The 56,295-nt window shown below is 71.7% G+C and carries 50 protein-coding genes and 1 tRNA gene (1 of these 51 only partly in view); 26 read left to right on the top strand and 25 right to left on the bottom strand.

What is annotated here, in order from left to right; genetic code table 11:
* Positions 1–190 precede the first annotated feature (190 nt).
* Positions 191–1,228, bottom strand: coding sequence for a DUF1176 domain-containing protein (locus N1F89_RS07005; protein ID WP_290082836.1), 1,038 nt, complete (start codon positions 1,226–1,228; stop codon positions 191–193).
* 193 nt (positions 1,229–1,421) lie between these two features.
* On the opposite strand from N1F89_RS07005, the gene N1F89_RS07010 reads away from it, so the two are divergent.
* Positions 1,422–1,877, top strand: coding sequence for a hypothetical protein (locus tag N1F89_RS07010; protein WP_290082838.1), 456 nt, complete (start codon positions 1,422–1,424; stop codon positions 1,875–1,877).
* A gap of 402 nt (positions 1,878–2,279) precedes the next feature.
* On the opposite strand, the gene N1F89_RS07015 is transcribed toward N1F89_RS07010, so the two are convergent.
* The 3 genes from N1F89_RS07015 to N1F89_RS07025 all read right to left on the bottom strand — a co-directional run bounded on the left by N1F89_RS07015 (position 2,280) and on the right by N1F89_RS07025 (position 7,842).
* Positions 2,280–2,741: a DUF411 domain-containing protein gene (locus N1F89_RS07015; protein WP_290082839.1), complete on the bottom strand. Its 462-nt coding sequence runs from the start codon at positions 2,739–2,741 to the stop codon at positions 2,280–2,282.
* Positions 2,742–3,036: 295 nt separating this feature from the next.
* Positions 3,037–6,837 (bottom strand): vitamin B12-dependent ribonucleotide reductase, encoded by a 3,801-nt coding sequence (locus N1F89_RS07020; protein WP_290082841.1) that lies wholly within the window; start codon positions 6,835–6,837, stop codon positions 3,037–3,039.
* A 591-nt stretch (positions 6,838–7,428) separates the two neighbouring features.
* Complete coding sequence (locus N1F89_RS07025) at positions 7,429–7,842, bottom strand: helix-turn-helix domain-containing protein (protein ID WP_290082843.1); 414 nt, start codon at positions 7,840–7,842, stop codon at positions 7,429–7,431.
* 81 nt (positions 7,843–7,923) lie between these two features.
* Here N1F89_RS07025 and N1F89_RS07030 point away from each other — a divergent pair, with 81 nt between their 5' ends.
* Entirely contained in the window at positions 7,924–8,547 is a 624-nt protein-coding gene (locus tag N1F89_RS07030) for a cation transporter (protein WP_290082844.1), read from the top strand.
* A gap of 21 nt (positions 8,548–8,568) precedes the next feature.
* Here the strand turns inward: N1F89_RS07030 and N1F89_RS07035 are convergent, their stop codons facing one another.
* The 6 genes from N1F89_RS07035 to N1F89_RS07060 form a co-directional block, all read right to left on the bottom strand.
* Positions 8,569–9,099, bottom strand: a complete 531-nt coding sequence (locus N1F89_RS07035) for a cytochrome b/b6 domain-containing protein (protein ID WP_290082846.1) — start codon at positions 9,097–9,099, stop codon at positions 8,569–8,571.
* 280 nt (positions 9,100–9,379) lie between these two features.
* Entirely contained in the window at positions 9,380–10,942 is a 1,563-nt protein-coding gene (locus N1F89_RS07040; RefSeq protein ID WP_290082847.1) for an inorganic phosphate transporter, read from the bottom strand.
* Positions 10,943–11,148: 206 nt separating this feature from the next.
* Positions 11,149–11,640 (bottom strand): NUDIX hydrolase, encoded by a 492-nt coding sequence (locus N1F89_RS07045; RefSeq protein WP_290082849.1) that lies wholly within the window; start codon positions 11,638–11,640, stop codon positions 11,149–11,151.
* 161 nt (positions 11,641–11,801) lie between these two features.
* Entirely contained in the window at positions 11,802–12,299 is a 498-nt protein-coding gene (gpt, locus tag N1F89_RS07050) for a xanthine phosphoribosyltransferase (RefSeq protein ID WP_290082851.1), read from the bottom strand.
* 104 nt (positions 12,300–12,403) lie between these two features.
* Positions 12,404–13,246, bottom strand: a complete 843-nt coding sequence (locus N1F89_RS07055; protein ID WP_290082852.1) for a universal stress protein — start codon at positions 13,244–13,246, stop codon at positions 12,404–12,406.
* Between the two features lie 193 nt (positions 13,247–13,439).
* Positions 13,440–14,180 (bottom strand): molybdopterin-binding protein, encoded by a 741-nt coding sequence (locus N1F89_RS07060; protein ID WP_290082854.1) that lies wholly within the window; start codon positions 14,178–14,180, stop codon positions 13,440–13,442.
* Between the two features lie 194 nt (positions 14,181–14,374).
* On the opposite strand from N1F89_RS07060, the gene wrbA reads away from it, so the two are divergent.
* From wrbA to ade, 4 genes are all read left to right on the top strand, one after another.
* Positions 14,375–14,974 carry an NAD(P)H:quinone oxidoreductase gene (gene wrbA / locus N1F89_RS07065; RefSeq protein WP_290082856.1) on the top strand — a complete coding sequence of 200 codons (600 nt, stop codon included), beginning with the start codon at positions 14,375–14,377 and terminating at the stop codon, positions 14,972–14,974.
* 140 nt (positions 14,975–15,114) lie between these two features.
* Positions 15,115–16,086 (top strand): alpha/beta fold hydrolase, encoded by a 972-nt coding sequence (locus N1F89_RS07070; protein ID WP_290082857.1) that lies wholly within the window; start codon positions 15,115–15,117, stop codon positions 16,084–16,086.
* 46 nt (positions 16,087–16,132) lie between these two features.
* Positions 16,133–16,218: transfer RNA gene (locus N1F89_RS07075), tRNA-Leu, on the top strand.
* A gap of 142 nt (positions 16,219–16,360) precedes the next feature.
* Positions 16,361–18,175, top strand: a complete 1,815-nt coding sequence (gene ade, locus N1F89_RS07080; protein WP_290082859.1) for an adenine deaminase — start codon at positions 16,361–16,363, stop codon at positions 18,173–18,175.
* Positions 18,176–18,263: 88 nt separating this feature from the next.
* Here the strand turns inward: ade and N1F89_RS07085 are convergent, their stop codons facing one another.
* Complete coding sequence (locus tag N1F89_RS07085; protein WP_290082860.1) at positions 18,264–19,430, bottom strand: alpha/beta hydrolase; 1,167 nt, start codon at positions 19,428–19,430, stop codon at positions 18,264–18,266.
* A gap of 100 nt (positions 19,431–19,530) precedes the next feature.
* The gene (locus tag N1F89_RS07090) at positions 19,531–20,991 is read right to left on the bottom strand and encodes a TrkH family potassium uptake protein (protein ID WP_290082862.1); all 1,461 of its coding nucleotides are present in this window, start codon (positions 20,989–20,991) and stop codon (positions 19,531–19,533) included.
* A gap of 142 nt (positions 20,992–21,133) precedes the next feature.
* Here N1F89_RS07090 and ilvA point away from each other — a divergent pair, with 142 nt between their 5' ends.
* Both ilvA and N1F89_RS07100 read left to right on the top strand, forming a co-directional pair.
* Entirely contained in the window at positions 21,134–22,390 is a 1,257-nt protein-coding gene (gene ilvA, locus N1F89_RS07095; protein ID WP_290082864.1) for a threonine ammonia-lyase IlvA, read from the top strand.
* Positions 22,391–22,475: 85 nt separating this feature from the next.
* Complete coding sequence (locus N1F89_RS07100; protein WP_290082866.1) at positions 22,476–23,714, top strand: MFS transporter; 1,239 nt, start codon at positions 22,476–22,478, stop codon at positions 23,712–23,714.
* Here the strand turns inward: N1F89_RS07100 and N1F89_RS07105 are convergent.
* Entirely contained in the window at positions 23,683–24,660 is a 978-nt protein-coding gene (locus tag N1F89_RS07105; RefSeq protein WP_290082868.1) for an alpha/beta hydrolase, read from the bottom strand. The two genes, N1F89_RS07100 and N1F89_RS07105, sit on opposite strands and share 32 nt — an antisense overlap.
* Positions 24,661–24,869: 209 nt before the next feature.
* On the opposite strand from N1F89_RS07105, the gene N1F89_RS07110 reads away from it, so the two are divergent.
* A complete protein-coding gene (locus tag N1F89_RS07110) occupies positions 24,870–26,195 on the top strand; it encodes an MFS transporter (protein ID WP_290082870.1) in 1,326 nt (441 codons plus the stop codon).
* Between the two features lie 108 nt (positions 26,196–26,303).
* Here N1F89_RS07110 and N1F89_RS07115 read toward each other — a convergent pair whose 3' ends face one another.
* Positions 26,304–27,110, bottom strand: coding sequence for an SDR family NAD(P)-dependent oxidoreductase (locus tag N1F89_RS07115; protein WP_290082871.1), 807 nt, complete (start codon positions 27,108–27,110; stop codon positions 26,304–26,306).
* 212 nt (positions 27,111–27,322) lie between these two features.
* Between N1F89_RS07115 and N1F89_RS07120 the strand changes: the two genes are divergently transcribed.
* The 4 genes from N1F89_RS07120 to N1F89_RS07135 are packed head-to-tail and all read left to right on the top strand — an operon-like array spanning position 27,323 to position 30,543.
* Entirely contained in the window at positions 27,323–28,357 is a 1,035-nt protein-coding gene (locus N1F89_RS07120) for a cysteine synthase A (RefSeq protein ID WP_290082873.1), read from the top strand.
* On the top strand, positions 28,357–29,100 hold the full coding sequence (locus N1F89_RS07125) for an alanyl-tRNA editing protein (protein ID WP_290082875.1): 744 nt from the start codon (positions 28,357–28,359) through the stop codon (positions 29,098–29,100). The genes N1F89_RS07120 and N1F89_RS07125 overlap by 1 nt, the downstream gene beginning before the upstream one ends.
* Positions 29,101–29,156: 56 nt before the next feature.
* Positions 29,157–30,008, top strand: a complete 852-nt coding sequence (gene sseA, locus N1F89_RS07130; protein WP_290082877.1) for a 3-mercaptopyruvate sulfurtransferase — start codon at positions 29,157–29,159, stop codon at positions 30,006–30,008.
* Between the two features lies 1 nt (position 30,009).
* Positions 30,010–30,543: a GNAT family N-acetyltransferase gene (locus tag N1F89_RS07135; RefSeq protein ID WP_290082879.1), complete on the top strand. Its 534-nt coding sequence runs from the start codon at positions 30,010–30,012 to the stop codon at positions 30,541–30,543.
* Positions 30,544–30,628: 85 nt separating this feature from the next.
* On the opposite strand, the gene ald is transcribed toward N1F89_RS07135, so the two are convergent.
* A complete protein-coding gene (ald, locus tag N1F89_RS07140; protein WP_290082881.1) occupies positions 30,629–31,744 on the bottom strand; it encodes an alanine dehydrogenase in 1,116 nt (371 codons plus the stop codon).
* 130 nt (positions 31,745–31,874) lie between these two features.
* Between ald and N1F89_RS07145 the strand changes: the two genes are divergently transcribed.
* The gene (locus N1F89_RS07145) at positions 31,875–32,369 is read left to right on the top strand and encodes an Lrp/AsnC family transcriptional regulator (RefSeq protein WP_290082882.1); all 495 of its coding nucleotides are present in this window, start codon (positions 31,875–31,877) and stop codon (positions 32,367–32,369) included.
* A 9-nt stretch (positions 32,370–32,378) separates the two neighbouring features.
* Here the strand turns inward: N1F89_RS07145 and N1F89_RS07150 are convergent, their stop codons facing one another.
* Genes N1F89_RS07150 through N1F89_RS07165 form a run of 4 tightly spaced genes read right to left on the bottom strand, consistent with a single transcriptional unit; the run spans position 32,379 to position 37,317 of the window.
* The gene (locus N1F89_RS07150; RefSeq protein ID WP_290082946.1) at positions 32,379–33,629 is read right to left on the bottom strand and encodes a cyclopropane-fatty-acyl-phospholipid synthase family protein; all 1,251 of its coding nucleotides are present in this window, start codon (positions 33,627–33,629) and stop codon (positions 32,379–32,381) included.
* Positions 33,630–33,664: 35 nt separating this feature from the next.
* On the bottom strand, positions 33,665–34,510 hold the full coding sequence (locus tag N1F89_RS07155) for a DUF1365 domain-containing protein (RefSeq protein WP_290082883.1): 846 nt from the start codon (positions 34,508–34,510) through the stop codon (positions 33,665–33,667).
* 15 nt (positions 34,511–34,525) lie between these two features.
* Positions 34,526–35,872, bottom strand: a complete 1,347-nt coding sequence (locus N1F89_RS07160) for an FAD-dependent oxidoreductase (RefSeq protein ID WP_290082884.1) — start codon at positions 35,870–35,872, stop codon at positions 34,526–34,528.
* Entirely contained in the window at positions 35,869–37,317 is a 1,449-nt protein-coding gene (locus tag N1F89_RS07165; protein WP_290082885.1) for a deoxyribodipyrimidine photo-lyase, read from the bottom strand. The genes N1F89_RS07160 and N1F89_RS07165 overlap by 4 nt, the downstream gene beginning before the upstream one ends.
* Before the next feature lie 430 nt (positions 37,318–37,747).
* Here N1F89_RS07165 and N1F89_RS07170 point away from each other — a divergent pair, with 430 nt between their 5' ends.
* From N1F89_RS07170 to N1F89_RS07225, 12 genes are all read left to right on the top strand, one after another.
* Positions 37,748–38,011, top strand: coding sequence for a hypothetical protein (locus tag N1F89_RS07170; RefSeq protein WP_290082886.1), 264 nt, complete (start codon positions 37,748–37,750; stop codon positions 38,009–38,011).
* 303 nt (positions 38,012–38,314) lie between these two features.
* Positions 38,315–42,115 (top strand): glycosyltransferase, encoded by a 3,801-nt coding sequence (locus tag N1F89_RS07175; RefSeq protein WP_290082888.1) that lies wholly within the window; start codon positions 38,315–38,317, stop codon positions 42,113–42,115.
* Positions 42,116–42,286: 171 nt separating this feature from the next.
* Complete coding sequence (gene rfbA, locus N1F89_RS07180) at positions 42,287–43,168, top strand: glucose-1-phosphate thymidylyltransferase RfbA (protein ID WP_290082889.1); 882 nt, start codon at positions 42,287–42,289, stop codon at positions 43,166–43,168.
* On the top strand, positions 43,161–43,721 hold the full coding sequence (gene rfbC / locus N1F89_RS07185; RefSeq protein WP_290082891.1) for a dTDP-4-dehydrorhamnose 3,5-epimerase: 561 nt from the start codon (positions 43,161–43,163) through the stop codon (positions 43,719–43,721). Before rfbA ends, rfbC begins: the two co-directional genes overlap by 8 nt.
* Positions 43,722–43,736: 15 nt before the next feature.
* Positions 43,737–44,807 (top strand): dTDP-glucose 4,6-dehydratase, encoded by a 1,071-nt coding sequence (rfbB, locus tag N1F89_RS07190; RefSeq protein ID WP_290082893.1) that lies wholly within the window; start codon positions 43,737–43,739, stop codon positions 44,805–44,807.
* Entirely contained in the window at positions 44,804–45,712 is a 909-nt protein-coding gene (gene rfbD / locus N1F89_RS07195; protein WP_290082895.1) for a dTDP-4-dehydrorhamnose reductase, read from the top strand. The genes rfbB and rfbD overlap by 4 nt, the downstream gene beginning before the upstream one ends.
* Positions 45,709–46,707 carry a glycosyltransferase family 2 protein gene (locus N1F89_RS07200; protein WP_290082896.1) on the top strand — a complete coding sequence of 333 codons (999 nt, stop codon included), beginning with the start codon at positions 45,709–45,711 and terminating at the stop codon, positions 46,705–46,707. The genes rfbD and N1F89_RS07200 overlap by 4 nt, the downstream gene beginning before the upstream one ends.
* Before the next feature lie 28 nt (positions 46,708–46,735).
* On the top strand, positions 46,736–47,986 hold the full coding sequence (locus N1F89_RS07205) for a glycosyltransferase family 4 protein (protein WP_290082897.1): 1,251 nt from the start codon (positions 46,736–46,738) through the stop codon (positions 47,984–47,986).
* A complete protein-coding gene (locus tag N1F89_RS07210; protein WP_290082899.1) occupies positions 47,983–48,714 on the top strand; it encodes a sulfotransferase family protein in 732 nt (243 codons plus the stop codon). The genes N1F89_RS07205 and N1F89_RS07210 overlap by 4 nt, the downstream gene beginning before the upstream one ends.
* A gap of 157 nt (positions 48,715–48,871) precedes the next feature.
* Positions 48,872–50,125, top strand: coding sequence for a hypothetical protein (locus N1F89_RS07215; RefSeq protein WP_290082902.1), 1,254 nt, complete (start codon positions 48,872–48,874; stop codon positions 50,123–50,125).
* Between the two features lie 193 nt (positions 50,126–50,318).
* Positions 50,319–51,284, top strand: coding sequence for a class I SAM-dependent methyltransferase (locus N1F89_RS07220; RefSeq protein WP_290082904.1), 966 nt, complete (start codon positions 50,319–50,321; stop codon positions 51,282–51,284).
* Positions 51,281–52,180 carry a methyltransferase domain-containing protein gene (locus tag N1F89_RS07225; protein ID WP_290082906.1) on the top strand — a complete coding sequence of 300 codons (900 nt, stop codon included), beginning with the start codon at positions 51,281–51,283 and terminating at the stop codon, positions 52,178–52,180. Before N1F89_RS07220 ends, N1F89_RS07225 begins: the two co-directional genes overlap by 4 nt.
* Before the next feature lie 105 nt (positions 52,181–52,285).
* On the opposite strand, the gene N1F89_RS07230 is transcribed toward N1F89_RS07225, so the two are convergent.
* From N1F89_RS07230 to gspD, 6 genes are all read right to left on the bottom strand, one after another.
* A complete protein-coding gene (locus tag N1F89_RS07230; RefSeq protein ID WP_290082908.1) occupies positions 52,286–53,218 on the bottom strand; it encodes an NAD-dependent epimerase/dehydratase family protein in 933 nt (310 codons plus the stop codon).
* A 186-nt stretch (positions 53,219–53,404) separates the two neighbouring features.
* Entirely contained in the window at positions 53,405–53,800 is a 396-nt protein-coding gene (locus tag N1F89_RS07235; RefSeq protein ID WP_290082910.1) for an META domain-containing protein, read from the bottom strand.
* Between the two features lie 229 nt (positions 53,801–54,029).
* The gene (locus tag N1F89_RS07240) at positions 54,030–54,521 is read right to left on the bottom strand and encodes a hypothetical protein (RefSeq protein ID WP_290082912.1); all 492 of its coding nucleotides are present in this window, start codon (positions 54,519–54,521) and stop codon (positions 54,030–54,032) included.
* A 125-nt stretch (positions 54,522–54,646) separates the two neighbouring features.
* Positions 54,647–55,111: a type II secretion system major pseudopilin GspG gene (gene gspG, locus N1F89_RS07245; RefSeq protein ID WP_290082915.1), complete on the bottom strand. Its 465-nt coding sequence runs from the start codon at positions 55,109–55,111 to the stop codon at positions 54,647–54,649.
* The gene (locus N1F89_RS07250) at positions 55,111–55,605 is read right to left on the bottom strand and encodes an A24 family peptidase (protein ID WP_290082917.1); all 495 of its coding nucleotides are present in this window, start codon (positions 55,603–55,605) and stop codon (positions 55,111–55,113) included. The genes gspG and N1F89_RS07250 overlap by 1 nt, the downstream gene beginning before the upstream one ends.
* Before the next feature lie 19 nt (positions 55,606–55,624).
* Positions 55,625–56,295: the end of a type II secretion system secretin GspD gene (gspD, locus tag N1F89_RS07255; protein ID WP_290082918.1), read on the bottom strand. Its footprint extends 1,366 nt past the window's final position; only the last 671 of its 2,037 coding nucleotides appear in the window; its start codon lies beyond the right edge, outside the window; its stop codon occupies positions 55,625–55,627.

Here is a 56,295-nt window from a genome sequence, read left to right on the forward strand (position 1 = left end):
GCGGCCAACCCCGCGCCGCCCCTCATCCGCCCCTTCGGGGCCCCTTCTCCCCGCAGGCGGGGAGAAGGGGCGGCTGGCGTGTCGCCTTCATGCCGGCCGGCAACGGCGCGTCGGCGAAGACGCGCGCCACCTCACCCTCTCCCCGCTTGCGGGGAGAGGGCAGGGTGAGGGGCGGCGCCGCGGGGGCCGGTCACGGGCCGGTGTGGTGGTCGAGCACGGTGACCGGGTTGATCTCGCCGTCATAGCTCGCATCGACGTCGTAGCGCACCAGCGTGAAGCGGCCGTCGCGGAAGATCCACAGCCCGTCGGAGGCGGCGTCGCCGAGCCCGCGCCATTTGGCGTGGGCCGAGATCGACAGCGTCTGCGGGTCGTAGCCGGAGTTCACCAGCCGGTCCTGCGCGGTGTAGCCGATGATGCGCAGATCCTCGACCGTCTCGCTGGCGTCGTCGCGGTAGCGGATGTCGAGCTCCGGCGTGGCGAAGGACAGCGGCAGCACCTCGCCGGCGTCGTTGGCCAGCACGTAGACATGGATCTCGTTGTAGGCGCCGTTGAAGCACCAGAAGCGGAACAGCCGCGCCTCGCGCTGCGGCTGGTCGGGATCGTCATAGGCGTAGTTGAAGCGGATGGTGTGCGCTTCCGGTTCGGCCGCGTCGGGCGCGGCGTCGGGTGCCAGCGACTGGCAGATGCCGTCATAGTGTGCCGCGAACGCCGCCCGCGCGCGCTGCAGAAGCGCGTCGCCGGCCGGCACCGCGCGGTCGCCGCAGCGCGTCGGCAGCGCCGCGTCGAGCGGCTCGGTGGCGATCGCCAGACGCGCGCCGGTGATGTGCAGCGGCCTGAACGGCGTGCCCTGGATCTGCGGGTTGGCGAGCCGCAGCGTGTAGCAGCCGGCGAAGCGGCGCTCCGAGCCGTCCGCCGCCGTCGCGGCGAGCGCCACGGGCACCTGGTAGACGACGCTGCCGGCCGCTCCCTCCTCGAGCGCCGGGCCGACGCGCAGCGCCACACGCTCGGTGTCGGCGTAGCCCTGCGCATAGGCCTCCAGGCTGTCGGCCGGCGGGGTGTCGAAATAGCCGTAGGCGCGGGCGTATTCCTTGCGGTTGATGGCGTTGTAGAGCGAGCGCACCAGGCTCTCGGCGCTCGAGCGGTCGTCGAGATAGGGCTCGGCCGCCGCCGCGGGTGCCGCGCCGGCGATCAGCATCGCACCGGCGATCGCGCTGAGCAGTCGTCGCATGTCGGGCCTCCAGGCTTGCGAGGCGGCGATGATAGCACCGAAAGGCCGGGCGAAGGAGGCCGCGGTGGCGCGGCGGCTGGCCGCGCGGCACGCCGATCGCTAAATTGCCATGGGCCGGATCAGACCTTTCTTAACGCCGGCGCTCTAGCCTCCGTCGACGGAGAGGCCGGACGATGAGCCGAGGGAGACGATGATGGCGGGCGCCGCCGGCCGCGACTTCGCGGCGATGCTCGACGATCTTCTGGAGGATGCCGAGGTGCCGGAGGACGGCGCCCGGCTCACCGTCTCGCTCGACTATCTCGCCGTCGTGGAGGAGCTGCATTCGGGCCGCATCAGCATCGGCGACGAGGCCGCGGCCTATGCCGAGGCCGGCGCCGGCGAGGCGCCGCGCGCGACAGAGCCGGCCGGCGCGGATGCTTCGCCGCCGCCGCCGCTGCCGCCGATCGAGCCGGAGGCGGTCGCCGCCGAGCTCGGGCTTTCCGGCCGCAAGGTTCCGGCCGATCTCGACCGGCTGCGCCGCGACTTCGCCTTCGCCAACCATCCCGACCGCGTGCCCGAGGCGCTGCGCGCGCGCGCCATGATCCGCATGCAGATCGCCAACATGCTGATCGACGAGGCTCGCCGCGGCCGGCCGCGGCGGCGCGGCTGACGGGCCGGCGGGCCCGGCACGCGTCGGGCTCCCGCCTCCGGCAGACGGCGCGCCCGGCAAGCCGGCGGGGCCATGTCGCGCGGGTCGGCGGCTTTTGCGAGGCGTTTGTCGGCGATGACGGAGGGAGCGGACGGCGACGTTGCGCTTGCCGCGCCGGGGGCAGCGCGGCAAGCGCTGGGGCCGGTCGTTGGGGCAAAGGTTCCGGCCCCGCCGCGCCAAGTCGTCCGGCGCGGAAACCGCTGAAGGATCAGCGGTCTGACGGCGCGTGCTGACTCGCGCCGTCAAGCAGGTGTCGTGCTCCCGGAGCCGTTCTGCCTGTCAGGGAATCGCAGGTCGGCTCCAGCCTGTTGTCGCGACGCGTCTCCGGACGGCGAGCCGGTTTCCACGTCGCCCGGCAACGCGCTAGTTCGCCCCCGCGCGATAGAAGACGCTCGGCGCCTCGCCGGCCGTGCGCGACACGGCGTAGACGTCGTAGCGCGCGGCCGGGTCGTAGCCCATGCCGAGCGAGCCCTGCGGCATGCCCGGCACGGCGATGCCGGCGATCTCCGGCCGCTTCTCGAGCAGCGTCTCGACCGCCTCGAGCGGCACGTGCCCCTCGACGAAATAGCCGCCGATGCCGGCGGTGTGGCAGGCGGCCATGTCGTCGGGCACGCCGGCCTGCGCCTTGACCGGCGCGAGATCCTCCAGATCGCGCGAGACCACGGTGAAGCCGGCCTTCTCCATCGCCTCGGCCCAGGCGTGGCAGCAGCCGCACCAGGGCGTCTTGAAGACGGTGAGGGTTTCGGTCTCGGCGGCCGCCAGCGCGGCGGGGGCGAGGCCGGCCGCGGCGAAGGCGGCGGCGGCGAGGGCGGATTTCAGGCGCATCGGCATCTCCGGAGCAAGCGGGAGGGCCGGGCGGCCTGCACCGCTCGGCCCAGTTTGTCGCAAGCTAAGGGTTCCCGCGACGGAAAGGTCAAGGGGCACATCCGCTTTCATGCGACAAAACGAGGGCGAGGCCGGGCGCGCGAGGGCGGAGGCCGCACGAAAAAGCCGACCACGGTCGCGCGGCCGGCTTTTTCGTCGTTTCCGGTGCCGGCCGCGGCCGGCCCGGTTCGCATCGCGCCGCCGGCTTCGGCAGGCCGAAGGCGGCGCGAATGGCCGCCTCGCACCCTGTGCCCGGCTAGCTGCAGCCGCTGGTCGAGCCGCAGGTGTCGCACTTCTCGCAGGTGCCGTTGCGCACCATGGTGAAGTTCTGGCACTCCGAGCACATGTTGCCGGTGTAGCCCTGCATGATCGCCTTCTGGCGCCGCTCGGCCGCGACCGCCTTGGCCTCGGCCGCCTCGCGCGCCGCCTCGTCGGTGAACGGCCCGGCCTCGGGCGCCTCCTGCGCCACCTCCTCGGCAAGCTCTCGGGCGCGCTCCTCGTAGTCGCGCTTGAAGGCGGTCGCCGTCTCCTCGCGCTCGGCGACGGCCGGCTTGAGCGCCGTCACGCTGGCGCCCGCGGCGACCGCGCGCACCGCCCCGGAGCGGCCGCCGCCGGCGGGCGCCGGCCTGCCGGCCGCGCCGTCGCCGGCCTGGCCCTTCGGGTCGCCCGCCTGGCCGCTCACCACCTTGAGCGGCGCACCGCGCGTCAGCCCCTTGGAGAAGGGCAGCGACTTGCCTTCCGAGATGCCCTTGCCGAGCGCGGTGTTGGTGAAGTCCGAGGTGTCGACATGGGCGAGGTCGTGGCGGCCGAGATAGGAGACCGCCAGCTCGCGGAACACGTAGTCGAGGATCGACGTGGCGTTCTTGATGGCGTCGTTGCCGACGACCATGCCGGCCGGCTCGAACTTGGTGAAGGTGAAGGCCTCGACATACTCCTCGAGCGGCACGCCGTACTGCAGGCCGAGCGAGATGGCGATGGCGAAGTTGTTCATCATCGCCCGGAAGGCCGCGCCCTCCTTGTGCATGTCGATGAAGATCTCGCCGAGCCGGCCGTCGTCGAACTCGCCGGTGCGCAGATAGACCTTGTGGCCGCCGATCACCGCCTTCTGGGTGTAGCCCTTGCGCCGGTTGGGCAGCTTCTCGCGCTCGCGCACCACCTTCTCGACGATGCGCTCGACGATCTTCTCCGTCACCTGCGCGGCGCGCGCCGCCGTCGGCGCGGCGACCAGCTCCTCGACCAGGTCGTCGGTCTCCTCGTCGTCGTCCGACAGCAGCGAGGCGTTGAGCGGCTGCGACAGCTTGGAGCCGTCGCGGTAGAGCGCGTTGGCCTTCAGCCCGAGCTTCCACGACAGCATGTAGGCCGACTTGCAGTCCTCGACCGTCGCCTCGTTGGGCATGTTGATGGTCTTGGAGATGGCGCCCGAGATGAAGGGCTGCGCGGCGGCCATCATGCGGATGTGGCTGTCGACCGACAGGTAGCGCCTGCCGACCTTGCCGCACGGGTTGGCGCAGTCGAACACCGGCAGGTGCTCGTCCTTCAGGTGCGGCGCGCCCTCCAGCGTCATGGCGCCGCAGATGTGGATGTTGGCCGCCTCGATCTCCTTGCGGGTGAAGCCGAGATGCAGCAGCAGGTCGAAGGCCGGGTCGGACAGCTTCTCCTCCGGCACCATCAGCGCCGACATCTGCTCGTCGCCGATCGTCCAGCGGTTGAAGACGAACTTGATGTCGAAGGCCGACTTCAGCGCCGCGTTGATCGCCGCGATCGTCTCGTCCTTGAAGCCCTTGGCGCACAGCGTCGTCGGGTTGATGCCCGGCGCCTGGTCGAGATTGCCGTGGCCGACGGCATAGGCCTCGATCTCGGCGATCTCGGCTTCCGAGTAGCCGAGCGTGCGCAGCGCCTCCGGCACCGCCCGGTTGATGATCTTGAAGTAGCCGCCGCCGGCCAGCTTCTTGAACTTGACCAGCGCGAAGTCGGGCTCGATGCCGGTGGTGTCGCAGTCCATCACCAGGCCGATCGTGCCGGTCGGCGCGATCACCGTCGCCTGGGCGTTGCGGTAGCCGTGCTTCTCGCCGAGCGCCAGCGCCCGGTCCCAGGCGCTGCGGGCGTGCTCGACCAGCGCCGGGTCGGGGCAGTCCTCGGCCCGGAGCGGCACCGGGTTGACCGACAGCGCCTCATAGCCGCCCGCCTCGCCATGCGCGGCGCGCCGGTGGTTGCGGATCACCCGCAGCATGCTGTCGGCGTTGCGCTCGTATTCGGGGAAGGGGCCGAGCTCGCCGGCCATCTCCGCCGAGGTGGCGTAGGCGACGCCGGTCATGATCGCCGTCAGCGTGCCGCAGATGGCGCGCCCCTCCGCCGAATCGTAGGGGATGCCGCTGGTCATCAGCAGCCCGCCGATGTTGGCGTAGCCGAGGCCGAGCGTGCGGTAGGCGTAGGACAGCCGGGCGATCTCCCGCGACGGGAACTGCGCCATCATCACCGAGATCTCGAGCACCATGGTCCACAGCCGCACCGTGTGCTCGTAGGCGGCGACGTCGATCCGCCCGTCCTTGCCGCGATAGGTCAGCAGGTTGATCGAGGCCAGGTTGCAGGCGGTGTCGTCGAGGAACATGTACTCCGAGCACGGATTGGAGGCGCGGATGCGCCCGCCGGCCGGCGAGGTGTGCCAGTCGTTCATCGTCGTGTTGAAGTGCAGGCCCGGGTCGGCCGAGGCCCAGGCGGCGTGGCCGATCTTCTCCCACAGGTCGCGCGCCTTGACGGTGCGCGCCAGCTTGCCGTCGGTGCGCCGCATCAGGTTCCAGTCGCCGTCGGCCTCGACGGCGCGCAGGAAGTCGTCGGTCAGCGACACCGAGTTGTTCGAGTTCTGGCCGGAGACCGTCAGATAGGCTTCCGAATCCCAGTCGGTGTCGTAGGTCGGGAAGCTGATCGCGGTGTAGCCCTGGCGCGCGAACTGGATGACGCGCTTGATGTAGTTCTCCGGCACGGCGTTCTTCTTGGCCGCGCGCACCTCGCGCTTGAGCGCCGGGTTCTTGGCCGGGTCGAAGCAGTCGTCGCGCGTCTCCTCCGAGCCCGCCTCGCAGTTGACGCAGGCGCGCATGATCGCCTCGAGGTGCTTGCGCACGATCTTCGAGCCGGTGACCAGCGCGGCGACCTTCTGCTCCTCGGTCACCTTCCAGTCGATATAGGCCTCGATGTCGGGATGGTCGGCGTCGACCACCACCATCTTGGCCGCGCGCCGCGTCGTGCCGCCCGACTTGATGGCGCCGGCGGCGCGGTCGCCGATCTTGAGGAACGACATCAGGCCGGACGACTTGCCGCCGCCCGACAGCCGCTCGCCCTCGCCGCGCAGGCGCGAGAAGTTGGAGCCGGTGCCCGAGCCGTACTTGAACAGCCGCGCCTCGCGCACCCACAGGTCCATGATGCCGCTCTCGTTCACCAGGTCGTCCTCGACCGATTGGATGAAGCAGGCGTGCGGCTGCGGGTGCTCGTAGGCCGACTTGGAGCGGGTCAGCTTGCCGGTGAAGGGGTCGACGTAGAAATGGCCCTGGCCGGGGCCGTCGATGCCGTAGGCCCAGTAAAGGCCGGTGTTGAACCATTGCGGGCTGTTCGGCGCCACGCGCTGGGTGGCGAGCATGTAGCACAGCTCGTCCATGAAGGCGCGCGCGTCGCCCTCCGAATCGAAGTAGCCGCCCTTCCAGCCCCAGTAGGTCCAGGTGCCGGCGAGCCGGTCGAAGACCTGGCGCGCGTCGCTCTCCGAGCCGCTGCGCGCCTCCTCCGGCAGCGCGGCGAGCGCCGCCTCGTCGGCCACCGAGCGCCACAGGAAGGAGGGCACGTCGTTCTCCTCGACGCGCTTCAGGCGCGCCGGCACGCCGGCCTTGCGGAAATACTTCTGCGCCAGGATGTCGGCGGCGACCTGGCTGAACTGCGCCGGCACGTCGATGTCGGCCAGCCGGAAGACGACCGAGCCGTCCGGATTCCTGATTTCGCTCGTCGCCTTGCGGAAGGCGATCTCGGCATAGGGCGATTGCCCTTCCTTGGTGAACCGGCGTTCGATCCGCATCGTCGTCCCTCTTCAGTCCTATATGTAGCGCCCGGCCGAGCGGATTTCCCCATCCGTCCCGCGGCCGGCGGCGCTGGTCCGCCGCTGTTGCGTCCGCAGCCCTGCGGACGGCTCTCCTGGCGCCGCGGCCCGGCATGCGCGACGCGTCCCGCCCGTGTGGCGGCACCGTCGACGCTGCGCGAGCCCCGGCGGGTCTCGTCTGACGCCTGATTGGCAAGCCCCTCTGAGAAGGGCTCACAGTATCTAGTGCCGAGGCTGCCCGTAAACACCTAAATATAGTATTAACAGGTGATTTACGCCAGTCCCCGCGCCACGCGCCAAACCCCTCCGTCGACGGCGAAACCGCCTCCGGCCACCCGCGCGAAAGCGCGGGCGGAAGCCCCTTTCAGGTACGCATAAAATGGAAAAAAGACCGGCCTCGAAACTTTCCGGCCGCGCCTCAACCCGAAGCGCATGGCCCATACAAAGCGACTCGCCGGGGGGCGTCAAGGACTCGTTTGTTGGAAGTTTTGTGACCCCAATATCTTGTGTGTCACGAATGTGGATAGCGGGGACCGCCGCGCCCGCGCGCGGCGTGCCGTGCGCGGCCTTTCAGTGCGCGCCGGTGCAGTGGGAGTGGTCGGCGAGCGCCTCCAGGACCCGGCATTCCGCGACGCTGCCGGCGCTGCAGGCCGCGGCGATGCGGGCGAGCTCGCGCTCGAGCCGCTCCAGCCGGGCGATGCGCGCGCGCACGGCGCGCAGATGGTCGGCGGCGATTCGGTCGGCCGCCGCGCACGGCCGCGCCGGGTGGCCGGCGAGCGCGATCAGGTCGCGAATCGCCTCGAGCGGGAAGCCGAGCTCGCGGGCGTGGCGGATGAAGACGAGGCGCTCCAGCGCCGCCGCGTCGTAGCGGCGCTGGTTGCCGGCGGTGCGTTCGGCCGCTTCCATCAGCCCGCACTGCTCGTAATAGCGGATGGTCGGGACCTTGACGCCCGTGCGTCGCGCCAGCGTGCCGATCGAGTACATCGCGAATCCCTCTTGAAGCTCTAGCCGCTAGAGACATTATGTCGGGTCCGGACGGTTTCAAGACGCGATCCGGAGGATGCGATGAGTGCGTCGTGCTGCGGCGGCAATGTGCGGTTCGAGGGCCTTTCGGCCGACTACAAGCGGCGGCTGTGGGCGGTGATCGCCATCAATGCCGGCATGTTCGGCGTCGAGATGGCGGCCGGCCACATGGCCGGCTCGCAGGCGCTCAAGGCCGACGCGCTCGACTTCTTCGGCGACGCGGTGACCTACGGCCTGTCGCTGGCGGTGATCGGCGCCTCGCTCGGCGTGCGCAGCGCCGCGGCGCTGGCCAAGGGGCTGAGCCTGCTTGCCATGGGCCTGTGGGTGCTCGGCTCGACCGTCTACCACGTCTTCGTCGTCGGCGTGCCGCAGGCCGAGATCATGGGGGCGGTCGGCGTCCTGGCGCTGGCGGCCAATCTTGCGAGCGTGCTGCTTCTGGTGCGCTACAAGGACGGCGACGCCAATGTGCGCTCGGTCTGGCTGTGCTCGCGCAACGACGCGATCGGCAACGTGGCGGTGATGGCGGCCGCGCTCGGCGTGTGGGGCACGGCGAGCGGCTGGCCCGATCTCGTCGTCGCCGGCATCATGGCCTCGCTGTTCCTGTCGTCGGCCTTCCAGATCATCGTGCAGGCGCGGCGCGAGCGGCTGGCCGGCGCCGCCGCCTGAGGCGGCCACGCCGGCCGTGGCTCAGGCGCGGCGGCCGAAGCCCATGCGGGCGAGCAGCCGGTCGCGCAGCACGAGCTGGTGGTAGAGGGCCGCCGCCACGTGCAGCGCCAGCAGGCCGAGCAGCACGATCGCGCCGAGGCCGTGCGCGGCGCGCGGCTGCAGCGCGTCGAAGTCGGGCAGGGGCCCCGCCGCGCCGAGGAAGAGCTGCGCGCCCGCGCCCGACAGGAGCATCAGGCCGACGCCGCTCGCCGCCATGCCGAGCGGCACCACGATCAGCAGCGCGTGCGCGACGCGCGCCATGCGCGCGGTCGAGCCGGTGCCGGCCGCGGCGGGCCGGGTGTCGGCCGCCCACCACCACACGACGCGCAGCAGGGTGAGCAGCCCGGCCATGCCGCCGGCAGCGACATGGGCGCGCAGGGCCGGCGCGGCGTCGGCCGCCAGGCTGTCGGCGGCGAAACCGGAGCCGAGCGCCACCAGCACGAGCAGCGCGGTCGACCAGTGCAGCGCGACCGCGACGCGGCCGTAGGCGGTGGGAGACGAGCGCAGGGTCATGAAAGCCTCCATCGGTGGGGCGGCGCCGGCCGGGATCGTCCGGGCCGGTTTCGCCGATTAAGATAGCTTGCTATATAACATTGCATAGCACGCTATGCAAGTGCCGGCGCAGCCGGTCGCAGCCGCGGTGCGGGCGGGGACGCAACGCCCGCCCGGCGGTGTGGCGGCCGGGCGACGCCGCCCGGAATGCGCAGGCGGTGCCGAACGGCACCGGCCGGTGCGCGGCGGGTTCGGGCGGAGCGAGCCTTGCGGGGGATGCGGCGGCGGGTGCCGCCGGCGGTCAGCCGACCAGGCCGAAGACGGCGAAGGCGAGGGCGGCGATGATGGCGGCCGCCGGCACGGTGATCACCCAGGCCGCGACGATCGTCGTCACGTGGGCGCGTCGCACCAGCTTGCGCCGTGCCGCCTCCTGGCTGGGGCTGGCGCGCGCGCGAGCCGGCGCGCCGGCGGCCTCGTCGTCCTCCTCGTCGTCGGCGGCGCTGCCGTTGTTGTTGTTATTGATGTTGAGCGCGCCGCGCCGGGCGAGATAGTCGCGCCGGCGCTGCGAGCGCGCCGTGTACCACTCGCGGAAGAAGCCGACGCCGAACACCGCGCCGACCGTGATGTGGGTGGAGGACACCGGCAGGCCGAGCGCGGAGGCGATGATCACGGTGATCGCCGCCGACAGCGCCACGCAGAAGGCGCGCATCGGATTGAGCCGGGTGATCTGGCTGCCGACCATGCGGATCAGCCGCGGGCCGAACAGCATCAGCCCGAGCGAGATGCCGAAGGCGCCGATCAGCATCACCCAGAGCGGGATCGTCACCTCGCTGCCCACCACGTTGGTCTGTGCCGCGAAGACGATCGCCGCCAGCGGGCCGATGGCGTTGGCCACGTCGTTGGCGCCGTGCGCGAAGGACAGGAGCGCGGCCGAGAAGGCGAGCGGCAGGTGGAACAGCCGCCTGAGCGACTGGTTGCGGTTCTCCATCCCCTCCGACTGGTGGCGGATCGCCGGGCTCGAGATCAGCCAGGCGAGCACGAAGGCGGCCACCGCGATGCCCAGCACGCTGCCGGGCCCCAGGTCGGTCACCTTGCCGAGCCCCTTGATGGCGAGATAGCCGGCGAAGGCGCCGGCCATGATGGCGATCAGCAGCGGAATCCAGCGCCGTGCGGCGGCGATCTTGTCGTCCTGGTAGATCATCGTCGTCTTGACGAAGGCCAGGAAGCCGGCCGCCACCACGCCGCCGAGCACCGGCGAGATCACCCAGCTCGCCGCGATCGCCGCCATCGTCGGCCAGGTGACGGCGCCGAAGCCCGCCGCTGCGATGCCCGCGCCCATCACGCCGCCGACGATGGCGTGCGTGGTCGAGACCGGCGCGCCGATCCAGGTCGCCAGGTTGATCCACAGCGCCGCCGAGATCAGCGCCGCCATCATGGCGCGCACGAAGACCGACACCTCGCCCACCGCCTCGGGCGCGATGATGCCCTTGGCGATCGTGTTGACCACCTCGCCGCCGGCCAGCAGCGCGCCGGCGCTTTCGAAGACGGCGGCGATGACCAGCGCGCCGCCGAGCGACAGCGCCCGCGCGCCGACGGCCGGGCCGACATTGTTGGCGACGTCGTTGGCGCCGATGTTGAGGGCCATGTAGGCGCCGATCGCGGCCGCCGCGACGATCAGCAGCGCGCCCGGCTCGCCGACGACGACCAGCGAGGCGAGCACGGCGGCGAGCGCCAGGAACAGCAGCCCCAGGCCGGGCGCCACCAGCGTGCGCGACAGCGTGCTGGTCGCCTCCTCGACGGAGACCAGCTTGTCGAGATCCTTGTCGAGCGTTTCCTTGCGCGCCCGCAGCTCGCTGTCAGCCATGCTCTTCGATTCTGTCTGTGGCCGACCGCCGCGGCGAAACCCGCGGGACGGCGCTGCTGCCGCGCCGGCCGGACATCCCGGCGGCGCGCTCCTGGCGGGCACAATAGGTCATACGCGCCGCGAGGCGACCGTCGAAGGGAATTTTTCCACGACCTTTGCCGGCTGGCGCACCGGCTTGCGCGCGGCCGCCGCCTGTCGGCCGGCGCTCACGCGGCCGAGCGGTGCGGCTCGGGCGAGAAGCCGGCGATCAGCTCGCCGAGATCCGGCTCGGCGACGCGGCGCGCGGCCTCCGCCGGTGCGAGCCAGACGCGCTCGCGCACCGCCTTTTCCGGCCAGCTGTCGGCCTCGTGCGCGACGGCCAGCGGAAACACCGCGACCTCGCAGCGCCGCGTCAGGCCCGACGCCGCGGTCTTGCCGTAGAAGTAGCTGCCGCAGGGGTCGCGGCTGATGCGGCCGTCGACGCCGGCCTCCTCGGCCGCCTCGCGCAGCGCGGCGGCATGCAGCGCCTCGTCGCCTTCCGGCCAGCCTTTGGGCAGCACCCAGCGCCCGGTGCCGCGGCTGGTCACCAGGAGAACCTCGACGCCGCCGCCGGCCGGCCGCCAGGGCAGGGCGGCCACCTGGATGCGCGCCGGGTTCGCGCCGAACAGGCGGCGCACCCTTTCGGCGAGCTGCTTGCGCATGCCGTGGCTGATGAGCATCGTCGAGACCCTCCGCAACGGGGGCGAATCGCTTCGCCGGCTCACCTTTCGAGATAGGTCCGCGCGGGTCCGAAAGCAAATCGGGCGCCGGCCGGCCACGCCGCGGCGCAGCCTGGAGCGGCTTCGTGACGGCCGTGCGACGGCGCGGCCCGATGCGGCCGTCAGCCGCGATGGCCCTCGGCGATCGGCTGCTGGTAGGAAAAGCCGAGGTCCCAGGGGAAGTAGATCCAGGTGTCCTGCGAGACCTCGGTGATGAAGGTGTCGACCAGCGGCCGGCCCTTCGGCTTGGCGTAGACGGTGGCGAAATGCGCCTTGGGCACCATCGCCCGCACGATCGCCGCGGTCTTGCCGGTGTCGGTCAGGTCGTCGACGATCAGCACGCCTTCGCCCTCGTCCTCGAGCAGGCTCGGCGCCACCTCCTTGAGGATCTTCAGCTCGCCCTGCTCGGTGTAGTCGTGATAGGAGGCCACGCACACCGTCTCGATGAGCCGCACGCCGAGCTCGCGCGCGATGATCGCCGCCGGCACCAGCCCGCCGCGCGTGATGCACACGATCGCCTTCCACTGGCCGTTGATGCCGGCCAGCCGCCAGGCGAGCGCGCGCGCGTCGCGGTGGAACTGGTCCCAGGAGACCGGAAACGTCTTGTCGGGATGCTGCATCGCGCTCGGCGCTCCCTCCGCGCAGGCCCGTGCGCGCGGGCCGGAAAGGCGCGCCGATTAGCCGAAAGCGGGCGGCAACGCAAGAGCGGCGCGCCGCATCCCCCTCAGCGCGCCATCAGCGTCGGCACCGGCATCGAGCCCAGGACGGTGCGCGTCACGCCGCCGAAGACGAACTGGCGCAGCCGCGAATGTCCGTAGGCGCCCATCACCAGAAGCTCGGCGCCGAAGTCCGACACCCGGTTCTCGATCACCTCGCCGGCCGGCAGCTCGCCCGAAGTCTCCGACTTGAGCGTCACCTGCACGTCGTGCCGCGCCAGCGCCGCGCAGATCTCCGCGCCGGCCACCGGGGCGTCCTGCTTGTAGCTGTCGGCGGCGTCGACGGTCAGCACCTCGACCGCCTCGGCCTGCTTGAGGAAGGGCAGCGCGTCGAAGGTGGCGCGCGCCGATTCGCGCGTGCCGTTCCAGGCCACCAGGATGCGCTTGAAGACGGGGCCGTTGGTCCGCCCGGCATAGGGCACGAACAGCACCGGCCGGCCGGTCTCGAAGATCAGCGCCTCGACATTGGCGATCTGGTCGGAGGAGGCGTCCGGGTCGATCTGCTGCACGATCACCAGATCGGCGCAGTGGGCGCTCTCCAGGCCCGACAGCGCGGCGTCGCCCGACACGTTCTCCATGCCGCGCCACTCAGCCGACACGCCCTCGGCGCGCGTGCGCTCGTCGAACAGCTTGCGCAGCGCCGCCACCCGCTCCTCGCTGAAGGCGCGGCTCGCCTCGTTGAGGCCGGCCATCGGCGCCCCCATCGGCGCGGCATAGACCATCGGCAGGGCCGTGGCGTGCAGGCCGATCAGATGGCTCCGGCCGTGCGCGGCGAGCGGCACGGCGAGCCCGAGCACGCGTTTGGCGTCGTCCTCGCCCTGCAGGATGGCAAGCAGCGTCTTGTAGCCCATGGATCGTCTCCGTTTCCTCGCCCGAATGCAGCAGCCGCAGCGTCGGACCGGGTTGCCGACACGCGCACCGGCTTGAAGCCGGTGGCGTGGTCTCTTCAACCGATCTTGCCGCAGGCACGGCCGCGACGCCAAGCGATTCCGCCCGGCTGCGACACGGTCTAGACGGCCGGCCGGCGCGCGGCCTTGATCCTGGTCAATCGGTCTGGCTCAGCCCGGCGACCATCGCCTCGACCGCCGCGCGCGCGGTCGCCAGCGCCGCGCCGTCGCGCGAGCGCACGACGATCTCGGTCCAGAACCGGCCGTCGTCGTACTTCGGATAGGAGCCGATGATCGTGTCGGGATGCGCCGTCTGGATGGCGGCGAGCGGTGCGCCGATCGTGCCTTCGGGGAACGGGCAGGGCACCGTCTCCGACAGGAGCCGCGCGCCGGTGCGCAGCGTCGGCAGCACCGCGTCGAGCATCGCCTGGAAGATCGCCGGCACCCCGGCCATCACGTGCACGTTGGCGATGCGGAAGCCCGGCGCCGCCGACACCGGATTGGCGATGTGCGTGGCGCCGCGCGGCATGCGCGCCATGCGCCGGCGCGCCTCGGTGTAGTCGATGCCGCGCCGGGCGTAGTGCTCGGCAAGCAGCGCGTCGGCCGCCGCGTCGACCGCGCAGGGCAGGCCGAGCGCGGCGGCCACCGCCTCGGCGGTGATGTCGTCATGCGTCGGGCCGATGCCGCCGGAGGTGAACACGTAGGTGTTGCGCGCGCGCAGCGCGTTGACCGCCTCGCCGATCGCCGCGGCGTCGTCGGCGACGATGCGCACCTCCGTCAGGTCGATGCCGACGGCCGTGAGGATTTCCGCCAGATGGCCGACATTGCGGTCCTTGGTGCGCCCCGAGAGGATCTCGTCGCCGATGACGATCATGGCTGCGGTCACCGTCTGGCTCATGCGCGCGCTCCGGAGCGGAAGGGAAGCATCGCTCGTGCAATAGACCGCGCCCGCCGCGCCGGCAATGGCGCGCCGGCGGTGAACGGTCTGTCGGCGGCAGCGTGTCTTTCGTCTCTCGCACCGACGCCTAGATCAGGCGGACCGGGCGGCCGCCGCGAGGGCGTGCCGCCCGATCGCATCACAAGGAGAGATCGATGACCAAGATACTGGTTCTCTACTATTCGAGCTGGGGGCACATGGAGGCGATGGCGCAGGCCGCGGCCGAGGGCGCGCGCGAGGCCGGCGCCGACGTCACCGTCAAGCGCGTGCCGGAGCTGGTGCCCGAGGACGTCGCCAGGGCGGCCCACTACAAGCTCGACCAGGAGGCGCCGGTGGCCGCGCCGCTCGAACTGGCCGACTATGACGGCATCATCTTCGGCGTCTCGACGCGCTACGGCATGATGGCCGCGCAGCTCAAGAACTTCCTCGACCAGACGGGGCCGCTGTGGGCCGAGGGCAAGCTGATCGACAAGGTGGCCAGCGTCATGTCGTCGACCGCCACCCAGCATGGCGGCGCCGAGCTGGCCATCGCCTCGACGCAGATGGCGCTGCAGCACCACGGCATGCTGATCGTGCCGCTGTCCTACGCCTATCAGGGCCAGACCGGCAACGACACGGTGCGCGGCGGCTCGCCCTACGGCATGACGACGACGGCCAACTCCGATGGCTCGCGCATGCCCTCCGAACAGGAGCTCGAGGGCGCCCGGTTCCAGGGCCGGCGCGTCGCCGAGGTGACCCGCCGGCTGCACGGCTGAGCGGCCGCACGGCGGCACGACACTCCGGGGAGGGCGGCCGCCGCGGCCGCCTTCCTTTTTCGCCCCGCGCCCCGCGGCCGGCGGGTTGCCTCGCGCCGCCCGGCGGATAGAGTGGCGCGCGGTCTCACCGGGGAGCGTTCATGTCGGCACTGGGAATCGCGGTCATCGTCGTGGCTGTCGTCGTCGCCGCGGCGGCCGGCTATCTCGCCTATCAGGCGCGCCGCACGCGGCGCATCGCGCGCGAGGCCGAGACGCTGGTGCCGCCGCCCGGCCGCTTCGTCGAGATCGACGGCAACCGCATCCACTATGTCGAGGCCGGCGACGGGCCGCCGATCCTGTTCGTTCACGGGCTCGGCGCCTCGCAGTTCCACTTCTCGGTGCCGCTGTTCGATCGGCTGAAGGGCGATTTCCGGCTGATCGCGCTCGACCGGCCGGGCTCGGGCTATTCGACGCGGCCCGGCGACGGGCCGGCGACGCCGTGCGAGCAGGCCGCCTTCATCGTCCGCTTCCTCGACGCGCTCGGCATCGACCGGCCGCTGGTCGTCGGCCATTCGCTCGGCGGCGCCATCGCGCTGGCGCTGGCGCTCGACCACCCGGCGCGCGTCGCCGGGCTGGTGCTGTTGTCGCCGCTCACCCGGCGCAACACCGCGCTGCCGCCGGAGTTCGCGCCGCTCGCCATTCCCTCGCCGACGCTGCGCCGCATCGTGGCGAACACGGTGGCGGTGCCCAATGCCGTGCGCTTCGGCGAGCGCACGCTGGCCTTCATCTTCGGGCCGCAGGAGCCGCCGCCGGACTACGCCATCGCCGGCGGCGCCATCACGGCGCTGCGCCCGAGCCACATCTACGCCACGTCGACCGACCTGATGGCGATCGACGGCGACATGCGGCATCTGCCCGAGCGCTACGGCGCGCTCGACCTGCCGGTGGCGCTGCTGTTCGGCGACGCCGACCGGGTGCTCGACGTCGCGCGCCACGGCCGCGGCATGGAAGGCGCGGTCGCCGGCATCGACCTGGAGATCGTCGCGGGCGTCGGTCACATGCCGCAATTCGCCGTGCCCGAGCGCGTCGCGGCGATGATCCGGCGCACCGCCGCGCGCGCCTTCGCCGCTTGATCGCCGCGCCGCGGCCTGTATGGATGGCCGCGTGGCCCGCCGGCCAGCGGACGTGGCGGAACTGGTAGACGCAAGGGACTTAAAATCCCTCGGGCCTTGCCCGTACGGGTTCGATCCCCGTCGTCCGCACCAGCGGGCCGCCGGCGCGGCGCTTGCCGCCGATCGGGCGAAGCAGTTTCGTCCCCGGCATGCGTGATCGCGGCGGTGCCGCCGGCTGGATAATGCGCGGCAAGCTTGGCACAGTGCGGCAACATCCAGGAGGAGACCGCCCGCCATGCCCGCATCCCGCAAGACGTCCGCCCGACCCGCCCCGTGGCACGCGGTGGCGCAGCAGCTCGTCGACGTGGCCACCGGGCGGCGGCCGGCCGACCTGGTGGTGCGCAACGGGCGCTGGGTGAACGTGCATTCCGGCGAGGTGATCGCCGGCACCGACGTCGCCGTCGCCGCCGGCCGCTTCGCCTATTGCGGCCCCGACGCCGGCCACGCGATCGGCAAGGGCACGCGCGTCGTCGACGCCGCCGGCCGCTATCTGGTGCCCGGCCTGTGCGACGCGCACATGCACGTCGAAAGCGGCATGGTGACGGTGACCGAGTTCTGCCGCGCCGTCATCCCGCACGGCACCACCGCGATGTTCGTCGACCCGCACGAGATCGCCAACGTGCTCGGCCTCGACGGCGTGCGGCTGATGCACGACGAGGCGCTCGCCATGCCGGTCAACGTGTTCGTGCAGATGCCGAGCTGCGTGCCATCGGCGCCGGGGCTGGAGAATGCCGGCGCCAGCCTCGGCGCGGCCGAGGTCGCCGAGGCGATGACCTGGGACAACATCATCGGCCTCGGCGAGGTGATGAACTTCCCCGGCGTGGCGGCCAACGATCCCGTCATGGCCGGCGAGATCGCCGCCACGGTGAAGGCCGGCCGCACCGTCGGCGGCCACTACGCCTCGCCCGATCTCGGCCTCGCCTTCCACGGCTATGTGGCCGGCGGGCCGCAGGACGACCACGAGGGCACCCGCGTGGAGGATGCGGTGGCGCGCGTGCGCCAGGGCATGCGCGCCATGCTGCGGCTCGGCTCGGCCTGGTACGACGTGGCGAGCCAGATCAAGGCGGTGACCGAGCAGCGCCTCGACCCGCGCGGCTTCATCCTGTGCACCGACGACAGCCATTCCGGCACGCTGGTCGCCGAGGGCCACATGGACCGCGTGGTGCGCCACGCCATCGCCCAGGGCCTGAACCCGGTGACCGCGATCCAGATGGCGACGCTCAACACCGCGCAGCATTTCGGCCTGGAGCGCGAGCTCGGCTCCATAACGCCGGGCCGGCTGGCCGACTTCCTGGTCGTGTCGGACCTGCCCGGCCTGGTCATCGACGAGGTCTATGGCCGCGGCGTCCGGCTGGCGCGCGGCGGCCGGCTGGAGGCCGACATTCCCGCCTACGACTATCCGGCGAGCGCCAAGCGCACGGTGCGGCTCGGCCGCCGGCTCGCCGCCGCCGACTTCGACATTCCCGCGCCGCCGGGGGCGGCCGAGGTGACGGCGCGGGTGATCGGCGTCATCGAGAACCAGGCGCCGACGCGCGCCCTGCAGGCCGAGCTCGCCGTCGAGGACGGCGTGGTGCGGATGGACCGGCGCAACGACGTGTGCCAGATCGCGCTGGTCGAGCGGCACCGCGGCACCGGCACGGTGACCAACGGCTTCGTCTCGGGCTTCGGCTACACGCAGGACTGCGCCATGGCCTCGACGGTGGCGCACGATTCGCACCACATGATCGTCGTCGGCACCGACAAGGCCGACATGGCGCAGGCCGCCAACCGGCTGGGCGAGATCGGCGGCGGCGTGGTGATGGTCTCGCGGGGGCGCGAGCTGGCGCTCGTCGAGCTGCCGATCGCCGGGCTGATGTCGGACGCGCGCGCCGAGGTCGTCGCCGACAAGGCGGCGAAGCTGTCGGCGGCGATGCGCGACATGGGCTGCAGCCTCAACAACGCCTACATGCAGCACTCGCTGCTGGCGCTTGTGGTGATCCCCGAGCTGCGCATTTCCGACGTCGGTCTCGTCGACGTCACCCGGTTCGAGACCGTCGACCTGTTCGTGTGAGGCCGGACGGGGGCGCCCGGCGTCGGTCCTGCCCGCCGGCCGGCCGCCGGTGCGCCAGGCCGGGCGGCACCGCCCGCGCCGCCCTTCTCTACTGCTGGGTGACCACCGACAGCACCTCGGCCGGCGTGGTGATGATGATCTCGGCCGCCGAGCCGACCGTCTGGCCGAGCCCGCCGGCCAGCCGCGTGATGCGGTCGGCGACGTCGCGCTCGTTGTTGCCGAGCGCGTCGTCTTCCCTCAGCCGCTCGCCGAGCAGCCGTACCAGCAGCGGGTTGTCGGCGAACTTGGTGTGGTTGAGGCCGTCGCCGGCGGCCAGGTTGGTGACGTCGACGACGATGACGCCGAGCGCGGCCAGCCGGTCGACGTCGCGGCCGTAGCCGACGCGCGGCCGGTTGCCGGCGATCAGCGAGGAGACCTGCAGCGCCCGGTCGTCACCCGAATGCAGCACGAAGAAGGCGCGGTCCGGCCGGCCGATGCGCTGAAGCTGGCTGGCGAACACGTCGATGTCGATGTCGGGCGAGGCGAGCACCACGTCGCCGAGCCGGCCGCCGATGTCGCGGTCGCCGGTGATGGCGAGCTGGCGCAGCGCCTCCATCGCCACCCAGTTGCCCATCGAGTGGGCGACGATGTCGATGCGCGTGGCGCCGCTCGACGCCAGGAGCCGCAGCGTGCGCTCCAGCCCGTCGCGGCCGATCGTGGCGGAGTTGCTGTCGTAGATGTAGTCGACGACGCGGCCCGCCGAGGCCCAGGAAAACAGCACCGGCACGCCCTTGTAGCTGGCGTCGTGCACGATCTGCGTGGCGCGGTAGACCGCCTCGTCGAACAACGTGTTGTAGCCGTGCACGAACACCATCGCCCGGCCGTCGGCCGCCGCCAGGGCCTGCGACAGGCCGGAGGAGAAGCTGCCGGTGTCGGGATAGACGCCGATCTCGCGCGCGGCGAAGTGCTTGGCCGGGTCGCGCGGCGCGCGGCCGGGCGGGCTCTCGATCTTGCCGGTCTCGTGCACCGGCGGCACGCTGACGTCGACGCGCGCGAAGGTTACCGTCTCGGCCCGGTCGCGGCCGAACACCTCGCCCGGGTCGTCGGCCGGTTCGCGCGTGGTGGCCACGAAGATGCGATGCTCGGCCGCCACCTGAGCCTCGGCGGCGAAGGCCACGTTGGTCAGCTCGTGCGACTGCCGCCCGGCGCAACCGCCGGCCGACACCGCGAGCGCAACGATCGCGCACACGCGCAGGAACACGGGAACTGAAGACATCGGCGGCCGCATCTCCTCCGGTCGGCGGTATCCGACGACTTAGCGCCCGCGGTGCCGGCGGTCCAGTCACGCCTTGTTCAGCGCCCGCCGGGCCGCGGCTCTAGCGGCTCCAGAACACCGGCGTGAAGATCACGAGCACGGCGAGCAGCTCGAGCCGGCCCATCAGCATGGCGACCGACAGGATCCACTTGGCCGTCTCGGGCAGCGGCGCGAAGCTGCCGGCCGGCCCGATCACCGGGCCGAGGCCGGGGCCGACATTGGTCAGCGCCGACAGCGCGCCGGAGACCGCGGTGACGAGGTCGAGCCCTGTCGCCGCCAGCATCAGGATGAGCAGCGCCCAGATGACCAGAAAGGCCGACATGAACAGCACCACCGCGCGCTGCAGGTCGTCGTCGACCGGCCGGTCGCCGTAGCGCACCGTCTGCACGGTGCTCGGAAACACGAAGCGCCGCAGGCCGTTGGCCAGGAGCTCGAACAGGATGAGGAAGCGGTAGGCCTTGATGCCGCCGGTCGTCGAGCCGGAGCAGCCGCCGAGGAACATCGCGACGAAGGCGGCCGCCACGGCGAACGGGCCCCAGGCCGAGTAGTCGTCGCTGGCATAGCCGGTCGTCGTGATGATCGACACGAAGTTGAAGGCCGAGTGGGTCAGCGTCTCGGCGAAGGGCAGCCCCGTATGGAGGTGCATGTAGACCGCCACCGCCAGCACGAAGACGACGACATAGCCGGCGAAGACGCGGATCTGCGGATCGCGCAGCGCGTCGAAGCGGCCGCGCACGGCGAACAGCACCAGGATGGAGAAGGGCAGGGCGCCGGCGAACATGAAGACCGTGCCCACCCAGAGCACGGCCCAGTTGTCGGCGTAGTAGCCGAGCGAGGCGTCGTGCGTGGAAAAGCCGGCCGTGGCGATGGTCGTCAGCGCGTGATTGAGCGCGTCGAACGGCGTCATGCCGGCGGCCGCGTAGGAAATGGCGCAGGCCAGCGTCAGCGCCGCGTAGATGCTGACCAGCGACATGGCGAAGGTCGAGAAGCGCTCGAACGGGCGGTCCTCGATGTCGGAGGATTCGATCTTGAAGTAGGACACGCCGCCGACGTTGAGGAACGGCAGCACGAACAGGCCGAGCGCGATGACGCCGAGCCCGCCGATCCACTGCAGGATCGAGCGCCACAGCAGCAGGCCGGGCGGCAGGCCGTCGAGGCCGGTGACGACGGTGGCGCCGGTCGCCGTCACGCCCGACACCGCCTCGAACACCGCATCGGCCAGGCTGAGCTCGAGCGACGAGGCGATCAGCGGCACCGCGCCGGCGATGCAGGTGGTCAGCCACAGCAGGTTGACCACCAGGAAGCCGAAGCGCGAGGAGATGTCGGCCGGCTGGTTGCCGCGCGTGGCCAGCGTCACGGCGAGCGCGAAGCCGCCGGTGAAGAAGGCGGAGAAGGCGAAGACCTTCCAGTCGTCGTTGCCGTAGTAGAGATCGACCGCCGCCGGAATCAGCATGCCGATGGCCAGGTAGATCGCGCACACCGCGGCAATGTGGATCGCTGCGCGAACGGCGGAATACTGCACGGACGGGTCTCGGACTGGTTGCTCGGGGCGGCCTGCGCACCGGCGATTCCGCCGCGCCGCGGGCCGACAGTGGCGTCACGCGTCCATTTATGCAATAGCCGCCGGCGACGAGGCGCGGGCCGCAAGGCCCGGGGAGACAGCCATGACGGCATTCGCCGAGGCGGTGCGCGAGGCCGCCGGCGCCATGCGCGCCGTGTTCGCCGAGACGCCGCTGCAGGAAAACGACTACCTGTCGAAGAAGACCGGCGCGCGCGTGCTGCTCAAGCGCGAGGACCTATCGCCGGTGCGCTCCTACAAGATCCGCGGCGCGCTCAACTTCATCCGCAAGCGGCTGGCGCGCGCCGACGCGCCGGCGCGTTTCGTGTGCGCCTCTGCCGGCAACCATGCCCAGGGCTTCGCCTTCGTGTGCCGCCATGTCGGCCGGCCGGGCGTCGTCTTCATGCCGGTCACCACGCCGCAGCAGAAGATCGACAAGACCCGGCTGTTCGGCGGCGCGTTCGTCGAGATCCGCCTGGTCGGAGACTATTTCGACGCCACCAACCGCGCCGCGCTGGCCTTTGCCGCGGAGACCGGCGCCGAGATGGTGCCGCCCTTCGACCATCGCGACATCGTCGAGGGCCAGGCGACGGTGGCCGAGGAGATCATGCGCCAGGCGGCCGGCGGCCGCGCGCCCGACATCGTCATCCTGCCGGTCGGCGGCGGCGGCCTGGCGGCCGGCGTGACGCGCTATCTCGGCGAGGCCGGCCTGGCGCCGCGCTTCGTCTTCGCCGAGCCGGCCGGCGCGCCCAGCCTGGCCGAGAGCCTTACGGCGGGCCGCCGCATCGAGCTGCCTTCGGTCGACAACTTCGTCGACGGGGCGGCGGTCGCGCGCATCGGCGCCGAACCGATGCGCGCGCTCAAGGGCTTCGCGCCGGAGACGGTGCGCCGCATCCCGGAAAACCGGCTGTGCGCGACGATCATCGAGATGCTCAACATCGAGGGCGTGGTGCTGGAGCCGGCCGGCGCGCTCGCCATCGACGCGCTGAAGGATCTTCCCGCCCGCGAGCTGAAGGGCCGCACCGTGCTGGCCGTCGTGTCGGGCGGCAATTTCGACTTCGAGCGGCTGCCGGAGGTCAAGGAGCGGGCGCTGCGCTTCGAGGGCCTGAAGAAGTACTTCGTCTTCCGCTTTCCGCAGCGGCCCGGCGCGCTGCGCGACTTTCTCGACCTGCTCGGTCCCGACGACGACATCGCCCGCTTCGAGTACCTCAAGAAGTCGGCGCGCAATTTCGGTTCGGTGCTGATCGGCATCGAGACCAAGGACCGCGCCAACTTCAAGCGGCTGACCGCGCGCTTCGAGAAGGCGGGCTGGGCCTACCAGGACATCACCGACAACGAGACGCTGGCCGGACTGCTGATCTGACGCTGTGCGGCGGCGCTGCTGGCCCAATTGCCTTTCGCAGGCGGGCACGGCTAACTGCCAGTCCCGACACTGAGCCGAGGGACCCATGGCCGGACTAGCCGCGCTCGCCATCGCCTATGTGCTGTCGCAGTTCTACCGGACCTTCCTGGCCGTCCTGACGCCGGCGCTGACGGCCGAGCTCGGCGCCAGCAAGGCCGACCTGTCGCTCGCCTCGGGCGCCTGGTTTGCCACCTTCGCGCTGATGCAGTTCGCCGTCGGCCTGTCGCTCGACCGCTTCGGCCCGCGTCGCACGGCGGCGCTGCTGCTGGCGACCGGCGCCGGCGGCGGCGCGCTGCTGTTCGCCTTCGCCAGCCAGCCGTGGATGATCGTCGCCGCCATGGGGCTGATCGGCATCGGCTGCGCCCCGGTGCTGATGGCCTCGCTGTTCATCTTCGCCAAGACCTATTCGGCCGCCCGCTTCGCCGTGCTGACCTCGTGGCTGGTCGGCTTCGGCTCGGCCGGCAACGTGATCGGCGCCTCGCCGCTGGCCGCCGCCGCCGAGGCGTTCGGCTGGCGCCCGGTGATGCTCGTGCTGGCGCTGTTCACACTCGCCACCGCGCTCGCCGTCGGCGCGCTGGTGCGCGATCCGCCGGCCGACGAGGGCGAGGCCGCCGGCGCGCCGGGGCTCGCCGGCATCGCCCAGCTCCTGCGCATGCGGGTGCTGTGGCCGATCATTCCGCTGACGGCGCTGCACTACGCGCCGTCGGCCGGCATCCGCGGCCTGTGGGCCGGGCCCTACCTGTCCGACGTCTACGGCGCCGGCGGGCTGGCCATCGGCCAGGTCACGCTGTTCATGGCGCTGGCGATGGTCGCCGGCTCCTTCCTCTACGGTCCGCTCGACACGCTGCTGCGCACGCGCAAGTGGATCGCGGTCGCCGGCACGACGGTCTCCATCGTGGCGCTCGGCTGGCTCGCCGCCGAGCCGCGCGCCGGCTTCGCGCCGGCCACGGTGCTGTTCGTCGTCATCGGCATGTCCGGCGCCGGCTATGGCCTGCTGATGGCCCATGCGCGCGCCTTCCTGCCGCCGCATCTGGTCGGCCGCGGCGTCACCTTGATGAACTTCTTCTCGATCGGCGGCGTCGGCGTGATGCAGTTCGCCACCGGCGCGGTGGTCACCGCCGCGGCGGTGCCGGGCGAGCCGGCCGCCGCCTACGGCACGCTGTTCGCCTTCTACACCGGCATGCTGGTGGTCGGGCTTGCCGTCTATCTGCTGGCGCGCGACGCGCCGCCGGAGCGCCGAGCGCGGCCGGCCGTCAGCGCGCCAGGCCGCCGATCCACGCCGTGATGCGCTCGGCCAGCCGCGCGGTGGTCGACGGCGACATCGCGTCGCCGGCCAGCACGTGGTCGGTCGGATCCTCGGCATCCTCGACGATCACCGTCTCGACCGGTCCGCCCCAGCGCGCGGCGACCGCCGCGGTGCGCTCCGGCCGCACCACCTGGTCGTCCGGCGCGTAGACGAACAGCGCCGGGATCGCCACGTCCTCCACCGGTGCCGCGGTCGCCAGCGCGACGGTGGCCGCCATCGGCAGCAGCGCGCGCGTCGGATAGCGCGTCGTCCACAGCGCCTGCTGCGCCGGGTTGATCGGCTCGAAGCCGCGCTCGGGGCCCGAGACGAGCTCGGCGATGGTGCCGCCCCATGGCAGGGTCAGGATGCCGGCGCCGGCCGCGCGCGGCCCGAAATTGGGCGACACCAGGACGAGGCCGAGCGTGTCGGCCATCAGGCCGGCGTCGTCGGCCGCGGCCCAGGTGACCAGGGAGCCGCCGGTCGAGGTGGCGATCACCACGACGCGCTCGCCGATGCGCCGGCCGATCGCCATCGCCTCGGCCAGGTCGTTGACCCAGGCGTTGACCGTCGCCTCGGCCATCGCCGGCCCGTCGCGGCCGTGCCCGGCAAGCCGGGTGTAGAACAGGTTGGCGCCGAGCGCCTCCGCCACCATGTCGGGCAGCGGGCGCAGCTCGCCCTTGGAGGCGGAGAAGCCGTGCACGTAGACGAGCGCGACGGGCGTGCGCGCGCGCCGCTCCGGTTCGGCCCAGACGATTTCCTTGTGAAGCCCGGGCCGGATGCCGTCGACGGCGGCTTCCCGTTGCGCGAGATAGGCCTCGGGATCGTCGCCGATCGCCTGCGGATCGAAGCGCACGGTGGTGTCGGCCGGCACGCGCGGCCCGAGCAGAAAGACCAGCGTGGCGAGCGCGATAAGTGCGATGAAGCCGAGCAGGATGCGACGTCCCATGGATCCCCCGATCGCGCCCCGCGCGCGAAAAGGCGTCTGCGCGCTTGCGCGCGCCGTGCGATTCCTTAACAGCTTTGGCCGGCCGGCACAGCCGCTATCGCGCCGGCCGGCGTCGCGCGGCGCTGAAACCGGCGCGCGCGCCGCACCGTAACGTCCTGCGAGGACCGCCGGCACCGGAGCCCGGCACGGGAAGGAAAAGCGTACCCGCCATGCGACTGCCGACGCGCCGCCTGATGCTCTATGCCGCGCCGGCCCTGCCGCTCGCGGCGCTCACCCTGCCGCTCTACATCATCGTGCCGACCTTCTATGCCGAGACGCTGGGCGTGCCGCTGGCTGCCGTCGGGGCCGCGCTCCTGGCGGTGCGGGTGTTCGACGCGCTGAACGATCCGCTGATCGGCGCGCTGGCCGACCGCTGGCGCCCGGCCTTCGGCCGCCGCCGCACAGCCTTCGCGCTGTCGCTGCCGCTGACCGCGCTCGCCGCCTGGATGCTGTTCCGCCCGCCGGACGGGGCGGGAGCGGGCTATCTGGCGCTCTGGGGCGCGGTCCTTTCGCTCGGCTACACGGCGACGCTGCTGCCGTTCGCCGCCTGGGGGGCGGAGCTCGCCGGCGACTATCGTGAGCGGGCCCGCGTGGCGGCCTGGCGCGAGGGCTTCACGCTGGTCGGCAGCCTGGCGGCGATCGCCATTCCCTTCTCGGTCGGCCTGCAGCGCGCCGAAGGGGCGGGCGACGGGCTCGGCCTGCTCGGCCTCGTCGTGGCGCTGGCGCTGCCGCTGGCCGGGGCGCTGACGCTCGCCGCCGTGCCCGAGCCGCGCGAGCACTCGGTCGCCCGAATCGGCTTCCGCGCCGGGCTTGCCCACATGCGCGGCAACGGCCCGTTCCTGCGGCTGATGGCGGCCTATCTGGTCAACGGGCTGGCCAACGGCATCCCGGCCACGCTGTTCCTCTACTTCGTGTCGGACCGCCTGGCGCTGCCGGAGCTGCGCGGGCCGCTGCTGTTTCTCTATTTTCTGAGCGGCGTGGCCGGCGTGCCGCTGGCGCTCGCCGCCGCCGGCCGGCTCGGCAAGCACCGCGCCTGGGCGCTGGCGATGCTCGCCGCCTGCGCGGTGTTCGTCTGGGTGCCGGCGATCCCGCCCGGCGGCCTCGCCGCCTTCGCCGCGGTGTGCGTGCTCACCGGGCTGGCGCTCGGCTTCGACCTGTCGCTGCCGGCGGCGATCCAGGCCGACGTCATCGACGTCGACACCGAGGCGTCCGGCGAGCAGCGCTCGGGCGTCTACTTCGCCGCCTGGAGCCTGGTCACCAAGCTGTCGCTGGCGCTCGGCGTCGGCATCGCCTTTCCGCTGATCGGGCTCGCCGGCTTCGCCGCCGGCGCCGGCGCGGACAACCCGCCCGGCGCGCTGCTGGCGCTTGCCGCGACCTATGCCTGGCTGCCGGTCGCCCTCAAGCTCGTCGCGGTCGCGCTGATGTGGCGCTTTCCGCTCGACCGGGCGGCCCAGACGCGGCTGCGCGCGCGCATCGAGGCGCGCGGCCGGGCCTGAGCGCGGCTATGGCGTGTCCAGGCGAAGCGGAAACCGGTTCGCCGTTGGCAACCGCGTCGACACGATGACCTGCAGCCGGTCTGCGGTTCCGTGAATGGCAGATCGGCTCTAATCGCGCGCCGCCGGATTGCGCCGGTGCCAGCCGGTCGCGCGGTTCAGGACGGGGTGCACCACGGCGTGCGGAAACAGCCGCAAGGCCTTGAGCGACCATGTGAATCGTCGTGGAAACGTGGTCTCGAACCCGCCCGTGCGCAGCGCCTGCACGATGCGCGCGGCTGCCTTCTCGGCCGGCATCAGCGCCGGCATCGCGAAGCGGTTCTTCTTCGTCAGCGGCGTGTCGACGAAGCCTGGATTGATCATCTGGATGCGGATGTTGAGCTTCTCCAGGTCGAAGCGCAGCGCCTCGGCCATGTTGTTGAGCGCCGCCTTGGAGGCGCCGTAGGCGGCCGCCGAGGGTAGGCCGAAATAGGCGGTGACGGAGCCGGTGATGGCGATCTGGCCGCGGCCGCGCGCGCGCATGCGCTCGATCAGCGGCGCCAGGCCGTGCACAACGCCGAACACGTTGATCTCGATCGTCTTGACGAAGGGTTCGACCTCGAACCGCTCGCCGCGCAGCGGCTGGAAGGTGCCGGCGTTGAAGACGGCGAGCGCCACCGGGCCGGCCTGCGTCTCGATGGCGGCCAGCGTGTCGGCCATGGCCGCGCGGTCGGTCACGTCGCAGGCGAACGGCATCACGCGGCCGGCCAGGCCGGCGGCCTCGCGCGCCAGGTCGGCCAGCTTGTCCTCGCTGCGCGCCGTCGCCGCCACCGTGTAGCCGGCGCGTGCCAGGTCGAGCGCCAGCGTGCGGCCGAGCCCGGTGCTGGCGCCGGTGACCCAGGCGGTCCCGTCGGCCGGGCGTGCCCTGTAGAGTGCCATGTGCGGGTGTCCTCCTCGTTGCCGCCGCCGCGCGTCGTTCCGACGCATCGCATGTAGGACGCGCCGGCCGGCGAGCCAGTGGCCGGCGCGGGAAACGGCTGCCGCGGCGCAAAAAAATTGCCGCGCCGTCGGCCGGCGGCGCGAAATCGCGCCTTGCCACGCCCGCACCCCCTTCTTAGGCTCGCGCCGCACGTGGCACAGCGAGGATACCCATGGACCGTTCGGTCATCGACGTCATCGGCAACACGCCGCTCATCCGCCTGAAGCGCGCTTCGGAGGAGACCGGCTGCGAGATTCTCGGCAAGGCGGAGTTCATGAACCCGGGCCAGTCGGTGAAGGACCGCGCCGGCCTGTTCATCATCCGCGACGCCGAGAAGCGCGGCCTGCTGCAGCCCGGCGGCGTCATCGTCGAGGGCACGGCCGGCAACACCGGCATCGGCCTGACGGTCGTCGCCAACGCGCTCGGCTACCGCACGGTGATCGTGATCCCCGAGACGCAGAGCCAGGAGAAGAAGGACACGCTGCGCCTGTTCGGGGCCGAGCTGATCGAGGTGCCGGCGGTGCCCTACCGCAATCCCAACAACTACGTGAAGCTGTCGGGCCGGCTCGCCGAGCAGCTCGCCGCCAGCGAGCCGGCCGGCGCCATCTGGGCCAACCAGTTCGACAACGTCGCCAACCGCGACGGCCACATCCGCACCACGGCCGAGGAGATCTGGCGCCAGACCGACGGCAAGGTCGACGGCTTCGTCGCCGCCGTCGGCACCGGCGGCACGCTGGCCGGCGTGGCGGCCGGCCTGCGCGCGCGCAAGCCGGAGGTCAAGATCGCCATCGCCGATCCGCTCGGCGCCGCGCTCTACAGCTACTACACCACCGGCGAGCTGAAGTCGGAGGGCGGCTCGATCACCGAGGGCATCGGCCAGGGCCGCGTGACGGCCAATCTCGAGGATTTCCGGCCCGACCTCGCCTATCAGGTGCCCGATTCGGAGGCGCTGCCGATCGTCTTCGACCTGATGCGGGAGGAGGGGCTGTGCATGGGCGGCTCGACCGGCATCAACGTGGCCGGCGCCATCCGTCTGGCCCGCGAGCTCGGCCCGGGGCACACCATCGTCACCATCCTGTGCGACTACGGCACGCGCTACCAGTCGAAGCTGTTCAACCCGCAGTTCCTGCGCTCCAAGGAGCTGCCGGTGCCGCCCTGGATGGAGCGCACGGTCGACATCGCGGTGCCCTTCGAGGACGTCGGGTGATGGCGCATGTGACGGAGGCGATCTTCCGCGACGATGCCTATGCGCGCGGCGCCGAGGCGCGGGTCGTGGCGATCAACCAGCGCGGCGGCATCCTGCTCGACCGGACGATCTTCTACGCCACCTCCGGCGGCCAGCCGGGCGACACCGGCCGTCTGCTGCGCGCCGGCGGCGAGGCGCTCGCCATCGCCGCCACGGTGACCGGCGAGACCAAGGACGAGATCATCCACGTGCCGGCGGCCGGCGCCGCGCTGCCCGAGGTCGGCGAGACCGTCGGCCTGGAGATCGACTGGGAGCGCCGCCACCGGCTGATGCGCATGCACACCGCCTGCCATCTGCTCACCGTCGTGTGCCCGTACCCGATCACCGGCGCGGCGGTCGGCGAGGAGGACAGCCGCATCGATTTCGACCTGCCCGACGCCGGCCTGACGAAGGAGGCGGTGAGCGAGCGGCTGATGGACCTCGTCGCGGCCGACCATCCCGTCTTCGCGCGCTGGATCGACGAGGCGGAGCTCGCCGCCAATCCGGCGCTGGTCAAGTCGAAGACGGTGCGTCCGCCGGCCGGCGCCGGCCGCATCCGGCTGGTGTGCATCGGCGACCAGGGCGCCGTCGACAGCCAGCCCTGCGGCGGCACCCATGTCCGCTCGACCGGCGAGGTGGGCGCCGTGCACATCGGCAAGATCGAGAAGAAGGGGCGCGAGAACCGCCGCTTCCGGCTGCGCTTCGGCGCCGCGCCGGCGGCCTGACGGGAGGCGCCGCCGATGCTATCCTGCCGGGCCAACCGAGCGCCGAGAGCCGCCGCATGAGCCGCAAGAGCCGCTTCGTCGTGTCCGCCGACTGGCTGCAGGACCGGCTGCACCAGCCCGGCCTGTCGATCGTCGACGGCTCCTGGTACCTGCCGGCCGAGCGCCGCGACGCCTGGGCCGAATACAAGGCCGCGCACATTCCCGGCGCCGTCTTCTTCGACCACGACCAGGCCGTCGATCCGCATTCCGAGCTGCCGCACGCGCTGCCGCACCACGAGGACTTCGAGCGCTATGCCGGGTCGATGGGCGTGTCGGACCGCGACACCATCGTGGTCTATGACGGGCCGGGCCTGTTTTCGGCGCCGCGCGTGTGGTGGCTGTTCCGCGTGATGGGCGCGAAGCAGGTCTATGTGCTCGACGGCGGTTTCGACCGCTGGAGGGCGGAAGGCCGGCCGGTGACCGCCGAGCCCACGCCGATCGCCGGCTGCGCCTTCATGTCCGATTTCGACGCCGCCCGCGTCGCCGGGTTCGACGAGATGCGCGCGCTCGTCGCGGCGGGCGGCGTGCAGGTCGCCGACGCGCGGCCGCCCGGCCGCTTCGCCGGCACCGATCCCGAGCCGCGGCCCGGCATGCGCGCGGGCCACATGCCGGGCGCCCGCAACGTGCCGGCGTCGGCGCTGTCCATCAACGGCGAGTTGCTCGATCTCGACCATCTGGCGGAGGTCTTCCGCAAGGCCGGCATCGATCTCGACCGCCCGGTCGTCACGAGCTGCGGCTCGGGCATCACCGCGGCCGTGCTGACGCTCGGGCTGGAATCGCTCGGCCACACCGACAATCGCCTCTATGACGGCTCGTGGAGCGAGTGGGGCGGGCGCGGCGACACGCCGGTGGAAACGGGGACCGGCTGAGATGGCCGGCCGCAAGCCGCGCATGCTGACGGCGCGCGTCACCCATCTGGAGATGACGGAGCCGCCGGCGCGCCGCGTGCCGATGCCGGTCGGCGACCGGCTCGCGATCATGCGCGCCAGCGGCATGCCGCTGTCCTTCTACCGCTACCTCTATGCCGAGATCGGCCGGCCGCACCACTGGATGGAGCGGCGCGACCTCGACGATGCGGCGCTCGCGCGGATCGTCCACGCCGACACCACGCAGATCGACGTGCTCTACGTCAACGGCTCGCCGGGCGGCTTCTTCGAGCTCGACCTGGCGCGCCTGCCAGAGGTGGCCGATCTGGTCTATTTCGGCCTGCTGCCGGACTTCCAGGGCCGCGGGCTCGCCCGCTTCTTCCTCAGCGAGGCGGTGCTGGCGGCCTGGGCGCACGATCCGCGGCGCGTCACCGTGTCGACCAACACGCTCGACAGCCCGCGCGCCCTGCAGCTCTACCAGAAGATCGGCTTCGCGCCGGTCGCCTGGTCGGAGGCCGAGATCGCCCCCTGGGCCTGAGCCGTCTTTCGCGGTCGCCGGCGAAAAAAAAGCCCGCCGGCGAACCGGCGGGCAGTGAGCGGCGGGGAGGATCGCCGCGAAGAGGTCAGGCGGCCAGCGCCGCGGCCGGCTCGGCCATGTCGTAGCCCAGCGCCTCGGCGACGGCGCGGTTGGTGATGCGCCCCTTGTGCACGTTGAGCCCGTTGCGCAGATGCGGATCGTCGACCAGCGCCTTGAGGCCCTTGTCGGCGAGCTGCAGGCCGTAATGCAGCGTCGCGTTGTTGAGCGCGTGCGCGGAGGTCACCGGCACCGCGCCGGGCATGTTGGCCACGCAATAGTGCACGATGCCGTCGACGACATAGGTCGGGTCGGAGTGGGTGGTCGCCTTCGAGGTCTCGAAGCAGCCGCCCTGGTCGATCGCCACGTCGACCAGAACCGCCCCCGGCTTCATGCCCGACAGCATCTCGCGGCTGACCAGCTTGGGCGCCGCCGCGCCGGGGATGAGCACCGCGCCGACCACCATGTCGGCTGCGAAGCACTCCTCCTCGACCGCCTCGACCGTCGAGTAGCGGGTGTGCACGCGGCCGTCGAAGATGTCGTCGAGCTGGCGCAGCCGCGGGATCGACCGGTCGATGATCGTCACCTGGGCGCCGAGGCCGACGGCCATCTTGGCCGCGTTGAGGCCGACGACGCCGCCGCCGATGATCGCCACCTTGCCCGGCTGCACGCCCGGCACGCCGCCGAGCAGCACGCCGCGCCCGTCATTGGCCTTCTGCAGCGCCGTGGCGCCGGCCTGGATCGCCAGCCGGCCGGCCACCTCCGACATCGGCGCGAGCAGCGGCAGGCCGCCGCGGTCGTCGGTCACCGTCTCGTAGGCGACGGCGGTGACGCCCGACTCCATCAGGCCGCGCGCCTGCGCCGGATCGGGCGCCAGGTGCAGATAGGTGTAGAGGATCTGGCCCTCGCGAAGCTGCGCCCACTCGGCGGCCTGCGGCTCCTTGACCTTGACGATCATGTCGGCGCGCGCGAACACCTCCTCGGCGGTGCGCGCGATCGCCGCGCCGGCGGCGCGATAGGCGTTGTCGTCGGCGCCGATGCCGGCGCCGGCCCCGGTCTCGACCAGCACCTCGTGGCCGTGCGCGACGTACTCGCGCACCGCGCCCGGCGTCAGGCCGACACGGTACTCGTGATTCTTGATCTCCTTGGGGCATCCGACGCGCATGGCGACCTCCTCCGGACGGGCGTTCGAATTTTCAGGGTGGACAATTCAAGCACGAAACGGCCCGCACGGGCTTGCGAATGCGTTTGCACAAGGGCGCGCTTTTCGCTATTTCTTGCGTCGGAGGGCGGAAATGTCGAAGGAAACACGAAGTTCCGAGCTAGACAGGATCGATATCGCGATTCTGGAGGCGCTTCAGAAGGACGGTCGCATGTCCAATGCGGCGCTGGCCGACAAGGTCGGCCTGTCGCAGTCGGCCTGCTCGCGCCGGCTCGACAATCTGGAGAAGTCGGGCGTCATCAAGGGCTACCACGCGCGGCTGTCCAACGCCGCCCTCGACCACCGCATGACGGCGATCGTCCACATCTCGCTGTCCGGCCAGTTCGAGAAGTCGCTGAGCGAGTTCGAGGCGGCGGTCCGGCGCTGCCCGAACGTGCTGTCCTGTCATCTGATGTCGGGCGAGTACGACTACATCCTGCGCGTGGCGGCGCGCGACCTGGCCGACTACGAGCGCATCCACAAGGAGTGGCTGACCGGCATGCCGCACGTCATCCGTATCAACTCGTCCTTCGCCCTGCGCGAGGTGATCGACCGCACCGCGCTCGGCATCCGTCCCGACATGGCCTGAGCGGGCGGCTCAGGCGCGATAGATCACCTGCCGCACGTCGATGTATTCGGAGCGGAAGCCCGCCTCGCAATAGTGCAGGTAGAACTCCCACAGCCGGCGGAAGCGCTCGTCGAAGCCGAGCGTGACGATGCGCTCCCACGAGCCGCGGAAGCGGCCGCGCCATTCGGCCAGCGTGCGCGCATAGTCCTGCGCGAAGACCCGCTCGCGCAGGATCGACAGCCCGTGCGCGGCGCCGAGCGCCTTGAGCGCGGAGGGCGAGGGCAGCATGCCGCCGGGAAAGATGTAGCGCTGGATGAAGTCCGGCTGGCGGCGGTAGGCGGGAAACGCCGCGTCGTTGATGGTGATGATCTGCAGGCCCGCCGTGCCGCCCGGCTCCAGGCAGGTCTTCACCTTGTCGAAGAACACCGGCCAGTACTTCTCGCCGACCGCCTCGAACATCTCGATCGAGGCGATGCGGTCGTAGCGGCCGGTCTCGTCGCGGTAGTCCTGGAGGCGGATGTCGACCTTGTCGGCGAGCCCAGCCTTGTGGATGCGCGCGCGGGCGAAGTCGTGCTGCTCGCGGCTGATCGTCAGCCCGGTCACGCGGCAGCCGATCTCGCGCGCGGCGAACTCGGCGAAGCCGCCCCAGCCGCAGCCGATCTCCAGCACGTGGTCGTCGGGGCCGATGCCGGTGTCGCGCGCTAGCGCCCGGTACTTGGCCGCCTGCGCGCTCTCCAGGTCGTTGGCGCCGCCGGCGTAGAGCGCAGAGGAGTAGGTCATCGAGGGGTCGAGCCACTCGCGGTAGAAGGCGTTGCCGAGGTCGTAATGCGCCTCGATGTTGCGCCGCGCGCCGCGCCGCGAGTTGGCGTTGAGCCAGTGGCGCACGCGCTGCACGACCGTCAGCAGCCAGCTCGCGCCGCCGGCCATCTGCTCGCCGGCCTCCTGGTTGACCAGGAAGAATTCGAGAAAGGCGGTGATGTCGCCGCTGCGCCAGTCGCCGTCGAGGTAGGATTCGGCGACGCCGATCGTGCCGCCGGCAAAGGCGAGCTCCGGCAGCCGCCAGTTGAGCAGCTCGATGTCGGCCGCCGGGCCGGCATGGCCGCTGTCGATCAGCAGCGTGCGGCCCTCGGGCGTGCGCACCGTCAGGCTCCCGGCCGTAATGCCGGTCAGCATGCGCAGCGCCAGCCGCGCGCGCGCCGGCAGGCCCTTGGTCGCCTCTGCCAGGTTGTCGGCCGTCAGCCGCGTTGCCCCGTCGCCCCCCGTCGATGCCGTCATCGCCATCCCTTCGCTGTCGCCGCCGCGGCCGGCGGACCGTCTCACTCGCCCGGCTCCAGCCGCGCCCGGTCGCCGTAGCTGGCCGGGGCCGGCGGCGGCGGGCTCTTGCGGAAGCGGGCGCCCTTCCACCACAGGCGCAGCGCCTGCCAGTGGATCGCGACGATCACCTTCCACGTCAGCAGCGGAACGCGCAAGAGGCATGCGGCGAGGCCGGCCGTGTCGAGCGCTCGCCCGGTGCCGGCGAAGGTCGCCGCCAGCAGCGGCTCGCCGCCCTCCGTCTCGTTGATGCGCAGGCGCACGGCGCGGCCGGGCGGCAGCACGCGGAAGTCGTAGCGCGCGTCCATGCCGATGAAGGGCGAGACGTGGAAGCGCTTGGCGCGCGACTGGCGCACGCCGGCCGCCGACAGCTCGCCCTCCGCCAGCGGCGCCACATAGGTGTGGCGCTCGCCGAAGGTGTTGCGCACCGCATAGACGAGCGCCAGAAGCCGGTCGGCGCGGTCGTAGGCGAAATAGACCGAGATCGGATTGAAGACGTAGCCGAGGACGCGCGGATAGGCGAGCAGCAGCACCCGCGCGGCCGGCTCGGCGAGCCCGGCCTCGCCGAGCAGCCGGTCGACGAAGGCGCGCAGGCTCTCGCCCGGCCGCTCGACATGGTCGGCCTCGTGGAAGGCGGCGAGGTTGCCGCGGTTGACCGACAGCAGCGGGCTCATGCGGTCGAGCGCGTCGAGCCGGTCGACGTCGACCAGCAGCGAGAAGACGCGATAGGTGAAGCGGTGGCCGAACGGCTTCAGCCGGGCATGCATCACCGTGCCGGGATAGAGCGTGCCGGCCGCCCGCGGTGGCGCGCCGTTGCCGGCCATGGTGGTGATGCGCTCGGTCGCGGCCATCGGCCCCGGGTCTCCCTATTCCGCCGCCAGCGCGGGCGCCGCCGGCACGGGGGCAACGCGCCCGGCGCGCCAGGGGATGCGTGCGCCGAGCGCCTCGGCGGCGGCCAGGCCCGAGCGCAGCCCGTCCTCGTGGAAACCGTAGCCCGTCCAGGCGCCGGCATACCAGGTGTTGCGCAGGCCCTGGATGTCGTCGAGCCGGGCCTGCGCCGACAGGGTGCGCGAATCGTATTGCGGATGGTCGAACGTCCACTCGCCGAACACCAGCGGCGCGCGCGGCTCGATCGCCGGATTGAGCGAGACGAACAGCGGCAGCCTCTCGTCGATGCCCTGCAGCCGGTTCATCCAGTAGGTGACCGACACGGCGTCGGGTGCCGCCGAGCTGCGCAGGTAGTTCCACGCAGCCCAGGCGCCGCGCCGGCGCGGCATCAGCCGCGGGTCGCGGTGCAGCACCACCCGGTTGGGCCGGTAGGGGACGGCCGCCAGCACCGCCCGCTCCACCGGATGGGCCTCCTCGCCGAGCAGCGCCAGCGCCTGGTCGCTGTGGCAGGCGAGCACGACCGCGTCGAAGCGCTCGGCCCCGCCGGCCTCGCTCCACAGCGTGACGCCGGCCGCGTCGCGCGCCAGGCGGCGCACCGGGCTCGCCAGCCGCAAGCCGTCGCCGAGCGGCGCCAGCAGCCGGTCGAGATAGCGCTTGGCGCCACCGGTCACCGTGCGCCACAGCGGCCGCTCCATGTCGATCAGCCGGTGGTTCTCGAAGAACGAGATGAAGGCGCTGGCCGGATAGTCGAGCATCTGCGCGCGCGGCGTCGACCAGATCGCCGAGGCCATCGGGATCAGGTAGTCGTCGCGCAGGCCGTCGGAAAAGCCCCGCTTGGCCAGGTACTCGCCGATCGTCGCGGCGCCGACGAAGCCGGTGTCGCGGTCGCCGACGCACAGCCGGTTGAAGCGCAGGATCTCGCGCAGCATCCACAGGAAGCGCGGCGACAGGAGGTTGCGGCGCTGCGCGAAGATGCTCGCCAGGCTCTGGCCGCTCCATTCGAGCCGGCCGCCGTCGAGCGACAGCGAGAAGCCCATCGAGCTGCCGTGCGTGGCGACGCCGAGATGGGCGAACAGGGCGGTGAGCTCGGGGTAGGTCAGCTCGTTGTAGACGATGAAGCCGGTGTCGACCGGCACCGGCGTGCCGTCGTAATCGACCGTGACGGTGGCGGTGTGGCCGCCCGGCCGCGCGTCGGCCTCGAACAGCGTCACCCGGGCGCCGCTGCCCGACAGCGCCCAGGCGGCCGAAGCGCCGGAGATGCCGGAGCCGACGACGGCGATCCGGCTGCCGGCGCCTGGTCGCCGGCCGAGCGTCGATATGGTCATGAGTCCCCCTTGATGCGGTCGTAGGCCCGCAGGGCGCGCTGCCGGCCCTGTTTGTGGTCGACCACAGGTACGGGATAGCGGCCGGGAAGTTTCACCCCGGCGCGCTGCAGCGTGTCGGCATCGGCTTCCCAGGGCTTGTGCAGCACGCGGTCGGGCAGGGCGGCGATCTCCGGCACGAAGCGGCGCACATAGGCGCCGTCGGCGTCGAACTTCTCGCCCTGCAGAACGGGGTTGAAGATGCGGAAATAGGGCGCGGCGTCGGCGCCCGAGCCCGCCACCCACTGCCAGTTGGCGGTGTTGCTGGCCGGATCGGCGTCGACCAGCGTGTCCCAGAACCAGGCCTCGCCGGCGCGCCAGTCGACGAGCAGGTGCTTGACCAGCAGCGAGGCGACGACCATGCGCACCCGGTTGTGCATCCAGCCGGTCTGCCACAGCTCGCGCATGCCCGCGTCGACGATCGGATAGCCCGTCGTGCCGGCCTGCCAGCGGTGCAGCCCGTCGCGGTCCTCGCGCCAGGGAAAGGCGTCGAAGGCGCGGTTGAAGTTGACGCTGCCGAGATCGGGGTTGTGGAACAGCAGGTGCCAGCAGAACTCGCGCCACACGACCTCCTTGCGGAAGGTCTCCAGCCCGCCGCGCGGGCCGGCCTCGCGCGCCGCGCGCCAGATCTGGAACGGCGTGATCTCGCCATGCGCCAGATGCGGCGACAGCCGCGAGGTCGCTTCGCGGCCGGGCAGGTCGCGGGCCCGGCCGTAGTCCTGCGCCGCCTCGTCGAGGAAGCGCGTCAGGCGCGCCGCGGCGCCCGCTTCGCCGGGCGTCCAGGTGTCGCGCAGGCCGCCGGCCCAGTCGGGCTGCCGCGGCAGCAGCGCCCAGTCGTCGAGCGCGTCGCCTGCGATCGCGGCCGCCGGCGCCCTGAGCCGGCGCGGCGGGTCGATCGGGTCGCGCGGCTCCGCTTCGGCGGCCAGCGCCCGCCAGAACGGCGTGTAGACGCGGTAGGGCGTGCCCGCGCCGGTGCGCAGCGCCGCCGGGTCGTGCAGGAGCTGGCCGTCGAAGCTCTGCCAGGCGACGCCGCGGTCTTCCAGCATCGCGGCCATGGCGCGGTCGGCCGCGATCGCCGGCGGCTCGTAGCGCCGGTTCCACAGCACCAGGCCGGCGCCGCAGTCCTCGACCAGCGCGGCGGCCGTCTCGGCCATCGGGCCGCGCCGCAGCACGAGCGGCGTGCCGAGCCGCTTCAGGCCGTCGGCCAGCGCCTTGAGCGAATGATGCAGCCACCAGCGCCGCGCGCCGCCGAGCGGCCGGATGCCGGGACTCTCCTCGTCGAGCACGAAGGCGGCGACCACCGGCCGGCCGCTGGCGGCGGCCGCGGTGAGCGCGCGGTTGTCGGCGAGGCGCAGGTCGTGGCGGAACAGGACGAGGGCAGGCTTGTCGGTGTCGTGCTCGGACGTCATCGGCGGCAGGCGGTCTGGGCAGGGCGGGAAGGGGGGAAAACCCCCGTCGGATCGGGCAGGCTGCGGCGGCCGGAGCGGCCGCCTGCACGAAGCAAGATAAGGCGGCGCGGCGCGCGATCAACGGGTCCCTGCCCGGCACCTCGTATGCCGGGCAGGGGGTGGAGGACGGTGATCCGCAATGGGGAAACGGATCGACTGCCTGAGAACCGGTAGGGCATCCTCCACGCCCCGGATGCTGGCACGCGCCCTCGGCCGGCACCATGGTGCGATCGCGCACCTGAGGCGGGGCGATATGGCGCGATCGCGCACCTTCGCGCGCGCCGCGCCGCCCCGAATCACGGAACCGGGAACCGTCTGCCGCGTTTGGTCGGGCAAGAAACGCAACACCCGTGCCAACAGGGAGCCGGCCCGCCGCCGGACCGCGAGGACGATGAGCGAACGCAAACGCAGACTCACGCTGACGGGCGGCCTTGCCGCCGCAGTCGCGACCGCAGCCCTGGTGATCGGAAGCTGGCTGGCGCCGCTGGCGCTGGGCGGCATCCGCAGCGTCGAGGCCGCCTTCGAGCCGCAGGAGACGCGGCTGATGCAGCCCGGCCACTGCGCCGACGCCACCTGGCCCTACATCCCCGCCGACTGCCTCGAGGAAGAGACCGGACACGAGCCGCGCGCGGTCGAGGTCAAGATGGCCGGCTGACCGCCGCCAACCTTCAACCCGCTGCGCCACGGCCGGCCCGCCAGGGTCGGCCGTTTTGCGTTCGGCCTCGCGGAGAGGGCGCCGCACCGCCCCGGCCCTCCGGCGCCGCGCCGTGCGGCACTTCGCACTGGCACCTTGCGCGCAGGGCGACTAGATTGCCCCGCCGTGGCGCCTGGCGCGTGCGTCGCGGGCCGGCGGGATGCGCCCTGCCTCCGCGCGCCTGCGGAGGCACCGGCACGGCGCGCGGCGGCGCAGGCGTCTGCCGGCACAGGACGAAGGTGACCGGCTCCCCATGAGCCTCCGATGAACAGTGCAGCGAGCGAGCTTGCGGCGATCTATGCGCGTCATCCGCGCATCGCGCTGCGCCATCTGCGGCGCGCCCTGACGCTGCTCGCCCGGCCGAACGGTCGCGCGCGGCTGGCCGCCGCCCTGCGTCACCGCCTGGCCCTGCATGCCGGACCGGCCGCCGGCGGGCCGGCGCCGGACGCCACGCGCGCAGCGCTGGCGCGCCTTTCCGATGCGCGCGCCGCCCGTCCGCAGGCGATCGTCGAGGCGCTGCTGCCGCATGCCGGCGGCAACCCGGTGATCGCCGCGATCGCCGATCCGGCGCTCAAGGCGGAGGTCCTGCAGCGCTACCTGATGCGCCGCCACGGGCTCCTCGACGAGGCGTTCTACCGGGCGCGCCATCTCGCGGGCGATCGGGCGGCCGACGCCGCCGGGCACTATTTCCGGCAGGGCTGGCGCGCCGGGCTGTCGCCCAACGCCGTGTTCGATCCGCGCGCCTATCTCGCCGCCAACCCGGAGGTCGCCGACACGGGCATCGATCCGGCGCTGCACTACGCCCTGATCGGCTGGCGGTCCGGGCGCGCGGCCGGCCCCGGCTTCGACGCCGTGCACTACCTGGCGGCCAACCCGGACGTGCGCGCGGCCGGCGCGTCGCCGCTCGTCCACTATCTCGCCGTCGGTCGCGGCGAGGGCCGCGCGCCGCTGCCGCTCGGCGGCGCGGCGTATCCGGGCGCGCGGCGGTCCGGCCGGAGCACGATCCTGATCGTCGGCCACGACGCGGAGCTCGGCGGCGCGCAGCAAGTCATGCGCACCTTCGGCCGCTGGCTGCGCGACAGGACGGGCTACGACGTGCGCTTCGTGGTCATGCGCGGCGGCGCCTTTCTCGACCGCTTCGCGGCGCTCGCCCCGACGCTCGACCTTTCCACCTTGCCGCCGGGCGAGGCGGCCGCGGGGCTCGCCGCCTTCGCCGGCGACGACGTGCGCTGCGTGCTGCTCAACTCCGTCGCCAGCGCCGGCTTCCTGCGCCACTGGGGCGAGGACGCGGCGCCGGTGGTCGCCTATCTGCACGAGATGGGCGAGACGCTGGAGCGCCACGCCCACCGGCTGGAGCGCGTCAAGGCGCGCGCGGCGACGATCCTGTGCGGCAGCGACGCGGTGGCCGACGCGCTGGCCGGCCGGTTCGCCGTGCCGCGCGCCATGCTGGCGCGCGTGCACGACTTTCTCGACGAGGCGCCGTCGCAGGAGACGCCGGACAGGGCGGCCGCCCGCCGGGCGCTCGGGCTTCCGCCCGAGGCGCTGCTGGTCGTCGGCTGCGGCGTGGCGCACTGGCGCAAGGCGCCGGAGGTGTTCGTCGAGGTCGCCGCTCGGGTGCTCGCCGGCGCGACGCAGGACGTGCACTTCGTGTGGATCGGCGACGGGCCGGACCGCCAGGCCTGCGAGGCGCGCGCGCAAACGCTGGGCATTGCCGATCGGCTGCGCTTCGTCGGCTACCGGCCCGACATCGACGGCCATCTGCGCGCCTCGGACCTCTTCCTGCTGACATCGGCGGAAGACCCGTTTCCGCTCGTCGCGCTGCACGCCGCGCGCGCCGGACTTCCGATCGTCTGCTTCGCCGAGGCCGGCGGCATGCCGGAGCTCGTCGGCCGCGGCTGCGGCAGCGTGGTGCCGTTCGGCGACGTCGCGGCGATGGCCGCGGCGGTCCGCGGCTATCTCGGCGATGCGCGGCGCCGGCAGCGCGAGGGCGCCTGCGGCCGTGCGCTGGTCGAGGCCGACCACACGGTGCGCACCGCCGGACCGCAGCTCCTGCATCACCTCCGCCGCGCCGCCGGGCTGAAGCCCGAGGTGTCCGTCGTGGTGCCGAACTACGACTGCGCCGCCTTCCTGCCCGAGCGGCTGCGCACGCTGGAAGAGCAGACCTTTCAGGATTTCGAGGTCGTGCTGCTCGACGACGCCTCGACCGACGGGTCAGTGGCGCTGCTGCGCGCCTGGGCCGAGCGGCGGCCGGGTACGCGCCTCGTGGTCAACGCCGAGAACGGCGGCTCGCCGGGGGCGCAGTGGCTGCGCGGCATGCGCCTCGCCGACGCCGATCTCGTGTGGGTGGCCGAAGCCGACGACGCCTGCGATCCGGCCTTCCTCGAGACCGCGCTGGCGCCGTTCTGCGACCGCAACGTCTTTCTCAGCCATGTCCGCTCGGTGCCGGTCGACGCAGCCGGCCGGCCGCTCGGCGACTATGGCCAGCTCTATCTCGATCGCATCGCGCCGGGCCGCTGGGACGGCGATCATCGCGTCACCGACGCGGAGGAGGTCTCGGCCGGCCTCGGCATCGCCAACGTGATCCCCAATGCCAGCGCCGTCGTCTTCCGCCGCTTCGAGCCGGAGCCGGCCTTCGCGCGCCGCCTCGCGGGGCTGCGGCTGTGCGGCGACTGGCTGTTCTACCTGCGCGCCATGCGCGGCGGGCTGGTCGCCTATTCGAGCCGCCCGCTCAATTTCCATCGCCGGCACGCCGCCACCGTGACGCGGCGGCTGGAGGGCTCGCAGCGCTATTTCGACGAGATCGCCACCGTGCGCGGCGAGATCGTCCGGCACTACCGGCTCGGCCCGCGTGCGCGCGAGCGGGCGCGCGCCTTTCTCGAGCAGGACCTCGACCGCTTCGGCATCGTCGATACGGCCCGCCGTGCGGCGATCCTTGCGGCCGCGCTGCCGCCGGGCCGGCCGGAGCGGCCGGCCGTGCTGTTCGTCGCGCCCGACCTCGCGCCGGGCGGCGGTCAGACGTTCATGATCCGGCTGGCCAACGCCTGGGCGCGCCACGGCGGCCGGGCGGTGCTGCTCGACGTCGGCCACGCGCCGGCCCATCCGCGGGTGGAGGCCCTGGTCGACCCGGCCGTGGCGCTGTTCCGGGCGGCCGATCCCGGCGTCGGTCTCGCCGCGCTGGTCGAGCGTTTCGACATCGATCTCGTGCACTCGGCGATCTGGTGGGCCGACCGCTACGTCGCGGACGCGCTGGCCGGGGGCCAAGCGGTGCCGTGGGTGGTCACCATGCATGGCTGCCACGAGACGCATCTGGCCGACCCCGCGCTCGACCCGTCGTTTGCCCGGCGCATGCCGGCGATGCTTGAGCGGGTCGACGCCTGGGTCCGCACCGCCGGCAAGAACGCCCGCGTGTTCGAGCGTTTCGGCTACCCGGCGCGGCTTTCGGCGATCGACAACGGCGTTGCCGCGCCGCACGCCGCACCGCTGACGCGCGCCGCCCTCGGCCTGCGCGACGATGCGCTGGTGCTCGTGCTCGCCGCGCGCGCCATCCCGGAAAAGGGCTGGCGCCAGGCGGTCGAGATCGCCCGCCGGCTCGAGGCCGACGGCACGAAGACGGACCTGATGCTGATCGGCGAGGGGCCGGAGGCCGAGGCCCTGCGCGCGCGGCCACCGAAGCACGTGCACCTGTTCGGCCAGGTCGAGGACCTGCAGCCCTATCTGCAGGCCGCCGACATCGGCTTGCTGCCGAGCCGCTTCGTCGGCGAATCCATGCCGCTGGTGGCGCTCGAGATGATGGCCTGCGGCCTGCCGGTGGTGGCAAGCGAGGTCGGCGAGGTGGCCGCCATGCTGGGCGCCGGCGAGACCGCGGCCGGCGTGGCGGTGCCGCTGTCCGGCGGAGCGGTCGACGTCGACGGCTTCGTCGCCGCCGTCCGCGCGCTGGGCGACCCCGCGCGCCGCCGCGCCGTCGGCCGCAACGCGCAGCGCCGGCATGCCGAACGCTTCACCGTCGAGGCGATGCTCGAGCGCTACGGCGCGCTCTATCGCGACGTCCTCGGCCGGGACGGCTGAGCGCCGCTTCCCGGCTGTCGGCGCCGCGCACCGGCGCATCGGCCCGAACACGCCCTTGAGTGACGCTGCGAGAGCCGCTAAAGACGCCGCGGGGCATTGCGGGAAATTGAAACGGCATCGGTGCTGACGGGCCTCGCACGTCCGTCGGCAGCGTGACAGCGGAGAGACGGCGTGAAGGGAATTATCCTCGCCGGGGGGAGTGGGACGCGCCTTTACCCAGTGACGGTGCCGGTCTCCAAGCAGTTGCTGCCGATCTACGACAAGCCGATGGTCTACTACCCGCTCGGCGTGCTGATGATCGCCGGCATCCGCGACATCCTCGTCATCAGCACGCCGCGCGACCTGCCGGCCTTTCAGGCGCTGCTCGGCGACGGCAGCCAGTTCGGCGTGGCGATCTCCTATGCCGAGCAGCCGCAGCCGAACGGGCTGGCCGAGGCCTTCGTCATCGGCCGCGATTTCGTCGGCAACGATCCGGTGGCGCTGATCCTCGGCGACAACATCTTCTACGGCGCCGGCCTGTCGCAGGTGATCGGCCAGGCGCGCGAGCGCGAGACCGGCGCCACCGTGTTCGCCTACCGCGTCGACGACCCCGAGCGCTACGGCGTCGTCTCCTTCGATGCGGCGAGCGGCAAGGCGCTGACCATCGAGGAGAAACCGGCCCGGCCGCAGTCGAACTGGGCGGTCACCGGTCTTTATTTCTACGACAACGACGTGCTCGACATCGCCGCCGGTCTGCAACCCTCGGCGCGCGGCGAGCTGGAGATCACCGACGTCAACAACACCTATCTGCGCGCCGGCACGCTGAACGTGGCACGGCTCGGCCGCGGCTATGCCTGGCTCGACACCGGCACGCATGACAGCCTGCACGAGGCGTCCTCCTTCGTGCGCACGATCGAGCATCGCCAGGGCGTCAAGATCATGTGCCCGGAGGAGATCGGCTTCGAGCTCGGCTATCTGACGGCCGACGCGGTGCTGGCGACGGCGCGCACGCTGGGCAAGACCGAGTATGCCGCCTATCTCAGGCGCCGGGTCAAGGAGGCGCAGCATGCTTGAGGTGCGCGAGCTCGGCCTCGACGGCGTCCTGGAGCTCCGGCCGAAGGCGTTCGCCGACGCGCGCGGCTTCTTTTCGGAGACCTACAACAGCCGGCGCATGGCCGAGGCCGGCATCGCGCTCACCTTCGTGCAGGACAACCACTCGCTGTCGCGCGAGGCGGGCGTGCTGCGCGGACTGCACTACCAGGTGCCGCCGCATGCCCAGGCCAAGCTGGTGCGCGTGGTGCGCGGCCGCATCTTCGACGTCGCCGTCGACATCCGCCGTGGTTCGCCCACCTTCGCGCAGTGGGTGGGGCTGGAGGTCTCCGCCGAGCGCTGGAACCAGATCCTGGTGCCGGCCGGTTTCGCGCATGGCTTCCTGACGCTGGAACCCGACACCGAGGTGATCTACAAGGTGAGCGACTTCTACGCGCCGCAGCACGATCGCGCGATCCGTTTCGACGATCCGGCGATCGGGATCGACTGGCCGGTCGATCCGGCGCGCATCCGGCTGTCCGACAAGGACGCGGCGGCGCCGTCGCTGGCGGATGCCGAGCTGTTCGGCTACGAATAGGCGGGGAACGAACGCATGCGCATTCTCGTCACAGGCGGCGCCGGCTTCATCGGGTCGGCCGTGTGCCGGCATCTGGTGGCCGCCGGCGTCGAGCGGGTCATCAATGCCGACAAGCTGACCTATGCCGGCAACCTCGCCTCGCTCGCCGCCATCGAGGCGAGCCCCGGCTACGTCTTCTACCAGGTCGACATCTGCGACGGCCCGGCGATGCTGGAGCTGATGCGTCGCGAGCGCGTCGACGCCGTCATGCACCTTGCCGCCGAAAGCCATGTCGACCGCTCGATCGACGGCGCCGATGCCTTCGTCGAGACCAACGTGGTGGGCACCGTGCGCCTGCTCAACGCTGCGCTCGCCTATTGGCGCGGGCTGCCCGACGGGGCGCGGGAGGGCTTCCGCTTCCACCACATCTCCACCGACGAGGTGTTCGGCGACCTGCCCTTCGACAGCGGCGTCTTCACCGAGGAGACGGCCTACGCGCCGTCCTCGCCCTATTCGGCCTCCAAGGCGGCCTCGGACCACTTCGTGCGCGCCTGGCACGAGACCTACGGCCTGCCGGTGGTGCTGTCGAACTGTTCCAACAATTACGGCCCCTACCATTTCCCGGAGAAGCTGATCCCGCTTGTCATCCTCAACGCGCTGGAGGAGCGGCCGCTGCCGGTCTACGGCACCGGCCAGAACGTGCGCGACTGGCTCTATGTCGAGGACCACGTGCGCGCGCTCGAGCTCGTCGTCACGCGCGGCACCGTCGGCGAGAGCTACAACATCGGCGGCCGCGCCGAACGCACCAATCTGGCGGTGGTCGAGAGCATCTGCGACATCCTCGACGAGCGGCGGCCGCGCGCCGGCGGCGGCAGCCGCCGCGACCTGATCACCATGGTCGAGGACAGGCCCGGCCACGACCGGCGCTATGCCATCGACCCGGCCAAGGCCGAGCGCGCGCTCGGCTGGGCACCGCGCGAGAGCTTCGACAGCGGCCTGCGCCGCACCGTCGACTGGTATCTCGACAACGAGTGGTGGTGGGGGCCGATCCGGCGCCAGCGCTATGCCGGCGAACGCCTCGGCACGACCCGCAAGGGGGCTGCGTGAGGCTCGCCGTCACCGGGCGCAACGGCCAGGTGGCCATGAGCCTGGTCGAGCGTGCCGCCGGCCGGCCGGATGTGACGGCGATCGCCGTCGGCCGGCCCGACCTCGACCTCGCGGCACCGGACACCGTCGCGCCGGCGCTGGCGGCCGCCGCGCCGGACGTGATCGTCTCGGCCGCCGCCTACACGGCCGTCGACCGGGCCGAGGACGAGCCCGACCGCGCCTTCGCCGTCAACGAGGAGGGCGCCCGCCACGTCGCCGCCGCCGCCGCGCGGCTCGGCGTGCCGGTCATCCACCTGTCGACCGACTACGTCTTCGACGGCGAGGCGGACCGGCCCTACCGCGAGGACGACGCGGTGGCGCCGCGCGGCGTCTACGGCGCCTCCAAGCTGGCCGGCGAGCGGGCCGTCGCGGCGGCCAATCCGCGCCATCTGATCCTGCGCACGGCCTGGGTCTACAGCCCGTTCGGCGGCAATTTCGTCAAGACCATGCTGCGGCTCGCCGGCGAGCGCGACGCGCTGTCGGTCGTCGCCGACCAGCACGGCAACCCGACCAGCGCGCTCGACATCGCCGACGGCGTGCTCGCCGCAGCCGCCGCCATGGTGGCCGCAGACGGCCGGCCGGCCCCGTGCGGCCTCTACCACCTCGCCGGCGGCGGCACGGCGAGCTGGGCCGACTTCGCCCGCTTCGTGCTGGCCGCGAGCGCGGCGCTCGGCGGCCCGACGGCGCCGGTGCGCGACATCGCCACGTCGGAGTTTCCCACCCGGGCCGTGCGCCCGGCGAACTCGCGCCTCGACACCGCGCGGTTCGCCGCCGACTTCGGCTGGACGGCGCCGCCCTGGCAGCGCTCGGCCGAGGCGGTGGTGCGGCGCCTCCTGGCGGCCGGCGAGGAGGGGCGTACGGCATGAGCACGGCACGCAACGCGACCCCGGCGCGGGTCGAGCCGCTCGTCTCCGTCATCATCCCGGTGAAGAACGGCCTGCCGCACTTCCGCCGCGTCATCGACATGGTGGGACGCCAGGAGTTCGAGCATCCCTACGAGGTGATCGTCATCGATTCCGGCTCGACCGACGGCTCCAAGCAGGTGGTGCCGCAGGACGATCCGCGCTTCCGGCTGATCGAGATCCCGCCGCAGAGCTTCGGCCACGGTCGCACGCGCAATCTCGGCGTGCGCGAATCGCGCGGCCGGCTGTGCGCCTTCCTCACGCACGACGCGCTGCCGGCCGACACGCGCTGGCTGCGCGAGCTGGTGCGCCCGCTTCTGGAGGACACCAGGGTGGCCGGCGTGTTCGGCCGCCACGCCGCCTATGCGGAGGCGAGCCCGTTCACCAAATGGGAGCTCGACACGCACTTCGAGAACCTGCGCCGCTGGCCCAAGGTCTGGATCGCCGACGCCCGCGCCTATGCGCGCGACCAGTCGCTGCGCCAGGTCTTCCATTTCTATTCCGACAACTCCTCCTGCCTGCGCAAGTCGGTCTGGCGGCGCTTTCCCTATCCCGATGTCGACTTCGCCGAGGACCAGCTCTGGGCCAAGCAGATCGTCGAGGCCGGCTACCGCAAGGCCTTCGCCTGGGACTCGCTGGTCTACCACTCGCACGACTACTCGCTGTGGGAGCGCATGCAGCGCAGCTACGACGAGGCGCGCGCCTTCCGCGAGCTGTTCGGCTACCGGCTCTGCGCCTCGCGCCGGGCGGTGCTGCGCCACGCGCTCGCGGCGAGCGCGCGCGACATGCGGCTCGCCGTCCGGCACGGCTGGGTGCTGACCAGCCCGGTGGCCTCGATCCTGCGGCCGCTCGACAACGCGGCGCGGCAGATCGGCTACTATCTCGGGTCGCACGCCTCGCAGTTCTCGCAGCGCCACGCCGACGTCCTGTCACGCGACAGACATCTGCGGGCGCAATGATCCCGGGGGGCAATGGGGGGCCATGAGGGTGAGACAGCTCGTATCGCGCTTCGTGCGCGTGTCCAGGCGCGACGGCCTGCGCGCGGCGACCGGCAAGGCGCTCGCGCATGTCGCGCAGCAGGCGCCGGCGGTGGTGCAGGCCAAGCGCGACGTGATCGGCCAGTACGAGGCGATCCTCGGCCACCCGCTCGGCCACGGCCTCAAGATCACGCGGCAGAACGTGCCGCCGGGCTCGATGACCTGGGTGATTCCCGACTTCAGCGCCAATTCCGGCGGCCACATCAACATCCTGCGCATGATGCGGCTGCTCAAGGCGCGCGGCTTCGAGCACCAGCACGTCGTCGTGATGGCGCCGCACCGCTGGTCCTCGCGCGAGGAGGCGCAGGCGGCGCTCGACCAGGCCTTCGGCGCGCATGGCATCACCGTCTCGCTCGGTGTCGAGACGATCGAGCCCTGCCACTATCTCGTCGCCACTGGCTGGCAGACGGCCTACTGGGTCGCGAAGTACCGCGACACGCGCCACCGGCTCTATTTCGTGCAGGATTTCGAGCCGGCCTTCTATGCCTATGGCAGCGAGCATGCGCTCGCCGAGAACACCTACCGGCTCGGCCTGACGGGAATCACCGCCGGCAGCTGGTTGGCCGACAAGCTCGCGGCCGACTACGGCATGACGACCTATCCGATGTCCTTCGGCTGCGAGACGGACGTCTACAAGCCGACCGAAAAGCGCGCCCACAAGCACCGCCACATCTTCTTCTATGCGCGGCCGGTGACGCCGCGGCGCTGTTTCGAGCTCGGCCTGGTCGCCCTCAAGCAGGTCTGCGAGCGCAATCCCGACGTCGCCGTCATCTTCGCCGGCTGGGACGTGAGCGGCTACGAGATCCCCTTCGTGCATCTCAACGCCGGCACCGTGCCGCTGCCGGAGCTGCCCGATCTCTACTCGCAATGCGACGTGGCGCTGATTCTGTCGGCCACCAACCTGTCGCTGCTGCCGCTCGAGGTCGCGGCCTGCGGCTGTCCGCTGCTTCTCAACGACGACCCGCAGGCCCGCTGGCTCTTGTCGGACTCCGAGGCGTTTTACTGTGACATGAGCGTGGAGGGGGTTTCTGCCGCTCTCGAGCGTGTGCTAGCTGACCCGCAGGAGGCGTCGCGACGCGCCGCGGCCGCGCTCGACCGGGTGCGGGAGGCGACCTGGGAGGCGGAGGCCGACAAGGTGGCCGGCTATCTCGCGGCGATCGACAGCGGTGCGAAGACCGCAAGGAAAAGAAAAGCGAAATGAGCGCCAAGAAACTCTACGACATCCTCAAAGTCTCGGACATCAACTGGTTCAACGCCGCCGTCAACATCAGCCTGAACGGACGCTACGTCTTCGTCGAGAATCCGAAGGTCGCTTCGAGCACCATCAAGTCGCGGCTGCACTCGAACGAGCTGATCGGGCTGCGCAACATGCGCGTCGGACCGCACCCGGAGATCACCAGTTCGCCGATGGTGAAGCCCTATCAGCTTCCCGTCGACCAGCTCTGCGACATCCTGTTCGGCCCGGACTTCTACAAGTTCACCTTCGTGCGCAACCCGTTCGAGCGGCTGTTGTCGTGCTATCTCGACAAGATCGTCGGCTCGGCGCCGGAGAAGACGCAGGTGGACGGCTACTGGACGCGCACCCACGGCGCCGCCAAGGAGAACTACAGTTTTTCCGAGTTCGTCGAAGCCGTCGCGAACACCAATGACAACGCACGCGACAAGCACTGGCGCACCCAGTGCCGCGTTACCATGGTCGGATACATCGATTATTCGTTCATCGGTCGCTTCGAGACCCTGGCGCAGCATCTCAATCAGGTGCAGCGGGTTGGACGAATCGATTTTCGCGACGTGGCCGAAGTGTCTCCGCACAAGACAGGCGCTTCGACCAAGTTGAAAGAATATTACACGCCCGAGATCGTGGAAAAGGTCGTCGATATATACGAGCCTGATTTCGAAAGATTTAAGTACAAGAGGAGTGTAGACTAGAGGCGGGGGTTTTCGAATTTCGCTCAAGCAAGTCGCGCGGTGAATGGCGGACGATGCTTCGAATGGAAAGGAATCCCTTGTTTGTGACAAGGCGTGGCCTTAAACTGACGCCGCGTCACCGGCAACAACAGGTGAACTGGCAGGCATGGGTGGAGCAATGAGCAAGAGATTGATCAAGACATTGGGCGCTTCGGCGCTTCTGGCCGCGTCGGCGATGGCATTCGTCGCCACCGGTCACGCACAGATGGCGAACCAGGGCCAGGGGCTGGCCAACGATGGCGACGCTGCTTTCGCGAGTCACGGCGGCGACGGGGTGGTGTCGACCGCCGCACCGACCGGGCCGGGGCTCAGCCGGCTTCCGCTGACGACTCCGGACGTGATGCCCTACGACGCGGCGACGGTCCCCGCCGAGGCGCCGAGCGGCGCCAGCTCGTCGGGCGATCCGGAGGTCGGAACCGAGGCCTACGGCACCTCGACGGAAGGCTGGCCCTACTCGCACCAGCGCGTCGCGGTCACCGGCCCCTATCCGGGGCCCGGCACGTACGCCTTCCAGGTTCCGGTGACGAGCCGGCCCTACCGCTGGGCGGGCAAGCTGTGGATGCGTTTCGACAATTCGTGGTTCGTCTGTTCGGCCGCGCTCATCAAGAAGGGCGTGCTCGTCACGGCGGCGCACTGCGTGCACCAGTACGGTCAGGGTGCCGGGGGCTTCGCCGACGAGGTGCGCTGGTATCCGGCCAACCTGAACGCGGCCGGCGGCCCCTGGGGCTACTACCAGGGCGTCAACTGGATCATCCCGACCGTCTACCGCGACGGCACGGATACCTGCCAGTCGGGCGCCAACGGCGTGGTCTGCAACAACGACATCGCGACCGTGACGCTGGCCGCGCGCAACGGCCTTTACCCCGGTCAGGGCCTCGGCGGCTGGTACTGGTACGGCTGGAACGGCTACTCCTACAAGGTGAACTCGTCCGGCTTCGGCAATCACACGATCGCCGAGATCAACCAGCTCGGCTATCCGGTGGCCTGGGACTCCGGCCGTCAGATGCAGCGCAACAACTCGTTCGGCAAGTACGTCACCAGCACCAGCACGACGAACGGGCAGCTTCTGAAGAACACCCAGCTCGGCTCGCCGCTGAGCGGCGGTTCGAGCGGCGGTCCCTGGATCGTCAACTTCAGCACGCGGCCGCTGCTGACCAACACGTCCGACGCCTCCTACGGCGCCATGCCGACGCGCAACGTCATCGTCGGCACGACGAGCTGGGGCTACACCAACAAGGACATCAACGTTCAGGGCGCCTCGTGGTTCGGCCAGAACAACGAGTTCCCGAACGCCTCCTACGGCTCCTACGGGGCCGGCAACATCGGCGCGCTCGTGCAGTACACCTGCACGACCTATGCGGCCTATTGCTGACGGTCTTCGCACCGTCACCGTTCGGAAAACCCCGGCCTTGGCCGGGGTTTTTCATGTGATGCATCAACGCTTGCCGGCGCTGCGCGACCGGCTGCGCAAGGGCTTTGCAGTCCGGGCGCAAGCGGCTATGGACAAAGACAGCGGCGGCCCGCCACGGCGGCGCGGCCGCCCAGGCGTGCCGGCGGGAGCGGACGTGAAGGACCAGATCGTCAGCAACATCGAGGCCGTGGCCGGCAAGCCGCTGCTGACCACCCATCCCGTGATCGACACGCTGGCCGGCAGGCTGCGCCCGCTCGCCGCGCGCGTGAACGCGGAACTGTCGCGCAACAGGACGCCCTGGCAGCCCTTCGCGGAGCTCGCCTCGCTCGACAGCCGCCGCTCCTTCGTCAAGGCGGCGACGCATCTCCTGCCGCAGGCGGCGTTCGACACGACGCGGCTTCTCGCCGTCCAGCCGCCCGACGACATCCACCGCATGCAGCGCTCCGATCCCTACTGGATCGGCGACTTCTTCAGCGCCAACATGATCGTGCACGCGCTGCGCGCCTGCCGGCTCGACCGGCCCGACCAGACGGTGCTCGATATCGGCTGCTCGAGCGGTTCGCTGGTGCGCATGCTGGCCGCCTATGAGGGGAGCTGGAGCCTGCACGGCTGTGACCCCATCGCCTCGGCGATCGACTGGGCGCAGGCGCACGTGCCGACGGGGCGGTTCTTCCACATGAACCTCAAGCCGCCGCTCGACCTCGACGACGCGTCGCTCGACGGCGTCACCGCGATCTCGGTGTGGAGCCATCACCGCCCGGACGCGGCGGAGTTGTGGATGGCGGAAGTGGCCCGCGTCCTGCGGCCCGGCGGCTGGTTCGCCGTCACCTTCTCCTCGCTGCACCACGTCCGCTGGCTGGCGCGCAACCCGCGCGTGCGGGCGGCCGAGCTCGAGGCGATGCTGCGCTCGCTGGCGCAGAGCGGCAACCATTTCGTGCCGGTCCGCTACAAGGGCGAGGACGCCGATACCGACGTCGACTGGGGCCAGTCGTGCTACGCGCGCGAGCGCTTCTTCGGCATGGCCTATGCCTGGTTCGACGTGGCCGGCTACTTTCCCGGTCTCAACCAGGGCAATCAGGACGTGGCCGTGCTTGTCCGGCGCGGCGGAGGGCAGCCATGAGCGACACGGCATCGATGCGCCTGCTGCGCGACGGCGCGACCCGGCGCCTCTTCCTGATCGACCGCGGCCGCCGCCGCCCGGTGCTGCTGCCCGAGGTGGCGGCGTGGCTGCGCAGCGCGCTGCCGGAGGCCGGGATCGAGGTCGTCGCGTCCGATGTGCTGACCGGCCACGAGCCCGGAGCGGTCGTGCCGCGGCGCTGGGAGGAGGCCGACTGGATCGAGCCGCCGGCCAACAAGCAGATGATGCGCGAGATCATCGTCAGCCGGCTCGCCGGCCGGGGTGTCGAGTTCGGCGCCGGTTCGCGGCCGATGCCGCTGCCCGTGGGCCTCGACCTCGACTATGTCGAGCCGTTCCAGTCGACCGAGCAGTACGCGCGCATGGGCTACACCGACAATGCCGTGGTCGCGCGCTTCTCCAATCCGATCGAGGCGCAGCGCGAGTTCGCCGACGAGAGCCTCGACTTCGTGGTCGCCGCGCACGTCATCGAGCACACGCCGAATCCGATCGGCGCGATCGTCGAGTGCTTCCGCACGCTGCGGCCGGGCGGGCAGCTCGTGCTCGTCGTGCCGGACAAGCGCCGCACCTTCGACAAGCCGCGCGAGCTCACGCCGCTCGAACATCTGGTGCTCGACTTCGAACAGCCCGACCGGGCGCGCGATTTCGACAACTATCTGGAGTTCTTCCGCCTGGCCAAGCGCAGCGCCACCGTGCAGGAGGACGCCCGTCGCGCCCACGCCGAAGGCATCGACATCCACTACCACGTCTGGGAGCCGGCGAGCTTCCACCGCATGATGCAGCACATCGTGGCGCGCTATGCGCCGTTCCGCAGCTTCGAGGTCAAGCCGCCGGTCGACGACCCGAGCTGCCTGGAATTCTACATGGTCGCCGTGAAGTAGCCGGCCCGGGCGCCCAGGGCAGGCCGCAGCCGGGCGGGCTCACGCATCCGGCGCCGCCGACAGGATGGCGTGCGAAAGCCGCTCGGCGCTCTTCGGCATCACGGTCTAGCCGCCGCCGTCCTCGCCGTCGAGCGCACGCACGGTGCGCGCGATGCCGGCGTCGAACGGAGTACGCGGCGCCCAGCCGAGATGCCGCCGGGCGGCCGCGATGTCGAGGCAGGCGACGGGCACGTCGGTCGCCCGCGCCTCGACATACTCGCGGTCGAAGCGGTGCCCGGTCGCGCTCTCGATCGCCGCGATCACGGCGTTGACGGAGCGCGCCTCGCCGCTGCCGATGTTGAGCACGAGCTGCGGCGCGCCGGCGAGCCGCACCGCCGCCTCGATCGCCTCGATCACGTCGTCGATGTAGACGTAGTCGCGCTGCGCTTCGCCGTCGCCGAAGATGCGCACCGGCGCGCCCTTCTGCCAGCGCTCGAAGATCGCCGGGATCAGCCCCTGGCCCTTGCGATAAAGCTGCCCCGGGCCGAACGGGTTGGCGACGCGCAGGATGACGTGCTGCAGACCGTCCACATGGCCGTGCATGCGCACGTATTTTTCCACGGTCAGCTTGGTCAGCCCGTGCGAGCTGATCGGGTTGGTGGCCGCGTCCTCCGGCGTCGGCACCGGCGCATCGGGACCGTAGACCGTGCCGCCCGACGACACGAAGACGTAGCGCCGGACGCCGGCGCCGATGCAGGTCTGCAGGAATTCGACATGCGGCAGCACGTTCTCGCGGATGTCGGCGGCGGCGTGGTCGTTCTTCAGGCCGGGGCTCGAGCTCGAGACGAGCTGGACGACGGTATCGACGTCCTGCAGCGAGGCGGCCATGGCGAGCTGCTGGCCGAGATCGCCCTCGAACACGTCGGCCCGCCCGGCGAGCGAGGCGGCGAAGCCGGCATCGAAGCGGCGCGAGACGGCGCGCACCGGCAGGCCGGCCGCCACGAGCCGGCGCACCACGTAGCGCCCGATGAAGCCGTTGGCGCCGTAGACGCCGATCATCGCGGCGCTCCGCCGCGCGAGGCCCGGGCCGGGCGCGGCATGCATCCTGCTCGAGACCTGTTCGTGCCCGCCATCGTCAACCGCCGAGAGAAAACCGCCCGCACCCCGCATCCGGGTACCAGCCGCTGCCGCGCGAGGCAATGGCGCAGGCGCGCCGCGGGGGCGGCCCGCGAAGCCGAGGCGGCGTCACTCCGCGCGCACGAAGGTCGCGGCGGGTCGGCTGCCGCGCGCCGGCAGCACCAGACGATCGCCTTCCAGCTCGGCCGCGGCGAGGTCGGCGAGCGGATCGCCGAGGTCGAGCGACAGCGCGAGGTGGTCGCCGGCGCAGGCCCGCTGGCCGACGATCATCGCTTCCGGCGCGTCGAGCGAACCGCCGAAGCGGTTGCAGCCGTCATAGCCGCTGATCGTGCGGCCCTCGATGGTGAAGGAGGGCACGGCGCCGGACGCCTCGACGGCCCTGCCGTCGATGCTTTCCAGACGCCAGCTCCCGGCGATCCGTTCGGGCTCCACGGCCATCGCGCGCTCCGTGCCGGCGACGAGCAGGGCGGCCGCGACGAGCCGCGGCAGCACAGGCGTCCTCATCGGCGTTGCCTCCGTTGCGTCGAGCGCGCGTCCGCGCGCCAGCACGAGCCTGCGCCGTCATGGGTGCGAGAATGTGGCCGCGCCGCGCTCCTGGTGGCCCGCGCGGGGACGGCCGAGGCGCCGCTGGCCCTGCCGGAGAGCCGCGCGAAGCGCTCCGCGCACGCGAATGCGGTCCGCCGGACGGATTGCCCGTGCCGTTTTTGCCGCCAGGCTCGTGCCGGGAAACGCGCTAGGCCCGCCGGATGCGCAGGATCTCGCCCGTCCATGCGTTGAGCGTGACGATGTAGCTGCGTCCGTCGCGCACGGCGCGGAACGCGTAGCGGGTGCCGTCGCAGTCGAGCGCGCGGATGCGCACGAAGCCGTTGTAGCGCAGGATGCGGCGCCCCTCGTTGCAGGTGATGCGGTCGCGATACTCGTAGCGCGGCGGGTCCCAGCGATAGTAGCCGGACGGCGGCCGCGGGTGGCGCGGGTCGGGGCGGCGGTAGCCGGGCGGCGGCGCGGGATCGCGCGGGTCGGGCCGGTAGTAGCCGGGCGGCACGCGCTGCACGCCGCCGGGCGGGCCTTCGGCGCGGCCCGAGGTGCCGCGCCCGCAGCGCGGGTCGCCGGCGCAGTTGTCGCTGAAGCCCGACGAGGCGCCGGGCCGCTCGAAGCCTTGCGTCAGGGCGGGCGTGGTGGCGAGCGCGCTTGCCAGTGCGGCTGCGATGGCGATGGGCCTGATCATGGTCGTTGTCCTCGAACGCCTGTCCCGCGCACCTTACGCGGCGGCAGATGAACGAAACGCGAAGGCCGCGTTCATCGCCGGTTCATCTGGCAACGGACCGTGCGGCCATGCGGTTCCGCGCCCGCTCACCGGTTGGAGATGTCGCGGTCCTCGCCGTTGCCGCCCGCCTTGCCGTCGCGGCCGTAGGAGATCACCTCGACGCGGTCGTTCTCCAGCCGGTAGACGTAGGGGTTGCCCCACGGATCGCGCAGCGCCTCGCTGTTGGTCAGGTAGGGCCCGTTCCAGCGCGCCTGCAGCGCCGAGGGCGGCTCGGCCAGGGCGCCGAGCCCTTCCTCGCCGGTCGGGTAGCGCAGGTTGTCGATGTAGAACAGCTCGAGCGCGCTCTCGATGTTCTTGATCTGCGCCTGGGCGGCGTCCGAGCGCGCCGAGCCGAGGTAGCGCAGCACCTGCGGCGCGGCGAGCCCGGCGATCAGCGCGATGATCGCCAGCACGACGAGAAGCTCGACGAGCGTGAAGCCGTCGTCGCGCGCGGCCCCCGTTCGGGCAGTCGCGGCGCGGCGTCGGAGCGCGTTCAGGAAAGCGGATCGCATCAGTAACCTCTGCTGGGCACGAAAGTCGGCAGGTTCGTCCGTTCGATCGCCCAGACCGCGAGGAGGGCGATGCCGATGAAGGGGCCGAACGGTATGCGCGACCGGCTCTCGGCTCGCCCCCGCAGGGCCGGGGAGACCGCGACATAGACTAAAGCGGAGAACGAGGCGACAAAAAGAAAAAGCGCCAGGTTCCACGGGCTGAACCACAGCGCGGCCGCACCCGCCATCTTGACGTCGCCGAGGCCGAGCCCGGCCGTGCCGCGCAGCAGCCGGTAGCCGGCCCGCACCAGCCAGAAACCGCCGAGCACGAGGAGCGCGAACAGCGCCGCCGCGGCGGGAAACGCCTGCAGCGCCAGCCACTGATAGGCGAGCCCGAGCAGCGCCAGCGCCAGGTTGAGCGGATCGGGGATGCGCATGGTGCGCCAGTCGGCCACCGCGATGGCGCCGACGACGGCCAGGAGCGCCGGCGCGAAGACGAGGTCGAGCCCGCTCATGCCGGCTGCCGGCCGGCCGCTACTGCAGCCGCCGCAGGTCGCGCCGGATGCGGTTTTCGGGCGTCTCGCTCCGGCCGAAGTCGAGCCGGTCGCGGAACTCCTCGTTGACCGCGCGCGCGTCCTGGAAGTTGCGCAGCACCCGCGGCCGGATGAGGATCAGGAGCTCGGTGCGCTCGAGCTTGTCGGTCTTGTTCTTGAAGGCGTTGCCGACGACCGGGATCTCGCCGAGGATCGGCACCTGGCCGCGCGTGTTGGTCTTGCGCTCCTGGATCAGGCCGCCGAGCGTCAGCGCCTCGCCGTCGTTGACGACGACCCGCGTCGAGATCTTGCGCTGCTGGATGGTCGGCGAATCGATGCCCGAGGATGTGGTGCGCACCACGCTGCTCGCCTCCTGCTCGATGTCGAGCAGCACCCGGCCGGCGCTGTTCACCCTGGGCGTGATGTTGAGGATTATGCCGGTGTCCTTCAGGGTGACGGTGTTGACGATCGGCGCGTTGGGGTCCTCCACGCCGGTCGCCGTGCGCGTGACGATCGGCACCTGGTCGCCGATCTGCAGCGTCGCTTCCTGGTTGTTCAGCGCCATCAGCGTCGGCGAGGAGATGACGTTGACGTCGGTCACGCTCGACAGCGCGTTGATCGTCACCTCCAGGTCGCTGGAGGCGAAGCTCCACGACAGGCCGGGGAAGGCCG

Source organism: Aquibium sp. A9E412 (assembly GCF_030398335.1).
Taxonomy (GTDB): Bacteria; Pseudomonadota; Alphaproteobacteria; order Rhizobiales; family Rhizobiaceae; genus A9E412.

Bases quoted from the DNA above. Each gene is read 5' to 3' on its own strand.
- N1F89_RS07110 (WP_290082870.1), top strand. From the start codon at position 24,870: ATGCGACTGCCGACGCGCCGCCTGATGCTCTATGCCGCGCCGGCCCTG.
- N1F89_RS07105 (WP_290082868.1), bottom strand. From the start codon at position 24,660: ATGGGACGTCGCATCCTGCTCGGCTTCATCGCACTTATCGCGCTCGCC.
- gspG (WP_290082915.1), bottom strand. From the start codon at position 55,111: ATGCGATCCGCTTTCCTGAACGCGCTCCGACGCCGCGCCGCGACTGCC.
- N1F89_RS07145 (WP_290082882.1), top strand. From the start codon at position 31,875: ATGTCGAAGGAAACACGAAGTTCCGAGCTAGACAGGATCGATATCGCG.
- N1F89_RS07210 (WP_290082899.1), top strand. From the start codon at position 47,983: ATGAGCGCCAAGAAACTCTACGACATCCTCAAAGTCTCGGACATCAAC.
- N1F89_RS07100 (WP_290082866.1), top strand. From the start codon at position 22,476: ATGGCCGGACTAGCCGCGCTCGCCATCGCCTATGTGCTGTCGCAGTTC.
- ade (WP_290082859.1), top strand. From the start codon at position 16,361: ATGCCCGCATCCCGCAAGACGTCCGCCCGACCCGCCCCGTGGCACGCG.
- N1F89_RS07250 (WP_290082917.1), bottom strand. From the start codon at position 55,605: ATGAGCGGGCTCGACCTCGTCTTCGCGCCGGCGCTCCTGGCCGTCGTC.
- N1F89_RS07200 (WP_290082896.1), top strand. From the start codon at position 45,709: ATGAGCACGGCACGCAACGCGACCCCGGCGCGGGTCGAGCCGCTCGTC.
- N1F89_RS07155 (WP_290082883.1), bottom strand. From the start codon at position 34,510: ATGGCCGCGACCGAGCGCATCACCACCATGGCCGGCAACGGCGCGCCA.
- N1F89_RS07125 (WP_290082875.1), top strand. From the start codon at position 28,357: ATGGCGCATGTGACGGAGGCGATCTTCCGCGACGATGCCTATGCGCGC.
- N1F89_RS07235 (WP_290082910.1), bottom strand. From the start codon at position 53,800: ATGAGGACGCCTGTGCTGCCGCGGCTCGTCGCGGCCGCCCTGCTCGTC.
- N1F89_RS07045 (WP_290082849.1), bottom strand. From the start codon at position 11,640: ATGCTCATCAGCCACGGCATGCGCAAGCAGCTCGCCGAAAGGGTGCGC.
- N1F89_RS07165 (WP_290082885.1), bottom strand. From the start codon at position 37,317: ATGACGTCCGAGCACGACACCGACAAGCCTGCCCTCGTCCTGTTCCGC.
- N1F89_RS07010 (WP_290082838.1), top strand. From the start codon at position 1,422: ATGGCGGGCGCCGCCGGCCGCGACTTCGCGGCGATGCTCGACGATCTT.
- N1F89_RS07040 (WP_290082847.1), bottom strand. From the start codon at position 10,942: ATGGCTGACAGCGAGCTGCGGGCGCGCAAGGAAACGCTCGACAAGGAT.
- N1F89_RS07115 (WP_290082871.1), bottom strand. From the start codon at position 27,110: ATGGCACTCTACAGGGCACGCCCGGCCGACGGGACCGCCTGGGTCACC.
- N1F89_RS07005 (WP_290082836.1), bottom strand. From the start codon at position 1,228: ATGCGACGACTGCTCAGCGCGATCGCCGGTGCGATGCTGATCGCCGGC.
- wrbA (WP_290082856.1), top strand. From the start codon at position 14,375: ATGACCAAGATACTGGTTCTCTACTATTCGAGCTGGGGGCACATGGAG.
- ilvA (WP_290082864.1), top strand. From the start codon at position 21,134: ATGACGGCATTCGCCGAGGCGGTGCGCGAGGCCGCCGGCGCCATGCGC.
- N1F89_RS07215 (WP_290082902.1), top strand. From the start codon at position 48,872: ATGAGCAAGAGATTGATCAAGACATTGGGCGCTTCGGCGCTTCTGGCC.
- N1F89_RS07230 (WP_290082908.1), bottom strand. From the start codon at position 53,218: ATGATCGGCGTCTACGGCGCCAACGGCTTCATCGGGCGCTACGTGGTG.
- N1F89_RS07120 (WP_290082873.1), top strand. From the start codon at position 27,323: ATGGACCGTTCGGTCATCGACGTCATCGGCAACACGCCGCTCATCCGC.
- N1F89_RS07030 (WP_290082844.1), top strand. From the start codon at position 7,924: ATGAGTGCGTCGTGCTGCGGCGGCAATGTGCGGTTCGAGGGCCTTTCG.
- N1F89_RS07225 (WP_290082906.1), top strand. From the start codon at position 51,281: ATGAGCGACACGGCATCGATGCGCCTGCTGCGCGACGGCGCGACCCGG.
- N1F89_RS07160 (WP_290082884.1), bottom strand. From the start codon at position 35,872: ATGACCATATCGACGCTCGGCCGGCGACCAGGCGCCGGCAGCCGGATC.
- N1F89_RS07025 (WP_290082843.1), bottom strand. From the start codon at position 7,842: ATGTACTCGATCGGCACGCTGGCGCGACGCACGGGCGTCAAGGTCCCG.
- N1F89_RS07240 (WP_290082912.1), bottom strand. From the start codon at position 54,521: ATGATCAGGCCCATCGCCATCGCAGCCGCACTGGCAAGCGCGCTCGCC.
- N1F89_RS07020 (WP_290082841.1), bottom strand. From the start codon at position 6,837: ATGCGGATCGAACGCCGGTTCACCAAGGAAGGGCAATCGCCCTATGCC.
- N1F89_RS07055 (WP_290082852.1), bottom strand. From the start codon at position 13,246: ATGGGCTACAAGACGCTGCTTGCCATCCTGCAGGGCGAGGACGACGCC.
- sseA (WP_290082877.1), top strand. From the start codon at position 29,157: ATGAGCCGCAAGAGCCGCTTCGTCGTGTCCGCCGACTGGCTGCAGGAC.
- N1F89_RS07085 (WP_290082860.1), bottom strand. From the start codon at position 19,430: ATGTCTTCAGTTCCCGTGTTCCTGCGCGTGTGCGCGATCGTTGCGCTC.
- N1F89_RS07135 (WP_290082879.1), top strand. From the start codon at position 30,010: ATGGCCGGCCGCAAGCCGCGCATGCTGACGGCGCGCGTCACCCATCTG.
- rfbC (WP_290082891.1), top strand. From the start codon at position 43,161: ATGCTTGAGGTGCGCGAGCTCGGCCTCGACGGCGTCCTGGAGCTCCGG.
- N1F89_RS07015 (WP_290082839.1), bottom strand. From the start codon at position 2,741: ATGCGCCTGAAATCCGCCCTCGCCGCCGCCGCCTTCGCCGCGGCCGGC.
- N1F89_RS07175 (WP_290082888.1), top strand. From the start codon at position 38,315: ATGAACAGTGCAGCGAGCGAGCTTGCGGCGATCTATGCGCGTCATCCG.
- N1F89_RS07070 (WP_290082857.1), top strand. From the start codon at position 15,115: ATGTCGGCACTGGGAATCGCGGTCATCGTCGTGGCTGTCGTCGTCGCC.
- N1F89_RS07170 (WP_290082886.1), top strand. From the start codon at position 37,748: ATGAGCGAACGCAAACGCAGACTCACGCTGACGGGCGGCCTTGCCGCC.
- gpt (WP_290082851.1), bottom strand. From the start codon at position 12,299: ATGCAGCATCCCGACAAGACGTTTCCGGTCTCCTGGGACCAGTTCCAC.
- N1F89_RS07035 (WP_290082846.1), bottom strand. From the start codon at position 9,099: ATGACCCTGCGCTCGTCTCCCACCGCCTACGGCCGCGTCGCGGTCGCG.
- rfbB (WP_290082893.1), top strand. From the start codon at position 43,737: ATGCGCATTCTCGTCACAGGCGGCGCCGGCTTCATCGGGTCGGCCGTG.
- N1F89_RS07060 (WP_290082854.1), bottom strand. From the start codon at position 14,180: ATGAGCCAGACGGTGACCGCAGCCATGATCGTCATCGGCGACGAGATC.
- ald (WP_290082881.1), bottom strand. From the start codon at position 31,744: ATGCGCGTCGGATGCCCCAAGGAGATCAAGAATCACGAGTACCGTGTC.
- N1F89_RS07150 (WP_290082946.1), bottom strand. From the start codon at position 33,629: ATGGCGATGACGGCATCGACGGGGGGCGACGGGGCAACGCGGCTGACG.